We start from the raw sequence: 57,671 nt of genomic DNA, 5'->3' as shown, positions 1-57,671 counted from the left end.
TGCTGTCCTTGGGCGCGATGTTGAACGGATAGAGGGCATAGCTGGCAGCGCTGGTCGGATCGACGGTGGTGGTGAAGGTCGGCAGGACCTTGTACCCGCCGCGCGCATCATAGGTCAGCGGGGCGAGGAAGAAGGCGCGGCTGCGCACCGTGCCCTCGCGGTAATCGGGGTGGAAGCTGTGGGCGCTCGACCAGTTGACGCTGCCAGAGGCGTGCCAGCGATCGGCGTTCCACTGCTGCTTTAACCCGATGGTCAGCAGGTCGTGGCGGTTGAGGCTATATTCGCGCGACGCCATGAAGCGGACGCGGTTGATCGTCGCTGCGACCAGCGTATCGCCCTCGACCACCGCCGAACCCGGCACGACCGAGGTACCGCTGTCGTCGGGATAGATGTCGAGGCCGAATTCGTCATAGGCGACGTCGAGCCGCGTCGCGATCATGTCGAGCGTGGTTTCCAGCTCGGCGGTCGGCCGCCACTGCGCCGACACGATCCCCGACACGCGCTTGCGGTCCTCGTTCTCGACGGTCGGGCGGGTGCGGGTCGGCGAGTAGAGACCGGTCGCAAGCCCCCCGGCGGCGCTGCTGGTATAGCGGTTGAGCAGCCAGCCGAAATTCATGAAACGGTCGTTGCGGACCGCCTTCCCCCAATATTGCGCGCCGGCGATGATGCCGAAAGTGCCGTCATCGGTGGTCGCGCTGCTCAGGATCGTGGCGTTCGGCTTCACCTTGCCGGTCTGGCTCGTATAGGTGCCGCGCAGGTTCAGCGTCGTGGTGTTTCCGACGGCAAGCGGGCGGAAGGTCTTGACGTCGATATTGCCGCCCAGCGCGCCTTCGGTCATGTCGGCGGTCGGCGTCTTGACCACGTCGATGCTCGACGTGAATTCGGCGGGCAGCATTTCGAAGCGGAATTGCCGCCCCTGCGCACCGCCATTTTCGATCAGGTCGTTCAGCGCGACGCTGCGGCCGTTGAGCAGCGTGTTCTGGAATTGCGGGCCGAGGCCCCGGACGCTGACATACAGGCCTTCACCGCGCGGGCGGGTGATGGCGACGCCGGGGATCAACTGGAGCGCTTCGGCGACATTCTGCGTCGGGAACTTGCCGATATCGGTCGAGCTGATCGAATCGACGCCGTGATCGGCACGGCGCTTGGTCTCGATCGCAGCGGAGATCGAGCGGGCGTAGCTGCCGTTGACAACGATCTCTTCGCTCTCTTCGGCGGCCGTGGCCGGCGATCCGCCGCTGGTCTGCGCGATGGCGATGGTCGGCGCGGCGATGAAGGCGAGCGTTGTGGTGGCCTGAAGCAGGCGGATGAACGATTGCATGAAATTCCCCCAGTGACGGCGGTTTGCGCCGTTCTTGAGGGCCGCCATTAAGGACGATCGATGTCGGCCGTGCGACGGTTTCGTTGCAATATTATTGCTTCTGTATAAACGCTTTCCGAATTTGAAGCGCCCGCAATCCTTGCGCTTTATCGCCGCGCAGGCGTTGCCTCTGGCTTCCAGCCCCACGCCTGCATCATGACGCCGAACAAATGGTGTTGGGGAAATAGCCGCGCACCCGTTCCGCACCGGCGCCGATCGCCGACGCGGCAACCTCCTCGCCGGTATGGGTGCGATTGACGAAGACGTTTTGAAGCCGGACCGTATCCGCCTTGGCATCGGTCGCCTTCCACGCATCATAGCCGGTCAGCACGTCCTGCCTTCGGCGACCGCCATCGACCTGCAACCCGAAGCTGTGATCGGCGGTGAAGATCAGCAGCGTATCCTTCAGGTCGACGCGCTTTTCGACCTCGGCGACCAGCTTGTCGAAATCGACGACATTGCGCAGCCCCTCGCGCGGATCGTCGGTATGTGCGTCCCATTCGACCACCAGCAGATAGCCGGTCGGCGATTGCCGGAGAATATCGAGCGCCTTCAGCGTCGCGGCGCGCGCGTCCATCGTGTCGCCGACCACGACCGGCCGCCGCTTGCTGGCCGGGACGGCATCGAGCGTGGCATGGATCGGGCGCTTGCTTGCGCGGGCGATCGCATCGAAACCGGTGCCGCGCGCGGCGAGTTGCTCACCGATCTGGCGACGGCCCGCCCCGAACAGCACGTCCCGCCCGTCACCGAAGCGCGGCGCAAACGCCTGCGGAAAATCTCGCCCCATTTCTTGCGGTCATTCGCATGGGCATAGGTCGCAGCCGGGGTGGCATCGGCGATCGACTGGGTGGTGACCATGCCAGTCCGCAGGCCATGTTCCTCGGCATATTCGAGGATCGTCTTGGTCGGGATACCGTCCGCCTTAGCCGCGCACGGCGTCCGGCCCCTGGCTGATGACACCGTTGCGCGTCTCGCGATTACCGATCAGCCTGGAGGAACGCTCGCCGAGAGCCTAAATGATTTAAGGTCCAGGGGCGACGTGATCGCAATCGAGGCTGATGTGACGAAGCCAGACAGCATCTCCGCCCTGTATGGCAAAGTGACCGCGGACCTTGGAGCACCTGACATCCTGGTTAACGCCGCTGGTGTCACCGGGGCCACCGGCGACTTCCTCGACGTCGACGACCAAGGTTGGCTGAATACGCTCGACATCAACCTGATGGGCGCCGTCAGAATGTGCCGTGCTGCCATCCCGGCGATGCGCTTACGCCGATGGGGTCGGATCATCCTGTTCTCGTCCGAAGACGCGGTGCAGCCCTATGTCGACGAACTCGCTTACTGCGCGTCGAAGGCAGCGATCCAGAACCTGACCAAGGGTCTCTCGAAAGCCTACGGGTGCGATAACGTGCTGGTGAATGTCGTCATGCCCGCCTTCATCACCACGCCGATGACCGACAAGATGATGGAGAAGCGCGCAAACGAGATGGGCGTCAGCGTGGATGAAGCGATTGAAAGCTTTCTGGAAGAAGAGCGTCCCGGTATGGCCCTTAAGCGCCGTGGACGTGCCGATGAAGTCGCGGCGGCGGTCGCTTTCCTCTGCTCCGAGCGGGCAAGCTTCATCAACGGTGCAGCACTTCGGGTGGATTCGGGCTCGGTTCAAACGATGGCTGTTTCACCCACTACCGGACGTTCACGTTGCTCTGCTCGCTTCCCAGCTTCAGACATTGGCTTAGGTAAGCCGATGCACCCGGATCGACATTAGGATCGGGCTTTTCTACCTCGCAACTTCGCGTCAGGCGCGGCCCGGAGGATACGATGATCAGCGACGGAGAGCGTGATGATGGTCTGGACGATCGGTGGCGCGATCGGCTCGTAGCGATCGGAAAGGGAGTCGCCGGCGCCATCCCGCTGGCAGGCGGGGTCGTCGCTGAGGTCGTCGGCATGGTCATACCGGGACAGCGGGCCGATCGCATCGCGACGTACCTTCGTGCGCTGGAAATGCGCGTCAGCGGGCTGGCCGAAGAGGTCAGGAACGGCCTACCGAGCAACGCGGAGAAGATTGGCTTGATCGAGGAGGGCGGGTTCCAGTCCGCTAGAGCGACCTCGAGCGAGCGCCTCGATCAAATAGTGGAAGCTGTCAGCCGTGGTCTCGGCGAGGAAGACGCGGACGTCGTGCGGCGAAAGCGGCTCCTCATCCTTTTCGGCGAGTTGGACGACGACGAGGTAGCGCTCCTCAATGCCTACGGCAGATCCTATGCCGGCGCCGACCGCCAAGCCTTCGAGAAGGTCAATCGACCACCGCCCGCGCACCTTCGGTCGCCGACGCTGGATTTGGAGCGGAACCGGCTTTTCGAGTTAGGGCGCGAGCATCTGGTGCGCGCTGGCTTGCTGAAGAAGAACTACGGGAACGTAAAAAAGGGGCAGCTCCCCGAATTCGATGCAAACAAAGGTGACTTTAAGCACACGGTGGAAGTTTCGCATCTTGGTCGAATGCTATTGAGAGAGATCGGTCTGGAGACCCCATTCGATGCGCAACAGACCAGATAGGCACAGTTTGCAGGCAATATGCCCGTGCGAAGGTCGTCTCATCAGATCGACTCGGGAAGCTTGGCCGCAGATTTTAAACCGACAATTGGATGATTGCGTTGTTTTCTGGACGAAAAATAGACATCATCCGAACGTCGCCTGGCGCATTACCGTTGAAAGCGATCAAGCGGCTTGCGAGTGCGACAACGCAATGCAACGAACTTTCATTCAGACGGCTGCCGACAGCAAGGACCCAAATCCGGTCGTTCTCGCCATTTTCGTCGCTATCCTGAAGCAGTCGTTCGTTCATCTCGTTTCGTACCCGCCTTCAGCATGTACCCGTCAGATAAGATTTCTCTTTTGTTCTCTATTGAGCTAACTCACAATCGTCATGCCAGTCTGACCTGAGAACCACTGACTCTACCCAATCGATTGCGAACAGCTTTCGCAAAAATGCTCGATTCCGACGCGCAGGTGCGCGGCGTGAGCATCGTGGCAGTCCACACCTCCGCAGGGTAGCCCACCTTGAAGATGGACGCTGCTGGGATCCAGAGTACAGGTGCTGGCGCACCAAGGCACCACGCCGCAGGTTTGGCGCACGGTGTGCTTCCCGGCATCACGCAACCTCCGCGCGCACTCGCCGTTGGGATCCTGCCCACGATCACGCCGCGTCGTGCTGGGGAGGAGACGAGGATAATGGACCTGCCGACCGGAGTGTCGCTCGATAACGACGGAACTGATGCCAATCAGCCGCCAATACTGCCCTTCCTCCATATGTGGACGCAGGCCGATGGCGGCAGCCGGATCGACCTATCGCACATGACCGGATTTGAACAGAAAAGCGTCGGTGGCGGAGCGGACCCGCAATGGATGCGGCCGTTTCCGGGCGAGGTAAGCGCGATCAATTTCGCGGTACTGCCGGTGGGCTGGGTCGGGGATTGGCATGAAAGCCCCAAACCGCAATGGGTGATCCCGCTGCGCGGTCGCTGGTTCATCGAAACGATGGACAGTAACCGGGTGGAAATGGGGCCGGGCGATATCCATTTCGGGCACGATCAGGGCACGACCGACAGCAAGGGACACCGTTCAGGCCAAGTCGGCAACGAACCCTGTTTCCAGATCATGATCCAGTTCACTACGTCGCCCGCGGCACAGACGCGCGACCCGTTTGAGGCATGAGCGACATATCGGCAACGCCGCTCGTCCCAATGCTGGTGCCGGCACGTTTACGCTCGCCCGGTCCGCCCGTACCGACCGACGTAGCACCGCCGGTGATCCGACACGCGGATGCGCGAGCGGTGCTCAACGATGCAAGGATCGTTACGCTGTACGATCAGGCGAGCTGGAGCGAAGGGCCTGCATGGTGGCCCCGCGAGCGGACGCTAGTATGGAGCGACATCGTCGGCCGCCGCGTGATGGGTTGGCGCGAGGATGGCGCAGTCGACGTACTTCTCGATGCGACACCGTTCATCAACGGCAATGCGGTGCTGCCGGATGGTGGACTGGTCCACTGCGAACACGGCCGCCGTGCGATCAGCCGGTCCGAGGGCACCGGCGTCGCGACCCCCATCGCATGGATGGCGGAGGGTAGCCGATTGAACGCGCCCAACGACATCATCGTTGGTCCCGATGGCGCGATCTGGTTCAGCGATCCGACCTTCGGCCTTGAAAATCCGAAGCAAGGCGTGCCCACCTGTTCGGAAAGCGGGCGCACCGCCATCTGCCGGATTGGCGAAGATGGTGTGGTGCGGCGCATGACCGACATGACGCAACCAAACGGCCTCGCCTTTTCGCCCGATGGTTGCACCTTCTACGCCTCGCAGACCCCCGAGCATGGCGAAGGCGAAGTTGCGATCCATGCGTTCGATTGGGATGGGACCGCACTGTCGAATCAGCGGCGGTTCGCGACCATGGACGACGGGATACCCGATGGCTTCACCGTCGACCAACGGGGTTGGCTGTGGAGCAGTTCAGGCAGGGGAATCGAACTTTTCGACGCCGCCGGTACCCATCTCGCCACCGTGCCGACGCCCGGGACATGCAGCAACTGTACGTTCGACAGCGACGAAACCCGCCTATTCGTGACCGGTGGCGAGTGTTTGTGGATGCTGCCGCTAGCCTAGCATGGTCACAATCGATCGACCCAACCCACGGAAATAAAATTCTCATAAATTATTGATCAGAATTAAGTTCTGCCCGCTGCGGACGCTTGGGAACACGAACACGCCTGCGTCGTCCAGCAGGGAACTCCGCTGGACGAGGCCCCATGACACGACCAACCTTGGTATTTCTGCACGCACTCGGCGCAAGTAGCCGAGAATGGGATCTGGTGCGTCGGCATTTGCCAGACCACCCCTGCCTCGCGCTCAACCTTCCCGGGTTCGGCGAGCGGGCTGATGACGGCTATGTCGATGTCGCGGCGATGGCCGACGACCTTGCCGACACGATCCGCGCGCAGCGGCTGACCGCGTGCGTCCTGGTAGGGCACAGCATGGGTGGCAAGATCGTCACGCTGGTAGCGGCCCGTGCGACGGCGGGCGAGGAAGGACTTGCCGGTATCGTCGGCGTAGTGCTGGTCGCGGCCTCGCCGCCCGCCCCCGAACCGATCGAGGATGACCGCCGGACGCAGATGATCGACTGGGTTGCGGACGGTCCGATCGCGCGCGCCGATGCGGAAACCTTCGTAGATGCCAATTGCGCCGCTCCGTTGCCCGATTCACTGCGCGAACAGGCGATCGCCGATGTCGAGCGGTCGAGCCGCGAGGCGTGGCTGGGCTGGCTCGAGCGCGGCAGTCGGGAGGATTGGGCGGCGCGCGTCGGCGAGGTCGGAATTCCCGCACTGATCCTAGCCGGAGCCGAGGACGGCGACTTAGGCGAGGCGGCTCAGCGCACCTTGAACCTGCCGCGCTACCCGAATGGCACGGTCATCACGATCGACGACGCGGCGCATCTGATTCCCTATGAACAGCCCGAAGCGCTGGCAAAGGCGATCGCGGGCCATAGCGCCGCCGTTGCGGCGGCATCACTTCCGGCGGGGTTCGTGCGGCTGCTCGGGTCGGATCGGGTCAGCCGCCGGACGCGCGCGGCGATGCTTGCGCGGACCCGGCCGGTCTCGCGGGGGGCGTTGGGCTGGTCGGACGCCGAACTGGAGCTGGTCGCTGCACTGATCGCGCAGGTGTTACCCGACTGCGGCATCGATCGCGGACTGGCCCGGCGGGTCGGCGTGGCAGTACAGGGGCCGGGCGATGGCTGGCGTTTCGCCGACTTGCCACCCGACCCGGTGGCATGGAAACGGGGCATAGCAACGCTCGACCGGATTGCCGACGGTTTCGCAACTTTACCCGGTGACGCGCAGCGCAACTGGTTGCAGCGGATCGACGCCGGAGAGGCGGGCGCTGCCGACGATCCCGATTACTTATCACCCACGCAGATGGCGCTGTGGTTCGCTGACGTTCGGGCGGAGATCGTGCGCCAGTGGATGGCGACCCCGGCGGCGATGGCCGCGATCGGCTATGACGGCTTTGCGGTCGGCGGCGATGGTCCGCGCAAGCAGGGCTATACCCGCACCGCCGCCGAGGACACCGAACAATGGCAGCACAGCCCGGAGACGACCGCATGAGCCGCGCTCCCTTCGCCACCAGCGAGATCGTAGATGCCGTGATTATCGGCACCGGTGCCGGTGGCGCTCCCCTCCTGTCGCGGCTCGCGAAGGCCGGTTTGTCGGTGGTTGCGCTGGAGGCGGGTCGCGCCTTTCGACCGCACGAGCATGTCGCCGATGAACTGGCCGCCGACATCTATTGGATGGAGGAGCGCTTGAGCGGCGGCGCGGACCCTACCGCGTTCGGATCGAATAATTCGGGCATGGGCGTCGGAGGATCGACGCTTCACTGGGGTGCCTTCTGTCCCCGTCCCGATTCGCGCGACCTGCGGCTCCGGTCGCTGACGGGCGAAGGCGCCGACTGGCCGATCGATCATGCCGAACTGACCGGCTATATCGAACAGGTCGAGGATTTTACCGGGGTGTCCGGCCCGACGCACTATCCCTGGGATGATGGTCGCCGCTACGCCTATCCACCGGTCCCGCGCAATGCTCCTGCGGACGCGATGGCGCGCGGCTGTGCCGCAGTCGGCATCACCGCCACCGACGCGCCCGCGGCGCTGGTGTCGCGCGACCGCGATCAGCCCCACTGGGGTCAGCGGCAGGCGTGCGTCAACTGCGGCACGTGCCACCAGGGGTGCCGCAACGCCGCCAAGACCAGCATGGACACCAGCTACCTGCCTCACGCGGTCGCGCATGGCGCAGAACTACGCGCCGAGGCGCGAGTGCTGTCGTTCGAGTTCGACGGCGATGGGCGGATTAGTGGTGTCGTCTATCGCCAGCACGGGGCAGACCATCGTCAGCGTTGCCGAGCGGTATTCCTGTGCGCCGGCGGTGTCGAAACACCGCGGCTGCTGCTGAACCTCGGCATCGCCAATTCGAGCGGGCAGGTCGGCCGCAACTTCATGGCGCATGTCGCGACGCAGGTCTGGGGCCGCTTCGATGCCGAAATGCGGATGAACCGCGGCTACCCCTCGTCCCTCATTACCGAAGACTTGTTGCGGCCCGACAACGCCGATTTCGCCGGCGGCTATCTGATCCAGAGTCTAGGTGTATTGCCGGTCAACCTTGCGAGCGGCCTCACACGAGGTGCGGGGCTGTGGGGCGAGCGCCTTCAAGCACTGCTGCGCAACTATAACCGGATGGGGGGGATCGGGATCAACGGCGACTGTCTTCCGCACCCCGACAACCGCCTGACCTTGTCGGACGAAACCGACGCGTTCGGTCAGCGCAAGGCGCGGATCGATTTCAGCTATCAGCCGAACGAACGGGCGATCGACCGGCACGCGCGCCGGACGATGACCGCGATCTGGGAAGCGGCGGGCGCGCAGGACATCTTTGCGGTCGACCGGTCGGCGCATACCATCGGCACCTGTCGCATGGGGACCGACGGAGACAATGCCGTGGTCGACGCCGACGGGCGCAGCTTCGACATTCCCAACCTGCTGATCAGCGACAATTCGGTTTTTCCGAGCGCCCTTGCCGCAAACCCGGCACTTACCATCATGGCACTGTCGCTGCGCACGGCAGATCGCTACCTCGCGGCGAAGCGGTAACGAGACACAATTCATACAATTCACGAGGAGGCTCCCATGATCGCCCTGAACAGCGCCACGGCTGCAGAACTGGACGAGGTGCCACAACTGAAAGGGCATGGTTTCGAAATCGTCCGATATCGCGAAGAGCGAGGTCGTTTCGATGATGTGCGACAACTTGAGGAGGTACCGGGCCTCGCAGGTAAGTGGCAAGGCGCAGAGGCAATCGTATTAATAGATTAATGACCCACTTCCTGCCATTCGAGGCTGCTCTTCGCCTTTCCGCATTCAGCCATTCGTTCACCTTGGCGACCGCAGGCGATTAAGAGGGTAGCTTCCTTTGAGCGCGCCGTCGCCATTCCCAAAAACGATCGAATTTTGCGAACACGACTGGCTTCCAAAACCGATTTGCGAGACGCCTTTTGAGAAAGGGCCGTGGGACCGATTGCCTCAGTGACACGTCCCATATGCACAGCTAGTTAGCCTTCGTGCAGGCCGTCCGGCAACTTCTCGCGCAACGCCATTTTGCCGTGCTGCTGTGCGCGGTGACGCTGCTGCTGAAGCTGCTGGTCCCCACCGGCTACATGATCGACAACGATCATGGCCGCATGACCGTCACGATCTGCTCGGGCTTCGGTCCGGCGACCGTGACGATGGACATGCCGGGGATGCATGGCGACATGCCCGATCACGGCAAGTCCAAGGATCACGGCAAGGCGGAAATGCCCTGCGCCTTCTCAGGGTTCTCGGCCGCGATGCTGGGGTCGATCGATCCTGTCCAGGTTGCCGCGCTGATCGTCTTCATCCAGGCCCTCGGCCTGATCGCGATCGTCCCGCCGCCACCCTCACGCCCAGCCTATCTACGGCCTCCGCTACGCGGACCACCTTCCTGCCTCTGACCTGTCATCCCGCGCCGCTTCAGCCGGCGCGACCATGAGTTGCGGTCCGCGTCCTTAGCCGTCGGGCCGGTCAAAGGTATTTCCGATGCTTCGAATACACCTTATGGCGGGTGCCGCTGCGCCCTGCCTGCTGCTGGCGATCCCGGCTGCGGCACAAACCCGCGACACCACTGACGACCGCACCGACGCGACGATCGTCGTCACCGGCCAGCGCGATCCACTGAAGCTCGACAATCAGGCGCAGGCGAGCAGCCGCCTCGGATTGTCGATCCGGGAGACACCGGCGAGCGTCGAAGTGCTGACGCAGGACGATCTCCAGGTTCGCGGTCTGCGCACCGCGCGCGAGACGTTCAACGACGTGGTTGGTGCTATCGCCGGCAACGTGCCGGGCAATCCGGCCGTCGTCAGCTTGCGGGGCTTTGCCGGCAACACCGTGTCGATCCTTCAGGACGGCGTGCGGATTTCGACTTCGACCGTCGTTCAGCGCGACAGCAACAACTGGCACTACGACCGGATCGAGGTGCTGAAGGGACCGGCCTCGGTCCTCTACGGCGAGGGCGCGCTGGCCGGTGTCATCAACAAGGTGACGCGCAAGCCGGTGCTGGGCGAACGCCACCTCGACACGCTGCTGTCGGTCGGGAGCTTCGACACGGTGTTCGCGGCCGGCGGGGTCAACCTGCCGGTATCGTCCACGATCGCGGTGCGGGCGGACGTCAGCTACCAGCGATCGGACAGCCTCTACGACGTGGACAACAACGACACCTTCTCGGCCGGGCTGACCGCGAGCGCGCTTTGGAAGCCAAGCGATCGCCTGTCGCTGCTCGTCACCGTCAATCATTTCGAGGATCGCTATGACGCCACCTATCAGGGCCTGCCGCTGATCCCCGGCCAATATGCGCTGCGCCCGACCGATGCCGTCACGACGGCGAACGGCCTGGTCGCCGATCGCGCGCTGCGCCGGCGTAACTACAATCCCCAAGGCGCCTATTCCGGTGCCGATGAGACCACGGTGCGCTCGCGGCTCGACTGGACGATCGGCAGCGGGTGGACGTTCGCGCTCGACCTGACCGGTTATACCGCCGATCGCGCGTTCGTGCTGGCGGACAGTCAGACCTTCGTCGCACCCACTGCGGTCTTCCCCAACGGCAGCTTTCGCCAGAGCTATCAGGACTTCCGCCACGATCACCAGTTCTGGAACGCGCGTGGGGTCGTGGGCAATGACAGCCGCGTCGCGGGGCTGCGCAACCGCTTCAGCTTAGGGGTCGAGCATAACGACACCGACTTCACCAGCCTGCGACAACAGGCTCCGGTGGCAGCGCTGCCGGCCGTGGACGTGCGAAATCCTGCCGTTGTGCCGCTGCCGACAGGCACGGCAATCTTCACCACCACCAACGTCACCTTCGACTCCAAGCTGAAGCAGACCTCCGCGTTCGCGGAGGATGCGCTGAACCTGACATCCAAATGGCTGCTGGTGGGCGGGGTGCGCTGGGACCACATCGCGCTCGATCGGACGACGATCCAGAACGCGACCGGCGCGTCCGATCGCAACAGCCCGACCTTCGACCCCGTGTCATGGCGGGCGGGCACGACATGGGACGTGACACCGGGCCTGACGCTCTACGCGCAATATACGACCGCGGTATCGCCGGTGTCCTCGATCCTGCTGGCCTCGATCGCCAACAGTCGCTTTCGGCTGACCAAGGGCCGCGCCTACGAGGCCGGGTTCAAGGCGAACGCGTGGGGCGGTCGGGCAAGCGTCACCGGCGCCGCCTATCGCATCGAGCAGAAGGACATCCTGACGCGCGATCCGGCTAACCCGGCGCTGGCCGTCCAGGGCGGGCGGCAATCCTCGCAAGGCGTCGAGCTGTCCGCGGTAGTCTCTCCAGTGAAGGCGCTGCGCCTGTCAGGCGGCGTGTCCTACACCGACGCGCAATATGACGAACTGTCCGAACTGGTGAGCGGCGTCCGGATCGATCGTAGCGGCAACCGCCCGATCAACGTCCCTTCGACCACGGTCAACGCCTCGGCGCTTTACACCATCGCGGACAAGGTGACGGTGGGCGGCTTCCTGCGGCACGCCAGCGCCTTCTACACCGACACGGCCAACACGATCCGGGTCGCAGGGCATAATGTGCTGGATGCCAGCCTCTCGTTCCCGGTCGCACCGCAAGCGACCCTGACGCTTCGTGGTCGGAACCTGACAGACGCCTTCTACGGCGAATATTCCGGCTACCCGACCACCAACGTCTATATCGGCGCGCCCCGGTCGTTCGAGGTTGCGCTGGCGACGCGGTTCTGATGGCCGCGCACCCGCGATCGGCAGCGACGCGCGCACGCATTCTCGTGCGCCGCGTTCATCTGTGGCTGGGGTTGAGCCTGGGACTGCTGTTCGCGGTGCTGGGCCTTACCGGGTCGGCGCTGGTATTCTACACCGGCATCGATGCCGCGCTCCATCCGGTGGTCGAAGCCGGACCGGGCGATTTGCCGCATGGCCTCGCCTCGCCGGCATGGGATCGCGCGCTGGCGACCGGGCGCGCCCGCTGGCACCATCCGGGCGACAAGTGGACGCTGGAGGTGACGGGCGAAGGCGGCCCCATTCCCGCCCGCTACTACCCGGCGTCCGGGCACGGCCACCATACCGATCGGATGATGGTCTGGTTCTCGCCTGACGGCACCCGGATCGTTCGTGCCGAGCCGTGGGGCGGCTATCTAATGAGTTGGCTCTACCAACTCCACATGGCGCTGCTTGCCGGCGACCTCGGTGGTCGGGTGGTGGGCTGGTCGGGCGTGGCGATGCTGGTGCTGCTCGTCAGCGGCATCGCGGCGTGGTGGCCGCGTGGAAGCTGGCGCAAGGCGCTCGCCTTCAAGCGCGACGCCGCGCCGATCCGCCGGCTGCGCGACCTCCACAAGCTGTCCGGCCTGTGGAGCATGGCGCTGCTGTTCGTGCTGGTGGCGACGGGCGTGCTGCTGGCGCTGCCCGCCGTCACGCAGGCGTTGCTGGCTCCCGCGACCATTCCCGCGCGGAGATCGGCAGGAGGAGGTGATCGCCAAATCGCAATCATCCAAGCGCTCGACGCGGCCCATCGCGCTCTGCCGGACGGACGTATCGTCTTCATCGACATGCCGGGTGCCGGCGATGCACCGATCCGGGTCCGGTCGCAGGTGCCCGGTGATCCGCACCGACGCTTCCCCGGCAGCTACGTGTTTATCGACCAGTTCTCCGGTCGTGTGCTGGCCGTGCATGATGTTCGCCGGGCCGGCACCGGGACCGCGCTTTCGAGCTGGGTTCGCACGCTGCATGACGGCACGGTCGGCGGGATGCCGACACGCATCCTGGCAGTGTTGATCGGCTTCGTTCCGACGATCCTGTTGGCGACAGGCATCCTTCATTGGCTTCGCCGGCGAAAGGTTGCACGCACGGTTTGACTGGTTTGGCACCAGCTTTCCTAATCAGGAACGGCTGCGAGACCGCCCCGGCGTTCTCACTCGGGATCGCCAAACGGATCGATAGTGGCCCTCCCGGAAGTATATCGCGCGGTGAATGGCGACACACCAAATTCTCGAATAAGCACGCGAGAGTAGCGCTGTTTTATATATCTGCTATGCTGGATATATGGAAAATGAGTCAGCTATCGTTGCGCTTGGGGCGTTGGCGCAGGGAACGCGCCTGGATGTGTTCCGTCTGCTGGTGCGCCACGAACCCGATGGCATGGCAGCCGGCGAAATAGCCCGTCAACTCGACGTTCCGCAAAACACCATGTCCGCGCATCTCGGCATCCTTTCTCGCGCCGGCCTGGTCCGATCAGAACGCTATAGCCGATCAATCATCTACCGCGCTGACCTCGATGGCCTGCGAGCGCTGACCCTGTTCCTCGTTAAGGACTGCTGCGCCGGCTCGCCCGAACTGTGCGCCCCGCTCATCGCCGAACTCGCTCCCTGCTGCTGAAAGGACGCCCGGAATGGCCGACAATGCGCCCGTCGATGTCATCATCTATCACAACCCCGACTGCGGCACGTCGCGCAACGCGCTGGCGATGATCCGCAATGCCGGCATCGAGCCGCATGTCGTCGAGTATCTGAAGACGCCGCCCTCGCGCGCGCTGCTGGTCGATCTGATCGATCGCGCTGGCATGACGCCTCGCGATCTGTTGCGCGAAAAAGGCGCACGCTATGAGGAGCTGGGCCTGTGCGACACGTCGCTGTCCGACGAAGCGCTGGTGGACGCGATGATGACGCACCCGATCCTCATCAACCGACCGCTGGTCGTCTCGCCGCTCGGCGTGAAGCTGTGCCGCCCGTCCGAAGCCGTCCTCGATATGCTCCCGACCGGGCAGCGCGGCGCGGTTGCCAAGGAAGACGGAGAACAGGTGGTCGATGCTTCGGGCCAGCGCATCGCCTGATGCTCCCTGCCGTCCTGATCTTCTTCGCGACGATCGCGCTGGTCATCTGGCAACCCAAGGGCCTCGGCATTGGGTGGAGCGCAATGGCCGGGGCCGTCTTGGCGCTGCTCGCAGGCGTCGTCACCCTGTCCGACGTGCCGGTGGTATGGGGCATCGTCTGGAACGCGACCGCCGCGTTCGTCGCGATCATCGTCATCAGCCTGCTGCTTGATGAAGCCGGCTTCTTTGAGTGGGCGGCGCTGCACGTAGCCTGCTGGGGTGGTGGACATGGTCGTCGGCTGTTCGTCCTGATCGTGCTGCTTGGCGCAGCGGTGTCCGCGCTGTTCGCCAACGACGGCGCAGCGCTGATCCTGACGCCGATCGTCATCGCCATGTTGCGGGCGCTCGGGTTCAAGGACAAGGCGACATTGGCATTCGTCATGGCGGCGGGGTTCATCGCCGACACCGCCAGCCTGCCATTGGTTGTCTCAAACCTCGTCAACATCGTGTCGGCCGACTTCTTCAAGCTCGGTTTCGCAGACTATGCCGCCGTGATGGTGCCGGTCGATCTTGTGTCGATCGCCGCCACGCTCGGCGCGCTGCTACTGTTCTTCCGACGCGACATTCCAACTGACTATGACGTGGCCGCGTTGCGAGCACCGACTGACGCGATCCGCGACGGTGCGACCTTCCGCGCCGGATGGATTGTACTGGCGCTTCTGCTCGCCGGCTTCTTCCTGCTCGAACCCATCGGCGTGCCAGTCAGCGCCGTCGCTGCTGTCGGCGCGATCCTGCTGCTCGTGATCGCGGGGCGGGGCCGTGTGATCGAGACAAGAAAGGTCTTGCGCGGTGCGCCGTGGCAGATCGTGATCTTCTCGCTGGGCATGTACCTGGTTGTTTACGGCCTACGGAATGCCGGTCTGACCGATCATCTGGCGGCGCTGCTCGATCGCACCGCGCAAGGCGGCGTGTGGGGCGCGGCGCTGGGTACGGGTGTGATAGCGGCCGTCCTGTCGTCGGTGATGAACAACATGCCGACCGTGCTGGTGGGCGCGCTATCGATCGACGCCGCGCACGCGACCGGAGCGGTCAAGGAAGCGATGATCTACGCCAACGTGATCGGCTGCGACCTCGGCCCCAAGCTGACGCCGATCGGCTCGCTCGCAACCCTGCTTTGGCTCCATGTCCTCGGGCAAAAGGGCGTGCGGATCGGATGGGGCTATTATTTCCGGGTCGGAATCACGCTCACCGTGCCCGTCCTGCTCATCACGTTGGCGGCGCTTGCGCTGCGGATCGGACTTGCCTGATGCCCCTTCGCGACCTTGCCGACCCCGACCATCTGCCCGCGCTCGATCGACGCTATGCGCAGGGTCAGCCCGCTCTCGGGCTGGGCGCTGGCGATCCGCCGCCCCGCATTCTGCTTCTCTACGGATCGCTGCGGGAGCGTTCCTATTCGCGCCTTTGCGTTGAGGAAGCGGCGCGACTGCTCCGCTTCTTCGGCTGTGAGACGCGCATCTTCGATCCCGCAACCCTGCCGCTGCCAGATCAATATGTCGGCGACGATCATCCCGCCGTCCATGAGCTGCGCGAGCTGTCGATGTGGTCAGAGGGACAGGTGTGGTGCAGCCCCGAGCGCCACGGCCAGATTACCGGCATCATGAAGCTGCAAATCGATCATTTGCCACTGTCGATGGGCGGGATGCGTCCGACGCAGGGCCGGACGCTCGCCGTGATGCAGGTGTCGGCAGGGTCGCAGTCGTTCAACAGCGTCAACAGCTTGCGCGTGTTGGGCCGGTGGATGCGGATGGTGACGATCCCCAACCAGTCGTCGGTCGCCAAGGCGTTCAACGAGTTCGATGATGCAGGACGCATGAAACCGTCGAACTATTACGACCGGATCGTGGACGTAATGGAGGAGCTGGTGCGTTTTACCGTCCTGTTGCGCCCGCATACCGCGCAACTGGTCGATCGCTATTCGGAGAGAAAGGACGCCGGTGTGCCGATCAACGCCGCCACAGACCTGTCCAGCATTGCGACCTCGCCGCAATCCTAATGGTGTTCCCGTTTGGGAAGGTCGAACAAGACGGATTTGGCAACTACCGTCTTCCTCAATCGTCCGGCGGGCCGGCATTTCCGAAATCTGTTCCCGATTGCGTTTTCCCAGAACGGTCTGTTGAACATGGAGAAACGGGACTGCTGAGGGTTGGCGGATCGGCCAATTTCGGGATGCCACACTGATTCACAGAATGGCCGGAAATGGCTCGCTACCGGGCGGGCAGCCTAGCGACCGCGAGGACCCAACATCGGTCGTTCGAGCACCTTTGCACGCGATCCGAAACCGGCCGTTCATTCATCATCAACAGGCATGTTGATCGACACCGGTTCTGGCTGGCGTGGCCGCTGTAGGCAGGGAAGCGGACATTCGCGCGATCGCATAATCTGGGTCCGCTAGGGTTAGAAGCGGACCCATGCCGGACAGATCAGGCGGGAAAATGAATTGCGCATAGTTTGTTGCCGTCAGGGTCACGAAAATAGGCAAGTTCGACTGTCCCCAGCGATGCCGTATTGCGCGGGCCAGGCGGGGCTTCGATCAAGGTGCCACCGTTGGCGACCGCGGTATCATGAAGCTGCTTCACTTGTTCGGGCGTGTTGCACGAGAAGGCAACGGTGCTACCGTTCGCCACGCTCGCTGGTTCGTCGTTGATCGGCTGGCTGACAATGAAGTTAGTTCCGCCGCCGTTATTGTAGATCAGACGTATATGGCCGCTGTCGGCTACGTTCCTCGTCCCTTCCCCTGCACCCAAGGTGCCGAGCACCGTATCGTAGAAGCGCTTGGAACGCTCAATGTCGTTCGATCCCACCATGGTGTGGAAAAGCATGCATACTCTCCTTGAGGCTGATCGACTTTCGATCCCCACTAGCCTTCTCACCTAACCTGCCCATAGGCTGCGGTCACCCCCGGGTCGTCGGGATGTCCGCAATCGCGCACGAGCAAACGATCCTCTCCTCGCCGGTAGGGCTCCCATCTGGCCGTTCAGCGGCGATGCCCTCGGTCCAGAGACCAGCCGCTCGTTTCATGCTGAGGGCGGCCGTTTCGGATCTATTGTCGGCCCCTGCTACGGTGCCGACACGCATCTTGATGGCAACCCGACGAGCCAGGCCGCTTTCTCCGCCAACGGCCCTGCGACCATCCCGGCAGTGGCCTTACCAACGCCGCGTCAGAAGCACCGGGCCACTACCGACCCTGATGCGGAGGAGTTCATACGGTTTCCGGCGCAGGTCGCGGCCGCCATGAAAGCCGGGCTGGCGGTGAAGCTGGTTCGCGGTAAAGTAGAGATAGCCATCGGGGCCGATCGACAGGGTATCGGGCCAGCTGATCCGCGGATCGCTGACTAGGGTCGACCACTGGCCGCGATCGAGCACCCGGATCGCATTATGTTCGTAATCACCGGCAAAAACGCGCCCCCGATCGTCCTCGGCAATGCCGTCGGACGCCCCCTTGCGCCCCATGCTGCGAACCGCGCGGGCCAGTACCTCCTCGGAAACCGATGGATCGCGCAGCAGCGCCGTGGGCACGGCATGCAAGCTGCGGCCCGAAAGCGGCCCGTAATAAAGCATGCTACCATCGGCGCTCAGCGCGATCGCATCGCTGGCGATGGCGACCGGTGTCGCGGGTCCGCTGGCCGGACGGTTCATCAGCACCTCGCCGTCGACGACCGGCGTGAAGCCCGGCTCCGGGTTGGTCGTCGCGTGGCCGGACAGGTGGCGGATCGCCCGTCCGCTGGCGATGTCGACGACGATAATGCCACCGACGCCCGCGTTGCTGCTGTCGGTGATGTAAGCGGTGCCCTGCTCCCCCTGCCGCAGGTCGAAGCGCACGTCGTTGAGATAGGTCGTCGGCAGCACGACGCTTGGGGGCAGGACGATCGTCTTGACCATCCGGTTGGTCGCGAGGTCGATCGCTACCAGCTTCGCGCCACCCGCCTGGGGCGGCGCGAATTTCGGCGCCGCCGTGTCGAGCACCCACAGGCGGTTCGCGCCATCGGCGACGACGCTCTGCACCGAGATGAAGTGACCGGCCGGGTTGGCGGAATCAGGGCGATTGGTCGCGGCGTCGGGATAGGGCACCGCCTTGCCGTCGACCAGCTCGGCGACCGTGAACGGCGCCCGGTCGCCCCATTGCGGGAAATTGACGAAGATGCGGCCGTTGGGCGCGACGGTCACGCCGGTTGGCATCGCGCCATCAAACGCGGCAACCCGCTCGATCCGGGGAGCCGGAGCCGTGTCGCGGGCCGTTGCTCCGACCGTGATAGAGGCTACGGCAGCGGCGGCGAGAAGCAATGTGGCGGGCCGTTTCATCGCGTCATCTCCTTCAGGATACGGCCCGCCTCATGCGGCTCGGACCTGAGATATTGCGGCGGCGCCTTCACCGAAGCGCCAAGCGCGGCGGCGGCGTGCCAGGGCCAGCGCGGATTCCACAAGGCGGTGCGCGCGATGGCGATGGCATCCGCATGTCCGTCCTGCAGGATCTGCTCGGCCTGCTGCGGATCGGTAATCAGGCCGACCGCGATGACGGGCATCGTGACCGCGTCCTTGACCGTCCGGGCCAGCGGCACCTGATAGCCGGGACCGACCGGAATCTGCTGGCGCGGATCGAGGCCGCCGCTCGACACATGGATGGCGGCGCAGCCGCGCTGTTCCAGCGCTTCGGCAAATTGCGCGGTTTCGTCCGCCGTCCAGCCGCCCTCGACCCAATCGGTCCCCGACACGCGGACAGTGACGGGCCGGTCGGCGGGAAACGCCGCGCGCACCGCGTCGAAGATTTCGAGCGGGAACCGCATCCGATTTGCGAGACTGCCGCCATAGGCATCCTCGCGATCATTGGAGAGCGGCGAGAGGAATTCGTGCAGCAGATAGCCATGCGCGGCATGGATCTGAATCGCCTCGATCCCAAGCCGCGCTGCCCGCCGGGCGGCATCGGCGAAGGCATCGCGTATCCGCGCCAGTCCCGTCTCGTCCAGGGCAACGGGCGCACGATCGGTTTCGGCATAGGGCACCGCGCTCGGTGCGACCGTCTGCCAGCCATTCTCCGCATCCGGCGCGATCTGCGCGCCCCCGTGCCACGGTTTGGCACAGCTCGCCTTCCGGCCGGCATGCGCCAGCTGGACGACGAGCGGCACGTCCGACCAGCGGCGCACACTGTCGATCACGCGCCGCATCGCCTCTTCGGTACGGTCGTCGTACAGACCGACATCGCCATAGGTGATCCGCCCTTCCGGGCTGACCGCGGTGGCTTCGATCGTCAGGGCGCCCGCCCCCGCCATGGCGAGCTGGCCCAGATGAATCTGGTGCCAGTCGGTCATCGCGCCGTCCTCGGCGGAATATTGGCACATCGGCGCGATGACGATGCGGTTGGCGAGGTTGAGTCCGCCGAGCGTCAGCGGTTCGAACAGTCGGGCCATTATGCGTCTCCTGTGGAGGGCAGCGACGCCGCAGGATCGGCGGCGCGCGGTATGGTCTGGAGATTCCGCACGATCACGCCGCCTGATCCTTCAGGGCGTCCATCACGAGTTCCGCCGTACGGGTCGCGCTCGCCGGGTTCTGGCCGGTCACCAGATTGCCGTCGCGCAGGGCGAAGGGGGCGAAGTCCGGGCCTGCCTCATGCTGGCCGCCGAGTTCCTTGAGGCGGGTTTCGAGCAGGAAGGGCACGGCCTCGTCCAGTCCGACCGCGCGTTCCTCGCTATCGGTGAATCCGGCAACACGTCGACCGGCGACGAAGGGCGTGCCGTCCGCCTTCTTGGCCGAGACCAGCCCCGCCGGGCCATGGCAGACGGCGGCGACGATCTTGCCCGCGCGGTCGAACCGCTCCACCAACTGCGCCAGTTCCGCGCTGCCGGGATAGTCGAACATGGTGCCGTGGCCGCCGGGCAGGAACAGTGCGTCATAGCCGTTGGGGTCGATGCTGGTGAACACCGGCGTATCGGCAACCTCGGCCTTCAGCGCTTCGTCCTTCAGATAGCGTTCGACCGAGGCATCGTTCTCGCCGTCCGCATTGACGCTGCGCTGGTCGACCGGCACCGCGCCGCCCTTGATCGAGGCGAGCGTCACGTCGGCACCGGCATCGCGGAAGACGTAATAGGGGGTGGTCAGCTCTTCCAGCCAGACACCGGTCGGTTCGGTCCCCGGGGTCATGCGGTCGGCGGACGTAGTCACCATGAGGATACGGGTCATCGTCAAAACTCCTGCTGCGTGGACGTCGCGAACGCGGGGTGCCCGCCACCGCACCCACGACAACGAGGCGATAGGGCTCTGCGGTCCGGCAACGGCGACCAGCCGTTCGTTTCCATCCTTGTACCCTTCAGATAGGCCTTCACCGGCATCAGCAAATCCAACCGGAATGGTGATCGGTCATAAGACTGGTTATGGAAACCAAATGTCCCTGTTGCAGTTGCGCACCTTTGTCGAAGTCTATCGCCGCCGCTCGCTGAGCGACGCGGCCCGCGCAATCGGCATCACCCAGCCCGCCGCGTCGCAGCATATCGCCTCGCTCGAGGCGCAGCTCGGCCACCCCCTGTTCGATCGCCATTCGCGCGGCGTCCGCGCCACGGCGATCGCCGACGACCTGGCTGCGGCGATCGGCGACAGCCTCGATACGGCAGAAACGGCCCTCGCCGCGGCACGGGCGCGATCCTCGCGAATGTCCGGGACGGTGCATATCGCCGCGCCGTCGGATCTGCTGGGCGAGATGATCGCCCCCCGGCTGGGGCCGCTGCTGGACGCGGGCCTCGACCTGCGCCTCCACATCGGCGGGCGGGACGCACTTTACAGCATGTTGCTGGAAGACAAGGTGCATCTGGCCGTGACGGCATCGCAGCCGGACGATGCCCGGCTTGCCTTCCACGAACTGGGCAAGGAGGATTTGCGCGCCGTCGCGTCGCCCGCGGTGGCCGAGCGGATGGCGGGCCAGCCGCTGGCCGACGCGCTGACACGCATACCGCATCTGGCGTACGACCTTGATCGCCCGCTCTTGCGGGCCTGGCTTGAGGCCAACCGGATCGAACTGGTCCGTCAGCCCGCCCTGACCGCACCCGACCTTCGCGTGCTGCGATCTGGATTGTGTGCGGGGCTAGGGTGGACGGTCCTGCCCGGTTACCTGACCCACGCCGAGCGTGCCGCCTGCACACTTATCGAGATACCTGCGCCGATCAGCGTGCCGCGCAACACCTTCTACCTCGTCTGGGCGCGATCGTCGCTTCGCCACCCCCGTGTTGCACTTGCTCGCGATGCATTGACTGCTGCGCTTCGAATTTGACTCTCCTACCCTGGCGAGGACGGCGGGCGGCGCCCTATGCTGGAACCACTCTTTCGCGACGATGCATGGCGATCTATGCGATACCGATCGCCGCGAGCGGGAAGCCACTCCGGCCCAAGTGATCGCCGCTATGCCGAACGCCGATAGGGCGATGCCGCCTACCGAGGCGCTGATCGCATTGCCGAGATTGAAGACGGCGATGTTGACGCTCGAAGTGAGGGTTTCTCAGCGACACCGTTGCTGCTGCGAAGTGCACGTTTGTTCATCAATGCCAAATTCGCGGGCTATGGCAGCTTGAGAGCTGAGGACACCGTACGCCGAGGAGGCACGCTCGCTCTTTCTGTTCGCACGAAGGTCGATTGTAAATCGCACAACGGACCGTACTGTAGGCACAACACACCGAACTATCGGAAATGGGATGACCTTCTTGCGAATGCCCGAATGAACCAAACACGGCGAACGATCTTGATTGGCACTGCAGTCGCTGCCTGCGGTGCCTCCGTGCCGGCGCCGGCCAGGAGCCAGAGGCGTACGGCGATGCCAGTCCAGTCATGGCTGGCGCTTGCGTCAGTGCCGGGGGCAAGCTGGGCCGTACTCGACGGCGAAGCGGAGCCGGTCAGCTCTGCAGCAGGATACGCGAAAGCCGGCGCGGCGAACGCAACCACGGAGACGTTGTTCGAAGCCGCTTCCCTGTCAAAGCCGGTCCTGGCGGCTGCCATCCACGATCTCGTCCGCGACGGCAGCGTTGATCTCGACGAGCCTGTCGCCAAGCATATCGATTTCACGATGGATGTCGCGACGCGGGCCACGACGCCTCGTCACCTGCTATCCCATTCAAGTGGTCTGCCAAATTGGCGAACCGAGGCCGGCAGCGATCTGGTGAGCAGGTTCAAGCCCGGCTCCGACTTTCGCTATTCGGGAGAGGGCTACACCCTGCTCGCTCGCCTCGCCGAGATAGTCACGGGGCAGACCGCGGCGGAGGTCGTCCGTTCCCGGGTTCTGACACCAGCGGGAATGACCCGGAGCGGCTATGGCTGGTTGGCCGGCCAATCGCCTCCGGTGGCGTGGGCGCACGATGCCGGCGGCGAGTTGATGGCAGACAAGGGACCCGCGCAGTTCCGGAGGAGCCGGGACGCCGGCCCTCGCCGGTCCGTCGAGACATGGACCCAGGACGATCGCGTTTCGGCAGCCAAGGCGTTCGGCAAGCCGGCCCTGCCCATCTTCATGGCTCCGAACATGGCGGCGGGACTGTGGACGACAGCGAGCGATTATGGTCGCTTCGCCCGCTTTGCGCGCCGCTACCTAGCCATGAATACCCCGACCGTCACGATCGCAGGCAGTCTGGCCTGGGGATTGGGGTGGGGACTAGAACAGTCGGGGCCGGACCGCTTTGCTTGGCACTGGGGCGCTAACGACGGCGTCGCGAACCTGTTCGTTCTCGACCTCCTCAGCAATAACGGACTGGTCGTGCTAACGAACGGGGCCGGGGGGCAGCGGGTCTACGAACGAGCCGCCCGCGTCCGGTTCGGACGCGAGTTTGACGCCTTGACCTGGTTGCAACCGTGACGTCGGCCAACACGTGGTTGGAAACTACCATTCAGACCCAGTCCCGGACGTGCAGGCTCCCTTTCCTGCTCCCAACTTCGGACACTCGTTCATCGCATCAAGAAATAGGTCTGCCGTCCCGCGTCGTGTCCCGGACTGTCCGATCCCGCTGGACAGCTGCACTAGGCACGCGCGCGACCATCTGTATCATGTGAAAATGTCTGACTCACGTCTGCGCTCCCCGCCCAACCCGGCCAATGCCCCCAGCGCCCGCTTCTTCGGCGACATCGGCATAACTCCCGGTGCGCGGGTGCTTGATGTCGGTTGCGGTAATGGTGATTTAAGTCGGTTTGTGGCTGGGCTTGCCGGGCCAGACGGCGAGGTCGTGGCGATTGACCGGAGCGAACAGGCACTGGCGGTAGCGCAAGCAACCGACGCGGACTTGGGTGTCGCGCACATCCAGTACCGCGCGGTTGATCTTTCGGGTGACTTGCCCGATCTCGGACGTTTTGACGCGATCGTCGGCCGTCGCGTTCTGATGTACCTACCTGATGCCGCCAAGACATTGGAGCGGTTAGCGGCGATAGCCAATCCTAATGCCGTCTTGGCATTTCAGGAACATGCACGCACCGCCTTTCCCGCAGGACTTGGGGACCTCGCGTTGCATCGCCAGCTTTATGACTGGAACTGGAGCACAGTTGCAGCAGAAGGAGGGGATGTGGAGTTGGCGCTCCGGCTTGCCGAACTAATGCAGCAATTGGGGCTCTTGGTCGAAGAGGCACGCGGCGAAGCCATCCTGCTCAATCCCAACCGGCCCTCCTTCCTGCCGACACTCACGAAGGCGATGCTGCCGCGAATAGTCGAGCGGGGCATCGCCACCCTGGAGCAGATCGACCCCGACATGCTGGCGCAGCGGCTCGAGGAAGAGCATCGCGCTGCGGGTGGTGTGATCGTTTGGGACCTCGCCTTCTTGGTCGCGGCTCGCGCCCACCCGGCCGCTCGCTGAAATGTCCGTAGATAGGCGGCTGGGAGCGAGTTGAACGAGGAAAGGCTGCCGCGCGACCTGCCCGGCAGACTTGCGGCCGCGAGGACCAAGACCGGTCAACCAAGGCAGTTTCCGGTCTGCCCAACATCGCCCATTCGTTCATGTGCAATATGCATACACATGGCTGGTGACGCTAATGCGGAGTTGGCTCCCCACTGCTCTCCGTTGCAGGTCGACGCTCGAACCGGATGGGTGGCCCACCTTCGATGATATCGAAATAATCCGATCCGGCGGCGAACCGGATGACGATCCCCATACCGTTTGCGAAGAACCGATCGCCGGGTAGCGCGATCAGACGTTCGGGGGCGGGACCGCCAGTATGCGCGTACAGCCCGTCATCGCGCGCCTCGAACGACACCGAAAGGCCGCCCCCTTCGAACCGCCCCGCCCTGTTCGACAATGCGGCCGCAGACAGATGCTGTTCCGTTGCGGCCGGCGCAGCAATTTCGCTCCAGCCATATTCGGTCGCCACCGCACGGACGATCTCGTCCATCAGCCGCCGCCCCTGTCCACCATTGGTCAGTATCACGATGCCTTCGCCCTTGTCGGCATAGGACAGCATCGACGACTGATAGCCTTCGTTCAGGCCGTCGTGCCCGAAGCGCTTCGCTCCATCGGTATACAGGACCGGGCCAAGACCCCAATTGTCACGCACCGGCGTCAGCATCGTCGCAGTCATTCTAGGTGACAATCGACGGCCCGGCTGACCCGCCGCCGATGTCTGTACGTCGATCAGCAACCGCGCAAGGTCGCTCGCAGTCGTCCACAGACCGGCGGGACCGAGTTCGGGATAGACGTGGTAGTTGCCGGCAATCGGTTGCCCGTTCGCATGGCCGAAAGCGAGATCGTTGCCGATCGCCGCGGCGGACGCCAGCGAGAAGCTGCTGCGCGTCATCCCGAGCGGGCGTAATATCTCGCGGTCGGCTAGCTCGGCGAACGACAGGCCGCTCACATCCGACAAGGCGAGTTGCGTCACGACATAGCCGCCACCCGAATAGCGCCACTGCCCGCCTGCTGGCAGGATGCTGCGAACCGCTTCGCTATTGGCGGGTGGCTTGCCGTCGAGGATCTGCACCGTGTCGGGCAGCGGCGTCTCGGACGCATAGCCCGGAAAGCCGTGCACGCTCAGCCCGGCGGTATGGCTGAGCAACTGCCGCAGCGTCACACCCTGCGGCGCCAGTTTCGCATCCGGCGGCAGATGCCAACGGCGCAACGCGGTGTTGATGTCTGCATCGAGCGCGATCTTGCCCTGCTCGACCAAACGCAACGCCAGCATGGCCGTCACGACCTTGCTGATCGAAGCCGCCTGAAACACGGTGTTCGGCGTCACCGGCGCACAACTTGCAGCGTCCCTGACGCCCCAACCCCGCGCCCATGCAATCCTGCCGCCGTGAATGACCGCCACGCTGACGCCCGGCACGCCATGAGTTCGCATCCGTTCGATCAGGGTGGACGGTCGTTCACCCGGCACCAGTACCGGTGGACGCAGGTTGGCCATGACGGTGCGAACGCGAGCGTCGACCGGTCCGCCGGTCGCTTCGTCGAGGATGGGGCAATCCCGCGCTTGCGCCCGCACCGGACCAGCAATCGGCATACCAAGGAACAGTAGCGTCAGGACCATTCGCATGACCGGATTTCCCCTGTGAAACGGACGAGCCACCCCGTTGCGTCACCGAAGGACGCAGCGACGTTCGCAATCTTCGCGACATCAGTCGGCCGTCTCGCCGACCAACTCCGGTTCGGACAACTCGCTGTGCCAGCGCGCCATCGCGTGGAGAACGACCAGTTCGACGATCAGGATCGCCGACTGCAACAGCAGTTGCGTCAGATCGAGGTACAATAGCACCATCACCGGAAGGACGGTTACGGTCGCCGCCAACGTCAGCGACGCCGTCTTCACCACGCGCGGCCAGTCCCGTTCGAGGATCAACCATGCCATGCGCAGATGCCCCACGCCCAGTACCAGCAACAGCCCGATGACCGAAGGCACCACCATCCGATACGCACTGACGGTCAACGGGTTCTGCTGTGCGATCAGGTCAATGACACCGGCATCCGGCACGAAGAACGGAAAGTCGAGCACGGCGCAACCGATCTGCAACGCCGCCAGCGGGACCATGAGGCCAAGCGCCAAGACATGCGCGGTCATGGCGAAGCGCCCTTCCGCGTGAACCGGCAACCGCAGAACGGAAGCGAGGAAGCAGCCCATCGCGAAGCGCAGCGCACCGCCAACCTCGATCGCAACTTCCAGTTCTGCCTGCATGGCGCGGCCCCAAGGGCGACGGCGTTCCTCCATGCAAGCGATCGCCAACGTCATCAGTGCGCGTGCCAGAACTGCCTTCATGCCTGCACTACTCCTCCGCCCGGAAAGCCCGTCGGATCGATTACTTCGTGTGCCAGCGCTGTCCCTGTCGCAGTCAGGCGGTAGGCGTGCCGCGCCGGACGTCCCGCCCGCTCAGGGGGATGCCACTCTGCTTCGACCAGTCCTTGATCGGTCATCCGCATCAGCAGCGGGTACAGCGTCCCCGATTGCAGACCAGTTTCCTTCATCAGATCATAGCCATAGCGCCACTGCTGCGTGCGCGTGGAAAGCGCAGCGAGCAGTGTCAGCATCTGTCTGGAAGGGCGGCGACTCCTCGGCATACACAAAAGTCACATATGTAGATTTATCAGTCAAGCTCACTCGTTCAGCAAAAATGACCAACCATATTTGCTGCCCCCAGAAGCCGGCGCGAGGGCGAGAGGCGGCCTGTCACGACCCATTTCCGGTCATTGCCTGCACTTGCTCGCCTATCCAACTTCGGACATCCGTTCAGGTCCTCCGGAGTGGGGCTGTCGGTCAGCAAACTTTCCCCAGTCACCTAATCAGATTGTCCTGATTGGATCCGATCGCCTGCTGGTAATTTCTCCGCATACACATTCGGCACCGGACCTTTCGGTTCCCCTTTCCTTTGAACCAGCGCCTTTTATAGCGCGGCGCCTTTTATGCGGTTTGACCATTTATAGGGAACCAAAGGCAGGACGAAGACGCCTTGCCAGGCGACTTCCCATCCCATTCAAGTGGAGAAGTTTTCGCCTTCAACTCGCCGGGTCAAACGACTGAACTCGCAACGGTCCGGTTGAGGCGCGTAGCGTAAGTTCGGCAGGTACGGATACCGGCGCCATCTCCACATTGCCGTCGCGTTGCTCCGCGAGAATACCTTCCACGGCTAAGCGAGTGACCGCAGCAATCGGTTGGGTCACCGCTGTCAATGGCGGCGAGGCGAAGCGAACGATTGGTGTATCGTCAAAGCTGATAATTGAAAGGTCGTCCGGGACCGCCAGTCCGCGGCTCCGCGCAAGGTCGAGTGTCGCAACAGCCATTTGGTCGCTGCTAGCTATGATAGCCGTCGCCGGGTCAACGGTGTTCAGCATTGCCTGCGCCGCAATCAGCCCACTGTCGTAGCCGAAATCCCCTTGTTGGAGCAGATCGTCGGCCAGACCGGCTCGCGCCATCGCTGCACGCCAGCCCGTTTCGCGCCAGCCGCTTAGTTCGTAATCACGGGCACCTGCAATAAATCCGATCCGCCGATGGCCCAAAGCAATCAGATGCTCTGTCGCCTCGCCCGCAATCGCCTCGTCACCCATGGTAAGCGAAAATCCGGGACCGGGGGTCAAGGACCCGATCCGTGCGATGCTAATGCCTTGCCGTTCCAGCAGTTCAAGGATCGTAGAATCCTGCGAATGCGGCGGCGTCAGGATGACCCCGTCAGGCCGCAGCGCACCAATCGCCCCCATCAATTCGCGTTCGACATGGTCGCTATGCGTATCGACCAGTTCTAGTATCAGGCGATATCCATGGTGGCTGCACGTCAGCATCCCACCTAGCAGCATCTGGTCCACCCAGTCGGTGCCCTCGCGATTCTGCCAACCGGCGATCGTGCGGTTGCGGTCGTTCAACGCCAGTATCAGGCGTGATTTCGACCCAGCCATACGCTGCGCTGCGATCAGTGGAACGTAGCCAAGCCGGCTAATCGAATTACGCACCCGCTCGGCCAATTCGGCTCGGACATTGGGTTCGTTATTGATGACGCGGCTGACGGTTTGCAGCGATACACCGGCATCGGCTGCGACATGCTTGATCGTCACCGCCTGACGACGGCGTGACATCAGGGACGATCCGCCGGGCAATAGCGCGTGACATAGTCGCCGTGCGGCGGCATCGTTGCAACGGTATCGGCGACCTGCCGCCGGATCATCGACAGCAAGCGGTCGAGTTCGCCATCGCTCAGCTTCCCTGCAATCGGATGATGCGCCTCCGGTACGATCCCCTGACCCAACATCACCTGCACCCAGCTATTCTCGCCGAACAATTCCTCGTTGCGGCGGAATACTCGGCCGGTCTGGCGGAACAAGTCGATTTTTTGCGCGAGGCTGCTCGGTACGTCCATCGCCACGCATTGCCGCCAAAAGGGGGAGTCGCGGCGATCGGTGATCTTGTAGTGCAGGATCAGGAAATCGCGAATCTGCTCCATGTCCTGCAATTGCTGGTCATTGAACTCAACGATATCGGCCGGGCTGATCCGTCCCTGCGGGAACAGCCGGAGCAGGCGCAGCACGGCGCGCTGGATCAGGTGGATGCTGGTCGATTCCAACGGCTCCATGAACCCACCCGACAGGCCGATGGCGACGCAGTTGCGATGCCACTGCTTCCGCCGCGCGCCGGTCGTGAAGCGCAGGAGATTAGGTTCGGTCCGCACCTCCCCCTCGACATTGCCGAGCAGGCGGTTGAGCGCGGCGTCTCGTTCCAGATAGCGGCTGCAATAGACAATGCCGTTGCCGACCCGGTGCTGGAGCGGGATGCGCCATTGCCAGCCGGCATCATGCGCCATCGCGCGGGTATAGGGCAAAGGCGGGCCGACGCTCTCCGTCTGCACCGCGATCGCCGCGTCACAGGGTAGCCAGTGGGTCCAGTCGTCATAGCCTGCGTGCAACGCGCCCTCAATCAACAGCGCGCGGAAACCGGTGCAATCAAGGAACAGGTCGCCCTCCACCCGCCGGTCGCCGTCGAGCAGCAGTGCGGCGATGTCGCCCGTCTCGCCGTTCAGTTCGACGCGGTCGATGCGCCCCTCAATTCGTCGCGTGCCGTCGCGCTCTGCCATAGTGCGGAGGAATTGTGCGTAGCGGCCGGAATCGAGCTGATAGGCATAGTTGGTCGCATCGCCCGGCAGATGGGCGAATCGGCCTTGCAACGCCGCGACCAGTTCGGTGCAATAGTCGTCATAGGGCTGGTCGTGCCCACGCGTGCGTCCGTTCAGCCAGTAATGCTGGAACCCCGCCGCCCAATGGTCGCGACCGGTGGTGCCGAACGAGTGGAAATAGCGGCTGTCCGCGGTCCGCCAACCGTCGAACAGGATGCCCAGCTTAAAGGTCGCGGCAGTGGCGGCCATGAACTCTGCTTCGTTGATGCCGAGCAGCCGGTTGTAGGTGACGAGCGGCGGGATGGTCGATTCCCCCACCCCGACTGTGCCGATCGCTTCGGATTCGACCAGCGTCACCTGAACCATATGGCCCATGGTCCGGGCAATGGCGGCAGCGGCCATCCAGCCGGCAGTCCCACCGCCGGCAACCACGACGCGGGTGACGCTCATTTCGCCAGTTGCCGCAACAGGAAGCTGCGCAGCCGCCCGGCGCTTTCGGCGGTCAGGGGGTCCAGCACGCCGCGTCCGCCCTCCGGGATATGCGCGGTCACTGCGTCGTCGTTCGTAAACACATAATGGTCGAACACCGCGCGCCAGTGCGCCTTCTGATCCTCGGACAGGTCGCGAATAGCCAGGATCGCATGGTGCAGCGCATCCTGCGGCTGGCCGAACCAGAGGGGCTGGTTGCGCCACCAATAGTTGACGAGGATGTTGAACGGCTCCAGCCCCTCGACATGATGCCACCACAAAGACGGGATGTGGATGGCGTCGCCGGGATCAAGTTCGGCGACCTGCGCATGGGCCAGCGCTTCGGTGAAACGAGGATGGCGAGCAAAATCGGGCGCGCTGAAATCGACCATCGACACCGCCCGTCCGGCTGGCGTGTTGTCCAGCGGCCCGAGGTGGAGATTGGCAAACTGGTCGGGCGGGAACAGCGTGAAGCGCCGACGGCCCGCCGCGACGCAGGCAAGGTTCGCCGGCAGGTCGTTATGCGCCGCGATGCGGGTACGCGTGCCGATCCAGATGCTGGCGAGCGGTTCGCGCGTGCCAAGGTCGACTCGGTTCGCCTCGTCCAACCCTTCGAAGAAGCCGCGCATGTCGATCGAGGCGAGATAGATTGGGCGGGGATCGGTTGTATCTTCCTCCCGTGCGATCTGGCCCAATATGTCGGGCAGCTTGGCGCGTACCGTCGCGAAGTTCATCGCCATCGCATCGTCATAGAACAGCCGGCCACCGCCGCCCGGCCGCCCGACTGACACGGTGAAGGGTACATCGCGGTGATGCCGGACCAGATAGTCGCGAGCCGCCTGCGACGATTGCCCCGCCGCCTGCACCAGCGGCCAGTCGCCGACCAGCCCGCGTACCACGAACGGCGCGGTCGCCTCGCGCAGCAGCCGGTCGAGTGTGGCGGCATCGGCCGCCTCGACCTCGACGATAGGGGGCAAGTCAGCCATGACGGTTCTTGCGCGCGATCAAGGCCGGCAGGTTCGCGAGTGAGGCGATCGCCATGTAGATCGGCAGCAAATGCCCATCGGCGTTCAACCGGCCGAGCGTCGCTGCGTCCAGTTCGGCCACCCGTTCCTCGGCAATGGTGTGGAACCCGACCAGCCGATTAGTCGATCCGTCATCCAGCGTCACTTCCAGGGTGAACGGTTCGAGCAGGCCGTACCGGTCGAGCGCCCCCAGGAACGCGGCCGATCCACGATAGCCGGCGTCGAGCGCCCCCAGCCGTTCGAGGATCACGTCGAGATAGGGCGACGGCCGCCCCTCCCGATCGAAGATGCGGACGCCGTCGTCGGTTGAAATTCGCGGGCTGGCGAGATCGATCACCGCCTTGGGCGTGACATCGCCGCCCGGCGCGCCGCCGATCAGAAACGGCTGGATATCGATCGACAGCGGCAGATAGGCCGCGTCCCAGCGGCCATCGGCGAGGAACAAGTTCTCGCCCGCATCGAACCCGAACAGCGCCAGTGCGACCAAGCCGTCGCGTTCGCGGTTCTGCCGGAACAGGATCGGGTAGCTTCCCTGCACCTGCCGGAACTCGTCGGGCACGATCAGCGCGGTCATCACCCCGTCGCCCAGTTCGACCGATCGTTCGCGGCGAACCCGTAGGTCGCGATGCGCGGCGACGTTCAGCAGTTGATGGTCAGACATGGGCAATTCCGGCAGGAGGAGTGAGCGCGCGAAGATAGGCGCGGTTGTTCGGCAGGCTGGCGGCGAGCGTCCGGGCGCGTTGCCGCACCTGCTGCAGCGCCGCTTCGGCACCGGGGACTTCACGCAGCGGCCCGGCGGGCGGCGGAGAGAACCCCATGCCATACAGCACATATTGGTGGCTGGCGGCCGGGAACACCTCGTCGGCATGGGCGAAGTCGACGGGCGATGGCGGCTGCGTCCGCCACAGGTCCAGCTGTTCTTTCAGAGAGGCGGTCCAACTCGCCGGGTCGCGATGCGCCCGCCAATAGGGGGTTTCGCGTTCGCTCAGCGCATAATGCAGTTTCAGGAAATCAACGATCCGGTCCCAGCGATAGCGGAACAGCGCGTTGAACCGCCGCGCGCGCAACGCCACCGCCCCTCGATCCACCGGAAAGCCATCGAGCAGCGCATCGATCGACAGCTCTATCAGCACGATCGCCGACGCTTCGAGCGGTTCGAGGAAACCGGCGGACAGGCCGATGGCGAGGCAATTGCCCTGCCAGAACCGCTCGCGATGCGCCGAGCGGAAGCGCAGTTGGCGAAACGACAGACGGGCGGGATCGACGTCCGGCGCCGTGCGCGACAGATAGCCACGCAGGGTCGCTGCCGCCGCATCGTCGCTCAAATAGTCGGACGCATAGACGCAGCCGATGCCGCGCCGGCTAGGCAGACCGATGTCCCAGAGCCAGCCGGCATCGTGCGCCGTCGCGTTGGTCTGCGACGCGATCGAGCTGTCGGGCGCGACCGGAACCTGCACCGCCAGCGCGCGGTCGTTGAACAGGATCGGCGTGCGGTCGATCGTCCCGACCCCATAATGCCCGCCGATCAGCAGCGCGGCATGTCCGGTGCAGTCAAGGAACAGGTCGCCCTCGATCCGCTCAGAATCGCGCGTGATGACGGCGGCAATATCGCCATTCTGGGCAGCCTCGACCGAAGTCACATGGTCGCGCACATGCATGACGCCCAGCCGGTTACACGCCGTATCACGCAACAGTCCGGCGAACTTGCCGGCGTCGAGGTGATAGCCGTAGTTGAGTGCCCCGGCATAGGACGGCATCGCCAGCTGGCGCGGGGCCAGATCCTCGGCACAGATCGCCGGTTGCGCACAGACCGCTTCGGCGAAACGCCCGGCCGTCCATGCCCGCAACAGATCGGCGGCGGGCAGATCGGTCGGGGCGGTAAAGGGATGATAATAGACGTCATTGGGCGCGCCGGTGCGCCATCCGTCGAAGCGCGATCCCTGTTTGAACGACGCATCGGCGGAGCGCAGGAAAGTCGCCTCGTCGATGCCGATCCGCGCCAGCGTGCCGCGCATCGTCGGCCACGTCCCTTCGCCCACGCCGATCGTCGCGACGTCGGGGGATTCTACCAGCGTCACCGACAAGGGTTTGGTAGCGTGCCGGTCGGCCGCGGCCGCGATGCGGCACGCTACCAGCCATCCGGCGGTGCCTCCACCGACGACCACGATCCGTTTCACCCGCTGCGTCACGCGTCACTGGTCCCGTCTTCGGTCACCGGGCGGCACGCGACCGCCCGGTAACGCTTCGTGCGATCAGAAGCTGAAGCGCACGCCGCCGGTATAGCGCGCGAAGCCCGGCTGCGCGAACGTCACGAAGTTTTCGTTGCGGCGATGGCCGCGACGCCCTTCGCCCGTCAGGTTGATGGCTTCGGCGAACAGCGTCAGCCCCTTGCGGAACTCGTAGCTGACGCTGGCATCGACCTGTCCATAGGCTTCGACGTAAAGCGGGTTGGGGTTGCCCCCGGCGTAGAACTTGTCGCGCCAGTTGTAGGCGACACGGCCCTGCAACCCGGCCTTGTCGTAGAACAGCACCGCATTGGCACTGTCGCTCAAGCCGGCAAGCGCAAACTGGCCGACATTGGGGTCGAGCGCGTTGTTGAACTTCGCGTCACCCCGCACGATCGTATAGTTCAGGATCGTGCCGAAGCCGGTGTCCCAGAAGCTGTGCTGGATCGCGAATTCGAACCCGTCGAGCGTTGCGGTCTGGTCCGAATTGAACGGCGTGCCGACTCGGAAGTCAACCAGCCCGTCCTCAGGCAACCCCAAGATGCGCCCGGTATAATAGCCGTTCACGTCGAGGATCGGCTGCCCGGCCGCATTGCGCGCGACCTCCACGCCCTGCGTGAAGTTGCGCAGGATATAGTCGCGGATGCGACCGGTATCGGTGGTACCACCCAGCGCCGCCTGCGCCGCCCGGAAGCGCGGACCATCGGCCGGATCGCGCAGGTCGAACGCCGAACGCTGCACCTCCTGCGAGTTGATGAAGTTGCTCACCTTCTTGCGGAAATACCCGGCGGAGACATAGCTGGTCGGGGCGTAATACCATTCCGCCGACACATCGATATTCTTCGACAGGAACGGCACGAGGTTCGGATTGCCCTGCAAGCCGCCGCCGCCGGCGATGCCGAACTGGCGGTTAAGCGTCAGGCCGCCCTGCAGGCTGTTATAGTCTGCGCGGGTGATGGTGTGGCTGTACGAAGCGCGCAGCTTGACGTTGTCCAGCACCTCCATGTCGAAGTCCACCGCCGGCAGCCAGTTGTCATAGCTGCCCTTGCTGGTCAGGAAGTCGCTGTTCGGCGAATAGACGATGTTGAACTCGCCCTGCGCGACCCATGCCGTGCCAACCGGGATCGGCGTCAGCGACGAGGAGCTGACCGTCGTCTGATCATAGCGCACGCCCGCGATCAGGTGCGAACGGCGGCCGAGCAGGTCGAACGCGTTGTTGACCTGGATGAAGGGCGAGATCGTCTTCTCGGTAATGCGGCGATCCGCCTCGAACGGTGCCAGGCAGTTGCCGTCGCCGCCGCAGATGCCGAATTTCTGGTCGAGCAGACCGACCATCCGTTCGAAATCGAACTTGTAATAGGCCGGGATGATCCCGTCCTTTGCCCCGTCGACGCCGCGGAACTTGTCGGGCAGCGATACGCGGGTGAAGAGGTCGTCGGGCAGGTCCGCCGGGGTGCCGACGCCACCCCAGGTATCGTTCTGTACGAAGCCGTAGGCCGAGCGGACCTTGTTATTGACGTACGAAAAGCCGAAGTCGATCGAATCGAGGAAGTCGCCGTCATGGTCGTAATGACCGCTCAACTGCACCTGATTGATTTCGTCACGGAAATACGCGTTGCGGAACGAATTGCCGGTCGCGTTGATGTTCGCGGGGTTCAGCGCATCGACGCCCGGCTGCATCATATACGAGATGACCGGTAGGTCCTTGGTGAAGTCCACCGTCTGCGACGCCACGCCGAAGATCGCCGAGCCGACCGACGTGCTGGAGCCGAAATTGTTCGTCGGCTTCGATTCCGCGGTCGAATGATGCGCATCGAGCGTCACCGTGACGCCGCCCGGTGCCTCCCACTTCAGATTGCCGCCCAGTGACTTGTTCTCGCTGACATTGGCGGTCAGCGATCCGCTGTACGACAGGTCCTTTCCGGGTCCGAAGCGTTCGGTGTAAAAGACCGGTCCGGCGGCGGGGCCGTCGGTCCATTCGCTCGACGTATCGCCGAAGTTGAACCAGATGCCGACGCTGCTGTCGCGCGCCTCCACCTTGTTGCGCGAATAGGTGAAGTCGAACGTGGCGGTCAGCGATTCGATCGGACGATATTGCAGCACGACCTGCCCGTTGATCCGCTCGCGGCGAATGTCGGTCAGGTTGTAGGCCGCGCTCTGCGGGACTTCGTAGACGTCGGTCGGACCAGGACGGTTGATGACGTTCGGCCCTTCGGCGCCCAACGTCCCCCAATCGTTCTCGGTGCCGAGGAACGAATTGCCGAACCCGACCGATCCAGTGTTCACGCTGGCGTTGCGCTTCTGATAGCTGCCCGACACCAGGAACCCGAACTGGTCCTCGCTGCCGAACGTGCTGCTGAACACGCCCGACAGTTCCGGCGTGATCTGATCCTTGCCGTTCTGCGAAGTGTCGACCATGCCCTTGGCCGCGACCGATCCGCGGATGCCGGGACGGTCAAGCGGGCGCGGCGTCTTGATGTTGATCGTCGAGCCGATGCCGCCCGACGGCACGGCGGCGCGACCGGTCTTGTAGACCTCGACGCCTGCTATGCCTTCGGATGCGATATTGGCGAAATCGTAAGAGCGCGAGGCAGGGGCGCTGGCACCGTCGCCCAGCGTCGAGGTCGGCAGCTGGCGGCCGTTCAGCACGACAAGGTTATATTCAGGGCCAAAGCCGCGCACGGTGACGGTCGAGCCTTCGCCGTTCGCGCGGTCGATCGATACGCCGGTAATACGCTGCAGCGATTCAGCAAGATTGGTGTCGGGGAATTTACCAATATCCTCGGCGCTGATCGCGTCGACCACACCCTGCGCGTTGCGCTTGATGTTCAACGCATCGCGAAGGCTTGCACGGATGCCTGTGACGAGAATTTCGTCACCTTCCGCTTCGGGCGTTTCCGCAGTCTGGATTTCCGAATCGCCAGGCTGACCAAGCGTTGCAGCCGCGTCTTGCGCAAAGGCGGGCGCTGAAACAGCGACCAACGCGCTGGCCGAAGCCCCGATCATCCAACGCGAAACGGTGCAAGTGGCGCTGCGGCGCATATCATTCCTCCCCTTAATTTTCAGCGCCTCGTATTTATGCGCTTATTGAGAACGTTCACTCGTTCAGCCGATGGAATGAGTCAAGCGTCACTTGATCACGGTGCGAACATTCTCACGAAGGTGATGCGCCGTAGCCATAACGCCACCGGCGCGAGTTCATACGGCCCCATTCCCTGGTATCGCGACTGGATGACGTAGAAGCATTCGTCGCATAACGCGTGGCGTCCGAACGCCGCACTATCCTCGGCCTTCTTCAGGATCGTAGAACGAGCGGCCGTCCGATCAATTTTAAAATCGTCAACCGTTTACCGCTTGTGCGCCATATCAACGCGCCAAGGATTGCGCAGGCGACATGCACAGGCAGCCTCAATTGACGCCGAGCGCCAGCTGCCCGTAGGATGAACCTCTTTGGGTAATTCAGCTCCGTCAAGACGAATCCGGAACCATACCGTTCGTGCAGACAATTAGGCCGCCTGTCGACCGACTCTTGTTGAAGCGTCAGACGATATAGGCTCAGGACCCATTAAACGGCTTGCGTCATGTGTGGTGGGTTGATTCATTGGCGGCGGGGGAACTGCCGATGAGTGACCTGTTCCGGCTGACGGACAAGCAAAAGCAGCGAATCGCGCCTTACTTTCCGCTGTCGCACGGCGTACCGCGCGTGGATGACCGGCGGATCATCAGCGGCACCATCTTCGTGATCCGCAACGGTTTGCGCTGGCGAGATGCGCCAGCAGAATACGGGCCGCCCAAGACGATCTACTACCGGTTCATCCGCCAGATGGCAGTGTTCAACCGCGTTTTTGCCAGACTGGTGGCCGAGGACGGACCACCAGATCACTTGATGATCGATGCCCCGCATCTGAAAGCGCACCGGACGGCGGCCAGCCTGTTCAAAAGGGAGCTCTTCCCCGATGTATCGGGCGAACCAAGGGTGGCCTGAACTCCAAGCAGCACGCCGTCTGCGATGATTGGGGACGTCCGTTCGTCATGCTGCTCACCGAAGGGCACATGGAGCGACTACGAGGGAGCAGCCCCCGTGTTCGAGGCGATGCCTGCCGCTCCGATGCTGCTTGCCGATCGCGGCTATGACGCCGATTGGTTCGGCCAAGCGCTTGCTGCGCGTGGAACCGCTGCCTCCATCCCGTCACGCAAGAGCCGCCAGGCGCGAATCCCCCACGATGCCGCTCTCTACCGTCGTCGACACAGTATCAAGAACATGTTTGGGCGCCGCCAAGACTGGCGGCGCATCCACGCCCGCTAAGACCGATGCCCTCACGCCTTCATGTCCGCCATCGCACTCGCCGCGTCCGTCATCCTCTGGATCAATCAATGAGTCCCGAACCTAAAGCGGGCGGGTCGTTTTCCACCCATCGACTTGCGTTCGAGGCCCGCCGCTCCCTTCTGAACGAATGGCATCTTACCGCGGTGGGTCGCCCGAAAGCAGACTGGCCCCTATCCTGAAGAGTTTCGGGCGCCGGCAGGCGTACGAAAGTCCTGGAAGCCCGAACCCGCGGGCCTCAACCGGTGCGCTATGGGGTTATGGGGTTTTCGGGTTCAGCCGGGCTAAGCGTCGGGGTGCCACGGCGGGCGCGCGCGATGTCGTGGATGCAGACCGTCCGAATCCAAGCGGCGAAGTAGCTTTTCACCGGCAGATGACCGGCTTTCATGGGACCCGACGGCACCTGCGGCGGAAACCGGCACATGCCCGTCCGTTTCCGCAACCGTTGGCGCTGCGGGGTAGATGGCGACCACGCCATGCCGGTCATGGTATCTGCGTCCCGGATAGAGGTTCCGAGGCGGGTGGCGCGCGAGGCTGGCGCCGACGCTCGAAGGTCTCGACGATGACCATATGCCCGCCGCAGCATGGGCACGGCGGGCGCAGATCCGGCGGTTCAATCTCGGCAACGTCTGCGGGCGCCGGTGCGACCCCGAGCAGCCGGCGGACGTGGTCGAGCGTGGTCTTGCGGGTGGCGCCGGCGAGCAGGCCGTAGTGGCGGATGCCCTTGGGCAGGACATGGAGCAGGACGCGGCGGATAAACTCGTCGGCGGCTAGGGTCATGATCTGCTGCCGTTCGGCACCGGCACGGCGATAGTCCTTGTAGCGGAAGGTGACGCCGGTCTGGTCGAAGCGCAACAGCCGGCTGTTCGAGATTGCGACGCGGTGGGTGTAGCGCGACAGATAGGCGAGCACCGTCTCGGGACCGGCGAACGGCGGCTTGGCATAGACGACCCAGCGCTTCTTCCGGACCGGTGACAGGTGACGCAGGAAGGCGCGCCGGTCAGCGAGATGCGCAAGGCTGCCGAAGAAAGCGAGCCGCTCGGCATCGTGCAGCGCCATCAGCCGGGTCAGGAACACGCGGCGGAACAGTTTGCCCAGCACTCGCACCGGCAGCAGAAAGGCCGGGCGCGACGACACCCAGCGGCTGCCGTCCGCCGACAACCCGCCGCCTGGGACAATCATGTGGATGTGCGGGTGGTGGGTCATCGCCGACCCCCACGTGTGAAGCACGGCCGTGATGCCGATGCGGGCACCGAGGTGCTTCGGGTCCGCAGCGATGGTCGTCATCGTCTCCGACGCCGCCTGGAAGAGCAGGCTGTAGAGCGCCGCCTTGTTCTGGAGCGCGACCTGGGCGACCTCGGCCGGCAGCGTGAACACGACGTGGAAGTAGCCGATCGGCAACAGGTTGGCCTCGCGCTCGGCGAGCCAGCCGCGCGCGGCCGCGCCCTGGCATCGCGGGCAGTGCCGGTTCCGGCAGCTGTTGTAAGCGACCCGCCAGTGCCCGCAGTCGGTGCAGGCCTCGACGTGCCCGCCCATGACGGCGGTGCGGCAGGTCTCTATCGCCGACATGACCTTGAGCTGGTCCAGGCTCAGATGCCCGGCACGCGCCGCCCGGTATGCGGGACCGGCAGCGCGAAAGATGTCGGCGACCTCGAGCGAGGCGCGCAACGCCCGGTCAGCCGGGTGGACTTTCCCTGGACGCCCCAAAAACGTGGCGAACCGGCCGACGTCGCGAATGTAGTTGCGCTGCGTCTCGCGGCCGAACCCACGCATCTGCATCTCGTCGATGAGGCGCTGGCGCAACGGGCTGACGGCGATGGGAATGAGGGTCGTCATGGTGGAGCTCCTTCTCGTGGAGCCCCGATGCTCTGCCTCTGACGAGCAGCGCTCAACCGACGCGCTACACCCGCGACTTCACCTCAACCTCGCCCCACGCGACCCTCCCGCGCAGCGGGTTCGTGCTTCCACTATAAGGGGAACTTTACACTCCGAGCACGATCGTTGGCGTTGGGTTACTGCCGATTAGGGTCAGGACTCGTTGATCACAGCCAGAAGATGATGGTGGCAGCGAGGGTGACGGCGGAAAAGAAGGTGTTTGGGCACCGATCGTATCGGGTTGCGACACGCCGCCAGTCCTTCAGACGGCCGAACATGATCTCGATTCGGCTACGGCGTCGATAGCGGCGCTTGTCGTATCTGACCGGCTCGTTGCGCGACCGGCGACCCGGGATGAAGGGCTCAATGCCCTTGGCGTTCAGAGCATCCCTGAACCAGTCGGCGTCATAGCCGCGATCGCCGAGCAGCCACTGCGCTTTCGGCAGATCGTCGAGCAACGCGGCCGCGCCTGTGTAATCGCTGACCTGGCCAGCGGTCATGAAGAAGCTCAACGGGCGACCGTTCGCGTCGGCAATAGCATGCAGCTTCGTGTTCATGCCGCCCTTGGTGCGGCCAATCAGGCGGCCAAGATCCCCTTTTTAACTCGTAGGCTTGAGGCCGTGCGGTGCGCCTTCAGGTAGGTCGCGTCGATCATGACCGTCTTGGGCTCGGCATTCACCGCTGCCAACCCTTCCATGATCCGCGTGAACACACCCGCTTCGCCCTAGCGCTTCCACCGGTGTAGAGCGTCTTGTGCGGACCGTAGGCGCTGGGCGCGTCGCGCCAGCGGAGCCCGTTGCGGTTGACGAAGACGATACCGCTCGGCACCCGTCGATCATCGACGCACGGCTTGCCGTGGCTCTTCGGAAAGAACGGTCGCAGCCGCTCCATCTGCTCGTCCGTCAGCCAAAACAGATCGCTCATCCCAGTCTCCTCGCAGAGCCTGAATCAGATCGCGACGCTCACATCAATGGGTCCTGACCCTAGGCAACGTGGACAAATCTTGACGGCGTAATCGGCCACTAAATCAAGGCTGCCTTTGGGAGGCAGGCTTGGGCGAGCGGATCGGTTTGTCGGATGAGGAATGGTCGCTGCTCGGGCCGCTGCTACCGGCCGAGCGTGGACGTAGCTGTCGTCCCGCTAGTGACAACCGGCCCTTCTTCGAAGGCATAATGTGGATTGCGCGAACAGGGGCGCAGTGGCGGCATTTGCCGGAGGAATATGGCAAGTGGAACAGCGTGTTCCGTCGCTACCGTCGCTGGGCGACGACGGGTGTGTTCGACGCCATGCTGGAGACGCTGGCCGGTGCGGTGGAACGCGACGGTCGCGCCGACATGATCGACAGTACGGTCGTCCGGGCACACCATTGCGCCGTGGGCATAAAAAAGGGACTGGTACGGCCGAGGCGCTTGGCCGATCGCGCGGCGGCTTCACGACCAAAGTCCATGCCCGCTGCGATGTCAGAGGTCGCCCGCTCGCCTTCGTCCTGACGCCGGGTCAGGCGCATGACACGCAAGGCTTTGGACCGCTGATGTGCATGATAGCCGACCGGATCGATGCTCTGCTCGCGGATAAAGGCTATGACAGCGACGCGGTTCGCGACACCCTTATCAGCATGAACGTCGAAGCTGTGATCCCGGCTCGGCGCAACCGTCGCAACCCCGCTGCGCATGATCGGGTCAAGTATCGCTGGCGCAACCAGATCGAGCGCCTGTTCAACAAACTCAAGAATTGGCGGCGGTTCGCCACCCGGTACGACAAAACTGCCGAATCCTACATCGGCTTTGTCAGCCTCGCATCAGTTCTACTCTGGTTGCCCTTTGTCCACGATGCCTAACCTCCGACGTTCATTCACCGCTACGTTCTAACCGCTAACTAGCCTAGTTGGAGATGAGCCAGTCCTGTTGATCAAAATAAGTGTTAACGACCGCTTAGAACGACATCTGCGTCCACAGCATTTCAAGTTTCAAGAGATCCATGAGCCGAGGCTATCGAAAATCCACTGATCATTAGCCCGACGTAATCGATACATCCCGCCATGCCAGCCGCCGGACCATTCCACATAGCCACGATCACCTGCGCGATTGAACTGTATTGCGGGCAATTCCAGCATGTGGAAATCCGGGGTCATCTTCTGAAGTTCCACCCGATCGCCCTCGCCATAGACGATGATGGGTCGACGGGCGCGCAGGCAACGATAATCGACCGGGTTCGCGCGTAGAAAAATCGGCTCGTTCTCAACGGTTGCCGCGCCCCGCCAGCCCGAAAAGTCAATTCCGGCTCGATCCAGCGGCTCGACAATGGCTGCGCCCGACGCGCGGTAGAGCTTGTTGAGCAAAGCGATGCGAGCGTCGCTTTCGAAAGAGCGCGCCGACGTGCAACGCGAGGCATCACTCCCGACCGAGAAAGGGGTCGCAGCGCCCAACGCCGCGCGGTCAAGCAGCAGATGATGCTCAGCCAAGTCGTTGAGGCCATCGTCGTTACGATCGGCACGCAGCCGCGCGATCGGAATAGTGAGATAGAGGTCAGTGGCACGCCGACGCGTACGGAGCGCAACCGGCGGATAGTAGATGCTGGCCGTGTCAATTTCGGCCACGTCGACGGCGAGGTGAATAGCCTCGCCGGCAAGCAGCTTCATCGGCGACGCAGCCACCACGACGTAGGGGAAGCGGTCGGCAAGACCCGTATAGAGCGGTGCCCCCCAACCCTTGCCGCCATCTTCGCTCAGGTGGATCCAATAACCACCCTGCGAGACTTCGCCCGTTGGATCGAGCGTTTGCGAAACGCTGACCGCAATCGCACGCGCTCCATCACGCTCCATCCGGATCGGCAGATAGCCCTTGGGTAACGCCGCCAGCCCCTTTGGCGCAGGCGTTGATTTCATCCGTCGCATCTCCAGCGGGATTTCGGCCTCGGCAAACCCGGGAGTTACTGGCGTTACCGAGGCTCGGTCGACCCGCTTCTCTTGTGCAATCCCGGCCGCAACGCGAAGCGAAGCGGCCTCGGCGCGCAGCGCATCCCTTCGCGCTGGAAAGCCGCTGACGACGCGGTTGAACACCGGGTCAATCGGCGGGGTGTCGGCACCTCCCATACTGGTTTCACGATCGAGATCGACGGCGGAACCGAGCGCCCGTTCCCAATCCGACCATATGACCGGATAGGCCCCGCGCGGATATATTCTCGTTGCCAGCTTTCTGGCCAGTAGTCCCTGATCGTCCGAGCTCGATGCGAACAGCATCTCCGCCAGCCAATAGGGGTCCTCATCCCGATGGTTCAGCCATTGGTCGAGCAGCAGCCCCGCCCCGTTCCGCTTGCGAATCTCAGTACATGCCGCACCTGCGCTGCCGCTTGCGTCATACGCGCAGCGCAGACCACGGCGTTGCACGGCAATCTGTGGTACGGCGGCAAGCAGGCGCTGCGCCTCGCCTTCGCGTCCGGCAATCGCCAACGCGGCGGCAAGATCGAGCGCGATACGGGCGCCGTCGTCGATATCGGTCTCTTTCGCAATCCGGGCCGCCTCGGCCGCTTTCGCGAGGGCGGCAGGGTCTGGCTTCTTCGGCTCGCTCGATCGCCTTGCGCTTACACTGCCCTTTTCGACGGGCGTTGTATCCGCCAGTGCTTCGAGCGAGTCCGCCAGCGCTTCCAGGTCGGTATCGTCCACCGTTACCTCCATCGAAACGGGGGCGTCGTCGCCCTTCGCATCGAACCGTACAGGGATGCCGTCGATCATGACCGTACCCCCGGGTTGCACTTCGAACAGGCGGCTACGCTCGACCGCGCTCAACCCGTCGTAGAAACGCAGCGCTCGACCATCGAGGCCGGCCCCCAGCAAGGCGTCAAGATAGCTCCGCCGAATCCGCGCTGTGACTGCACTGCGTGCTTCTGACCCAATTCTCTGCAGTTGCTCAGGCTCTGCCAACCATTGGTAGACACTGAACGAGGTGCCGCGTGGCAGAGCGCCCCAATCCAGCAGGCGAAGGATAGCCGGCAGATCACGCCCCTCCGCGACATCGATCGCCCGCACGAAATTGCCGGTACACGGCGCTGCCGACGCGATCCGATACGCTTCGGCGGCACGATCGGCTGCCCCTACCATAAGCGCCGCAAAGTCCTCCGCTCGACAGTCTGCGATACCGTCGAGAGCGCTTGCGATCGCCGTCGTACCGAATGGCGTCCTGTGGACCTGCGGAATCAGCGCATGCAGTTCGGCCTGAACCGGCCGCTTCCATCTGTTATCAATCTCATAGCGCCGTTCATCGACAACAATAACCGCGCTGGCGAGGCGTCGCATCACCTCTGCATCGATGCCATAACGCTGCGCCAGGACGCTCGCTGCCAGCCCAAGCGGCTTGGACGCCAGTTGCGTCTTCAATTCGCCCTGCCACGCGATGAGCGCAGCGTTGGGGTAGCTGCCACTGTCCAAGCGCTTCGATCGGAACTCGGCGACCTCCTTCGTCGTCGGTACAGGCACCTTTGGCGTTCCCGCAGCGATCAGCAGCAATCCCGCCGCGCCAAGCCACCGTCGATCGAACCGTTTGATGCTGTTCTTCATTATGCGCCCCCTGTGGTGCACAGAATGAGGGACAAGACTGGTCGTTACAATCCCGGCCTCTGGTTCCAAAGTCATTTGTATTGAAAACCGCCCTATATCAGCGATAATCAGGTTAGGTGTTCAGTCCCCGCTTATAAGGCCAAATCCAGCACCTGCTTTTCGGAGCGAAGGCGTGATGCCAACTTGTCGTATGCAACATCCTGGACCGCAACCCTGTCATCAATTGCAATGGCCGCGGCAGCAGCGGCCGATTGGCCTAAAATCATGAACACGGGCTCCATCCGTATCGATCCGTAAGCGATGTGTGATGCCGACAATGCCACCGGAACCAGAAGGTTGGGCGCCTCCCCACGCTTCGGAACGATCGCATCATAGCTGATCGGGTAGGCGCGTCCCGGACTAACTTCGATATTACCCTCGTTACGGACATGGCCATTAGCATCAACAATGCGCTGCACGTTATGCGAATCCATGTTGTAGGAGCCCATGCCAATTGGTCGTGGCGTCGGTTTGCTGCCCCGCAGATGCGGTTCGGCCATGACGAAGTCCGACACCATCCGTCGTGCTTCTCGGACATAGAATTCCCTCGGCCAGCCGCCACTGGTTACGAATTCATCTCTGCACAGCCCCCAGCGCGACATTTCCGCCCGCGTTTCCGCCGGCACGCTCGGGTCGTTGGCCATGAAGTAGAACAGCCCCTGCTGGTAGGTGACATGTTCGCGGATAATCCGGGCTCGTTCGGCATCGCTGCCAAGCGGATAGCCGTAGTTCATGCCGATATTGTCAGTGGAAAACGCGCCAAAATTATTAGTGTCCGTCTTCCCGTTGGGGATGCGATCGAACTTGCCGAAGAAATTGCGATAGCCAGCGTCCATGTACCGTTTGAGCAACGCATACTGCCCCGGATCGTAGCCGGCGGGCTTCGGCAACGGCAGGCGGTTCGCCGGAACGTCGGTCATACAGAGGCGAAAGGTGTATGCTTGAATCTTGTCATCCGCCGTTCCATCGTCGGCGGGCGTGGCGGCGCTGATGCGGGGCAGCAGGCCGCTGCTCGGATCTCCCTTGATGCGATAGGGGTCGATTGGCAGCGTGAACTGATGATTCGTGGTGTTCTTCAGTTGCACCCCGTTAAGCGTCTCGCCGTACCGGCTATTCGCCTCGCGGCCCGTCGTGAAACTCACGCCGGACAGGCCCATCAGGTCGCCTTCATAGGTCGCGTCGATGAAAACCTCGCCTGCGAAGCGCCGACCGCTCTTCGACGTGAACGCCACGATCCGCTGCCCCTTGCGCTCCACGCCCTGCGCGTCGCGGCGGAGCGGCTGGTTGCGTACGACATCGACCCCGGCATCGCGCACCCAGTCCTCGAAAACCTTCTCCGCAACCTTCGGCTCGAACATCCACATCGCCCCGTCATCGGCAAAATTCTCCGACCCGGCCTTAGGCGGCTTCGAATGTATCCAGACCGCCGGGTTGTCGTAATGGCGTTTTACTTTGCGATAGAAGTCGAGCGCCAAGCCGCCGATCGCGCGATGATTGCCGGTATCCGACCATCCAAGCCCGTTCGTGGTCATCCCGCCTAAATAATCACCCGTGCAGACCAGCAATACGCTGCGGTTAAGGCGCCGCGCCTCGATAGCGGCAACGACCCCGGCCGATGTGCAGCCATAGACGACGATGTCGGCACGCTGTGGTGCGGGGCGGGCGTCCAACGCTGGCGCAACGAACAGTGCCGGTACGAGCGTGAGCAGCGTGGCCTTGATTTTCATGATGCGCGTTCCTGTCGGTGGACGTCAAAAGGCGGCGGCAATGCCGAAGAAGATGCGGCGATCCTCGCGGGTCGTGAGCGAAAGCCGTTCGGGTGTCTGTAGATACTGGCCGGCGATCTCCCTGGTCAGGTTGATCGCATCGACCGTCAGGCGTACGTTGCGGGTTAGGTTGATCTGCGCCGAGGCATCGAGCTGGCCACGCCCGATCGAATAGGCGTTGCCGCCGCTGGCCGCCGATTGCACCGTGCTCAGGAATGCGCTGCGATAGGTATAGGCGGCGCGCAACGACACGCCCTTGTCCTCATAATAGCCGATCAGCGTGTAGCTGTCGCGCGACAGGCCGGGCAGCGGCAGGCGTGCGCCGGTAATCGAGTCGACCAACGGCGTGCTGCTGTCGACGAAGGTGTAGTTCGCCTGCACGCCCAAGTTGCGCAGGATGCCAGGCAGAAAGCGTAGCGCGTGCTGGTACGCGAGTTCGAACCCTTGGATCGTGCCGTTCGCGCCGTTGGTCGGCTGGCTGATATCGAACAGACCGAAGCGTTCGGAAAAGCCAGGCACGAACTCGCGGGTCACCGTTACGACCGTGAAGGAATTGACGTTCTTCCGAAAGATTGCGCCGGTAATCGAACTAGCCGGGGCAAAATACCATTCCAGTGTCGCATCATATTGCGTCGCTTCGAACGGGCGCAGGCTAGGGTTACCGCGTGATCCGGTGAAGGCCACGGTATTCGGCACAAAGCTGGTGCTTACTTCGCCCAGGCTCGGACGGGCGACCACCTTTGCGGCGGCAAGGCGGAGCGTCAGGTCGTTGGTCAGGTCGACCGCCATATTGGCACTGGGAAGGAGATAGTTGAACTCGGCCTTCGACGGATTTCTTTGCGTTGCCGAGAGGTATCCGGTCGATTCTCGCAGCGTCGTTATGTAGCGCAGACCGGCATTGCCGGTAACGACGACACCGCCGAACTCGGTTTCGCCGTTGACCTTGCCATAGAAACCCAGTGTGTCCTGAGTCACGTCCTTGACCGACGTCGGACCCACGGTGATCCCCGACCCGAAGGGTGTCGGCTGAACCAGTCCGAGCGAAGTGCGTGCCGCGTTCTTGTCTATGCTGCCGCCCAGCAGGTTGCGGGGGAATTCGCCGGGCACCCCGGGATAGAAGGTACCGTAACGCTGGTCATAGGTGACGCCGCCCAGTTCATCGATCGTGATGATCCCGTCGCCATTGCGATCGCCCCTGCCCAGCAACGCTGCCGCGACCGGGAGGTTCTGCGGATCGGCGGTGAACAGGTCGACCTTTTCGTAGCGGAAACCCGCTTGCACCGAGGAGAGCGGCCCCCAATCCGTCCTGTAGGTCCAGTCGACACGCCCTTCATAGCCGACATTGCTGGTGTTGGTGTCCGCGTCGAACACCGACAGCAACTGATAGTTGGTCGGATCGTCCCGGTTGAAGTTGGATGTGAGCGACAGGTTGGGAAAGGCGTTCCCCGGCCGGAAATCGTAGCTGGCGTCGACGGTCCGCCCCGCGCGCGGTACGATGACATAGGTGAACGACGCGCCCGGAAAGCCGTCGCTCCCCTGTCCCTTGCTGTACGACAGGTCGAAGGTGACCTGACCGCGCCCTTCCTCCCATTTGCCGGACATACCCAGGGTTGTGGACTTAAGGTCCGTCGGCTCGTCGTAGATTAATGGACGAAGCGTAACGCCGCGGAAGGTGCCAGCCACGACCGTCCCGTTTTGGTTCGCGACTGCACCGACGTCGTTGTTGTTGAGCAGTATCTGGTAATTAACCGAATTGCGCTGCCGCTTGAGATGATTGAACGTACCGTCGAGGATGAGTTCGAGATTGTCGGTCGGTTTGAACTGCATCGTGCCATTGACGGTCAGCCGTTGCTCCGCCCGGTCGTAGATCCGCGCCATCAGCCGATTTGGACGAAACATATTGGCATCATCGATGCCGTCGCCATTCCCGTCGATGGCGTTGGTCCGCGTCCACCCACCAGATTCGAACGAATAGCCAAGCGTCTTGGTATCCTGATAGGCAACACTGGCCAGAACGCCGAACCGGTCACCGAAATTCTTGGAAATCAGTCCGGAGGTCCGATAGCCGACATGGTTCGCCTGATCGGCATAGGCGCCTTGGATGCGGCCGGCGGCAACGAAATCCTTCAGCGCCAACGGCCGCTTGGTCCGCAGGTTGACTGTCGCGCCCAAGGCTCCTTCCGGCATATCCGCCGTAGGCGATTTCGTGACGATGATGCTCGACAGGATTTCGGGACTGATCGCCTCCAGGGCGGCACCGCCACCATTGCTCGGCCCGATGAAGGTCCGGCCGTTGATTTCCAATCGGTTCTGCGAAATGCCGCGCACCGTGAAGGTCGACCCGTCCCCCTCGCGGCGGCCGATCTGGACCCCCGTCACGCGGCTCAGGCTTTCAGCGACATTCTGATCGGGCAATTTCCCGATATCCTGCGCACTAATGACGTCGACGATCGACGCCGACGACCGCTTGACGTTGATCGATTCCTGCACGGACTGGCGAATCCCCGTGACGACGATATCTTCCGCCGGAGGCTCGTCAGGTACGAAGCCAGCGCCGCCGGCAGGCGCCGATCCGTCCTGAAGAGGCGCGAAAGACGCCGTGGTCGACGTTATCGACACAGGTTCGCGCCGCCGCAATACCACCGCGTTACCCACGCGTGCCGGCACCAGGTCGGTCCCGGCCAGCAAGGTGCGCAGCGCAGTATCGACTTCCATCGTGCCTTGCACACGATTGGTCCGCAGCCTCTCGACCGCTGGCGCGCCGACCAATATCTGGATGCCCGCCTGATGAGCAAACATCGGGATGCCTGAGCTGGCGGATTGTGCCGGCACGTCAAACCGACGGGTCTGTGCTATGGCGGAGCCGGCGCCTCCGATGCTTGCGACGATCGCCGCACCGCTTGCCCATTGCCGGAATCGCGCCTTACCCATCCCTGTCCTCCCCCATGACGCCATTTTCGGCGTTCGATAGATAAGAGGCGGCCGTGGCCGCTTTCCGTCAGTCCCGCTCGCGAATTCTACGCCGCAGCGAAATGCTGCCGCTGGTAACCGTGACGGAAACATCGTGCGAAGCAGCGAGAGTGGCAGCGAAGTCGGCCGGCTTGTCGATCTGGAACAGGCCGACCAACCGTTCTTCGCCAAGCGTGGGATCGTCGATCACGAGTTGCTGGCGATTGTAGCGGTTGAACTGCGTTACGGCATGCGCCAGCGTTTCATTCTCCAGCGCGATCTCGCCGTTACGCCATGCCAGTGTCCGCTCGACTGCAGCCGGCGCCGTCGACACTGTCGGCGGTGATGCAGCGTCCGGGAAATAGGCCTGTTGTCCCGCTTTCAACAGAGTGACCGCGCCGCTGGCACTGGCGGCCCACGCCGCGACGACGCCCTCCGTCACATGGATGCGGACACCATCATCCTCGCGCTCGACGGAAAAGGCGGTACCGACCGCTCGGGCCTGCGCGATGCCGGCGTCGACGACGAAGGGGCGCTTGCGGTCCTTGGCAACCTGAAACCATGCCTCGCCCCGATCCAGCACGATCCTGCGATCGGCCTGTCCGAAGATGACACGCAATTCGCTTTCCGTGTTGATCGTCGCGACCGATCCGTCGCGAAGCGGCAATCGGCGAATTTCGCCACGGCGCGTCGTCACCTGCTCGCCCGACAGGATCGACCAGCCGATCGTACCGACTGCCGTCGCGGCGATCGCGCCTCCCGCCCCGACGAACAGACGGCGACGGCTGAACCGGGCGTCGCCGTGACTCTTTTCGACATCAGCCGGAACTAGAGCGCGATCGACAGTAGCGAGCGCGGCCATCGCTCGCAGCAACTGCCCCGGATGACGAGGGTCGAGCGCCAGCCAGCGTTGCAGGGCGTCTTCCTCGTCCGGGCCCAACGGGTGGCGCAGCGCCCACCGGACCGCCTCGTCCTCAGCGGCGTCGAACATGGACTGGCTCCGGAAGGTTCATATCGGGCACTCCGCCCAGATGTTTCAGTATCGCACGCAATCCGCGACTGGCGTCGTTTTCCACGACCGCTTCGGATACGCCCAGTGTCTCGGCAATGGCCTTCTGGCTCAGCCCCTCGACCTTGCGCATAATGAAGATGCGCTGCGCCCGCTCGGAAAGCGTTGCCAGCGCAGCGCGGACCCGTTCGAGTTCCTGCCGAGCAGCGACCGCACGTTCGGGAGAGGCCGCATCGCTGACCGGTTCTGCGTCGGCATCTTCCGGCAGCGGCTCGAAACGGACGATACGCGCCTGACGACGCTGACGATGCAGCAGGTGGCGCGCCATCGTGAACAGATAGGCTCGCGGTGCGAGGATATGCGACACGTCCTGCAATTTCGCCAACTGGCAATAGCATTCCTGCACGATGTCCTCCGCATCGTCGGTGGCGAACACCCGCGACCGCAGCCAGACCCGAAGGTCTCGCTCATGCGGCAGGATTTCACGTCCAACCCACTGCGCCAATGCTACGCGTTCCGTCTCGTCTCTCCCTTCCGGCTATATGAGCGCCGAGCCAATGTTTTCCTTCAAGGACGACGAGATTATGCTGCCGTCGAGCAATCGGGTAAGCCTGCTCTGTCAAATCTGTGCAGCTGGTCGCAACAGGCACCCGCTCCCGAAGGTCCTGTGACAGCACTCGCGGCGTATGTGCCGACATCCTGACCCGGCTCCGAGCCTGAATCAGAAAGCCGCGCCCGTGTGTATCCTCGACGATTCAGAAAGGCCGAAAATCGCTCTAGGCACGCTCGCGATCAGACGCGCATCGCCGCCACGAACGCCTGGAAAGCAGCAGTCGGTTGGCGGCGGCTCGGATAATAAAGGTGGTTCGGCGCCAATATAGGCGCCCAGCCGGCGAGCACTTCGACCAGCGTGCCGTCTGCCAGTGCCTGTGCAGCGTGCGGCAGCGGAAGGCAAGTCACTCCTAGCCCTGCCACCGCGGCGTCGCGCATCACGTCGATATCATTGGTGATGAAGTCGCCGCGGACCGAGCGTTCCACCGTGCGGCCATCGCGCTCGAATTCCCACCGGTGTACGACGCCGGACGACGTGTACCGGTAACACAGGCACCGATGCGCGACGAGATCGTCGGGATCGGCGGGTGCGGGACGGTCGCGCTGATCCGCACCGATATCATGTCGGCCTGCAGCGTCTGCGCGTGCCGGACCCCGCAGTCGAGACGGTCCGAGACGATGTCGACGAACCCGTCATCCACTACCAGTTCAACGGCGATGTCGGGATAGGCGCGCGCAAAGTCGGCCAGCCGCGGCAAGATGGCGTAGAGCGCCGCGACCCGGTGCGCGCTGACCCGGATCCGCCCCGCCGGTCGTTCGCGGGCGTTATCCAGGTCGGCCAGCGCGCCCGCGACCGAAGCGATCGCCGGTCTCAACCGCGCCAGCAGTTCCTCACCGGCAAGCGTCGGCGCCAGCGACCGGGTGGTACGGTCGAGCAGCCGGACGCCCAGTTTCGTTTCGAGCGACCGCATCGCATGGCTCAAAGCCGAGGCGGACAATCCAAGACGCGTCGCCGCTCGCGCGAAGCTGCCAGCCTCGACGATCGTCTCGAACACCGCAAGACCGGACCAGAGATCGCGATCCATTCCTGAACATCCTTCAGCAACCCATGCGCCCTAGATAATCTAATCCTCGCGCCGTCCGGCGTCCATCTGGAGACGACACACTGCAGGATGCGATCATGAAACTCGACACCTATCGCTCGCTCGGCCGCTCCGGCCTTCTCGTCAGCCAGCTGGCACTCGGTACGATGACCTTCGGCACGCCGCGATGGGGGTTGGACGAGAGTGGAAGCCGCGAGGTGTTCGATCGCTACACCAATCTTGGCGGCAATTTCATCGACACCGCCGACGTCTATGCAGGCGGGCGATCGGAGGAGATGATCGGTAGTTTTGTCGCCGCGCAATCGTCGCGCGATCGGCTGGTGATCGCGACGAAATCGGGGTTTGCGACCGGTCGCGGCTATCATGCAGGCGGTAATGGCGCGCGCCACATATTGGCGTCCGTCGAAGGATCGCTCCGCCGACTCCGGACAGACTTCATCGACCTGTACTGGGTACATGTCTGGGACGGCATCACGCCGCCCGAGGAACTGTTGCGGACGATGACGGCGCTCGTCGCATCGGGCAAGATCCGCTACTGGGGCATATCCAACACCCCGGCGTGGTACGTCGCCGAACTCGCGACGCTGGCGCGGGTCCAGGGCGATCCGGCGCCGATCGGCCTGCAATATTTCTATTCGCTAATCGAACGCGGGGTCGAAGCTGAGCATCTGCCGCTCGCGCGGTCGGCGGGCATGGGTATCGTGCCTTGGAGCCCCCTTGCCTATGGCCTGCTCACCGGCAAATACGATCGCGCGACCGTCGAGGCAGGCCCGAAGCGCGCGGGTGGCGTCCCCAACCAAGCCGGGCAGGACGACACGGCGCGGCCCGCCGACGATAAGCGGCTCGATGGCGACAATCCGTTCGGCGACACGCTGTTCACCGAGCGCAACTGGCAGATCCTTGACGAACTGAAACGCGTGGCCGCGGAGGTTGACGAGACGCCGGCGCGCGTCGCGCTATCGTGGGTGGTCGGGCAGCCTGGCGTCACATCGACGCTGATGGGCGTGAGTCGAGCGGAGCAGGTAACCGACAATGTCGCCGCTCTCGGCCTTACCCTGTCGCCCGATCACCATGCGGCGCTCGATGCGGTGAGCGGTGGCAACCTTTCGTTTCTATACGGCCTGTTCGCCCCCGCCATGCGCAACCAGGTCGTCTTCGGCGGCGGAGACGTTCGAAGCTGAACCGTCAACCTGGGGCCGCTCGCCAAAGACGAAATCTGCGCGTGGTCGGCTCCAATCGACAAACTCCGCGTTCGAAGCTGCCAGGTCGGCAGCATGTTCGTTTGCCGAACGCCGGCACGGGGATAGCCATGCGGATCGGAATCATCGGGGCGGGAATGGCGGGCCTTTCGTGTGCGCAGACGCTTCGTCATCAGGGTCACAACATCATCGTGTTCGACAAGGGGCGCGGACCGGGTGGCCGCATGTCGACCCGCCGCATCGACACCCCGCTGGGGGAAGCCGCGTTCGATCACGGCGCGCAATATCTGACGGCACGCGACCCCGCGTTCGTCGCGCAGGTCGAGCGATGGGCGCAAGACGGCCATGTCGTGCGCTGGTCGCCCGCCGGCCCGGATGCATGGGTCGGGACACCGGCGATGAACGCGCCGATCCGCTCGATGGCGAGTGGCGGTGACGTCCGCTGGAACACGGCCATCGACACCCTGACCCATGACGGCGAATGGCGGATCGGTAACGAACGGTTCGACGCGGCGATCGTCGCGGTGCCGGCCGAACAGGTCGCGCACCTGGTCGTCGCCCACGATGTCACGCTGGCCGACGCAGCCCGTTCCGCGGTGTCCGATCCGTGCTGGACCGTCATGGCAGCATTCGATGGCCCCGTACCGATCGATCGCGATCGGCTCACGGATCTCGGCATCATCGGATCCGCCGTTCGCAACTCGGCCAAGCCAGCCCGGACTGGACCGGAGGCCTGGGTCCTCCAGGCCAGTGCGGATTGGTCGCGCGCGCATCTTGAGGACGATCCAGAGATGGTGCAACGCGCGCTTCTCGCGGCGTTCGCGAACCATATCGGCGCCGGGTCGGCTGCCGTCGTCACGACCAGCATCCATCGCTGGCGGTATGCGAAGGTCGACGCGTTGAACCACCGCGCGATCTGGAACGCTGATATTCGGCTAGGCGCCTGCGGCGACTGGCTTCTCGGACCGCGGATCGAAGCTGTTTGGCTGTCGGGACAGCATCTCGCGGAGTTCGTCGGATCGACAAATCGGGCTGTTTCCAAACAGCATCTCTGATTCTGAGACCCAGAACCCGCCGCTCAGCGCGAGCGCGGCAAACCCAATTTTCGGACGCTCGTTCAGATAAGTTGATCCGCATCTTTGACGGACGATGCGCCACAGCAAAATCCATCATGGACAATCGGTTATGGCCGCCTAATCTCAGTTCATGCGGATCTTCATCAGCTCGCTAATTTCAGGCTTCGAGCCCCAGCGCGCGGCAGCTCGTCGCGCAGTAATTACCCTGCGCCACGATCCGGTCATGGCCGAGGACTTCGGTGCCCAGCCAAGCTCTCCCCAGATCGCCTGTCTTCACGGGTTGCGCGGATCGGACATCGTCGTCCTGATCCTTGGCGAGAACTACGGCTTTGTGCCTTCGGGCTCATCCCTTTCTGCAACACACCAGGAATATCGAGAAGCGCGGGAGACGAAGCCAGTCCTCGCGTTTGTGCAGCAAGGCATTTCTCCCGGGCCAGAGCAGGCCGCTTTCATCGCCGAAGTTCAGGCTTGGGAAGGCGGACTGTTTCGCGGTGGCTTCGTTGAAGTGGACGACTTGCAAGACGGGGTGACACGCGCGCTACACGATGTGACCTTAGCGAACGCTACCGCTCCCGTCGACGAGCGGGAGATGTCTGTGCGCGCCACCGCCATGCTCGAGCCGGATAATAGGAACCAAGTGACGTCGGCAATGCTCGACCTCGTTGTGGTCGGCGGTCCGCGCCAACGCATCCTGCGGCCAGCAGAACTTGAGGCGGGCGCTCTTGCCGAGCAGCTAGAGCAGTCTGCACTCTACGGCGATAGCCGGCTGTTCGACCGGACGCTCGGCACCGCCAGCGGACTTGACGGCTCTGACCTCGTTTTGCGTCAGGAACGTGGAGCATCCATTCGCCTTACCGAGCAGGGTTCAGTTTCGCTGCGACTGCCGCTGGACGAACCGCGTCCTCTTGGGCGAAGCTTCGATGCAATGAGCGGCATGCTCATCGTCGAGGAGGTGGTGCAAGAGCAGCTCGGTACTGCGCTCGACTTTGCGGCGGGTGTCATTGATCGCGTCGACCGCACGCAGCGGCTAACGCATCTTATCGTAATGGTCCGCCTGTCGGGTGTTGAACACCGCGGATGGCGAACGCGCGCCCAGCATGCGTCGAACCCTAACTCAGTCCAGATGGGGCATGGTGGCATGAGGGAACGCCCACCGATCATCCTTACGATCCGTCGAGCAGCGCTCGGCCTCGATCGTACTGCTCTCATAGAAGACATCCTCGTTCCGCTCCGGCGTCAGTTCCCGATGGCAAGCTAGCAGGCCGCTGGCGAGAAAAGCTGCAACAGGCGACTTGACTAAGCGTGAATTCGACGCCCTGCGCACGCTTTCAGGAGGGCTGGTAGAAAGTCGGGGTGGTCTCCACCCTGCCGGAGAAGGAACCATAACGGGAATGCTTGCGGCAGGCTGGATAGAGGAGGTTCCCGAAGGCGCGGTCGGCCGACAAATGGGCTACCGCATCACCGCAGCAGGCGAGGCGGCGTACAAGATCGGCCGATCGCCGAAGCCTCCGCGCGAGCCGACCCGCCTGAAGGTTTTGGCACGAAGGATCAGCCCCTTGATGCCGCGCTTCGGAAAGCTCGACTGATTAGGAAGGGCCGGACGAAGCGGGATTTGTTACGATGGCTCGTACAGGCATTGTTGAGACCCACAAGTGGACGTTCAGGCCACTCTACTCGCTTCCCAGCTTCGGTCATTCATTCATTTAGACTGATCTGCTCGCCGTAAGCGACGTGTCGAGGATGCGGAACGGCGAAAAATGGGACGAAGCCGCCGTTCCCACACGACGGCTTCAACGGCAGGTCCATCACCGGAACCGGACGCGTGCCGAACGATCCGCTCGACAAGAACTGTGGTTGCTGCTGGGTTGTCAGCGGTATGTCGGGATTTATGTGAAAGAACGGCAGAAGCAGCCGTGCCTTTTGCTCACATTCAGCTTTGCCCTCAGAAGGCAGAGGCCACAGCATTCGAGTCCTGTCGAATGCTCCGACCTCCCCCTCATATATCTTTCGTCTTCCGCAGGATTATGGCCGTCTTGTAAGTGACCAGTCGAAGATGTTTTGCGGTTGAAGCCTAGGAGCCGTGGACTCTTAGGATTCCCAAGGCTGATGTGATCTGATTCAAGGTTGCTTTCTATGGGATGCAATCATGGGCGTGCTGGATCGTCTGATCTTGGGTGATGAGCAGTGGGAACGGATGTCGCGCCACATTATCGGCGACGAGCGGACGCGCGGTTCATCGGGGCGGGACAACCGGATGTTCGTGGAAGCGGTGCTGTGGATCGTGCGGACGGGTTCGCCCTGGCGCGATCTGCCGGACGTGTTCGGCCCGTGGAACAGCGCGTTCCGCCGGTTCAGCCGTTGGAGCGCCAAGGGCATCTGGCACCGCATCTTCGCCGCCATGGCCGATGACAGCGACTTCGAATACCTGATCGTCGACAGCACTATCATTCGCGCCCACCAGCATGCGTCGGGCGCTAAAAGGGGGCTGAAGATCAGGCGCTCGGCCGTTCTCGCGGCGGCCTGAGCACAAAGATCCACATGGCTGTGCGCGGGCTTGGCAACCCCGTCGCCTTCCGGCTCACCGCCGGTCACCGTGGCGACGTGCCGCAGGCCGCGCCGCTCATCGCCGGGCTGTCGGCGCAGGTCGTGCTGGCCGATGGTGCCTACGATGCCGCGCACTTCCGCCAGGTCATTGCCGACAAAGGCGCCACCGCCGTAATCCCCAACACGCCCCAGCGTGCCAGCAAATACCCTTTCGACCGGCACCTCTACCGCGAGCGCCACCTCGTCGAATGCTGCTTCTCCCGATTGAAGCAGTTCCGCCGCGTCGCCACCCGCTTCGAGAAAACCGCCCGAAACTACCTTGCCATCGTCACTCTCGCCGCCACCATCCTATGGCTGCGGTAAGTGTCCACAACTCCTAAAGCGGGGGGGGGGGGGAGCATCTGTCCGCAGATGCTCCCCTACGACTCACCAGCGATAGCTCAGGCGGGCAGTGCCGCTGTGAACGTCGGTTCGAGCTGACATTTCGCTTTCGACGCGCATCCCCAAGGAAAGGTTGGGCGTCAACCGCAGCTCAGCATTCGCGGACAGTTGGCCAAGATCCGCCACCGGTGCCGCGCCGGCGACATGGAAGCCGTCCGTCTGATCCGCCTGGAACCTTGCCGCTACATCAGGATTGGACGATGCCCGATGAACCCACGCGGCGGTCATCCGCAGAGCCAACTGGCCCTCGCGACCAAGCGCAAAGCTGTTGTCGAATGCCGAGCCAAGTTCGAACCGCTTGTCCCAGGTCGACCGTTTGTCGAAGCTAAGGGCGAGAATGGCTGGCGATTGCGCGCTGGCCCGTTCCGAATAGGCCGGCGTAACAAAGTCCTGCACCTGCGCGGCGGCGTAGGGCGTGATCCCTGCGCTCCGCATCGACAGACGATACCCGGCTTCCAGCCGTCCGCCATAGTTTCGGGCGCGCAGGCTGCCGATATAGCTACCGCCAGCCAGCGGCAGGACCCGACCGAGCACGATATCGTGGCGACCGGCGGACAAGGTACCCGCGACATAGGCCGCATCGAAACGCCGGAGAGCATACGCCCCGAACTGGTACACGTCGGCCTTGCCATTGACCCCGTTGGCCGTCGCGAAGCCGCTCGCTCCGAGGCTCATTGCCATGCCAAAAGTGGTGTTCGCATCGAAGCGGTGATCGATACCCATGGCGAGGCCACGCATATGGGCCGACAAATGCCCCATACCGACATTCGGGTTGGCGGTCTCGATCGATCCGGTTAGCCCTTGTCCCCACAGGTTCCAATCCCTGCCATCATTGATGCCGCCCGGCGCACGGACCAGCGTCGCCATGAAGGCGGTGGACATCTGCGTGCCGACCGTGGACATCGCGGAGGTGGCTGCACCGCTGAGATTGTAATAGGCCTGGTCCAGATCAATGCGGTCCTTCATCGCCAGCAAGGTCGGAACGACGTTATGGAAGTGCGTCACGCCACCGGATTGGGCGTGGGCGATGACCTTGCCGATCACCTTGCCGCTTTCGGAAAGCGCGGCTGGCGCGAAATCGACCGTCGATGCCAGCGACACCTGACCGTTCCGGACGCTCAATGCGTGGCTCAGAATGACGCTGC

47 protein-coding genes and 4 pseudogenes (2 of these 51 only partly in view) are annotated in these 57,671 nt (G+C 63.6%); 24 read left to right on the top strand and 27 right to left on the bottom strand.

The annotated features are described in order from the left end of the window. Together ACZ1JS_RS01535 and ACZ1JS_RS01530 are read right to left on the bottom strand one after the other, a co-directional pair. Positions 1 to 1,321 carry the 5' portion of a TonB-dependent receptor gene (locus ACZ1JS_RS01535; RefSeq protein ID WP_465167405.1) on the bottom strand. The gene continues 1,313 nt to the left of window position 1, outside the view, so only the first 1,321 of its 2,634 coding nucleotides appear in the window; it begins with the start codon at positions 1,319 to 1,321; the stop codon falls past the left edge of the window. Between the two features lie 193 nt (positions 1,322 to 1,514). Beyond that, positions 1,515 to 2,147: an alkaline phosphatase gene (locus tag ACZ1JS_RS01530; protein WP_465167404.1), complete on the bottom strand. Its 633-nt coding sequence runs from the start codon at positions 2,145 to 2,147 to the stop codon at positions 1,515 to 1,517. 69 nt (positions 2,148 to 2,216) lie between these two features. Here ACZ1JS_RS01530 and ACZ1JS_RS01525 point away from each other — a divergent pair. Both ACZ1JS_RS01525 and ACZ1JS_RS01520 read left to right on the top strand, forming a co-directional pair. Next, positions 2,217 to 3,029 (top strand): annotated as a pseudogene (locus ACZ1JS_RS01525) (SDR family NAD(P)-dependent oxidoreductase); the annotation flags it as partial. 146 nt (positions 3,030 to 3,175) lie between these two features. Further along, complete coding sequence (locus ACZ1JS_RS01520; protein WP_465167403.1) at positions 3,176 to 3,907, top strand: hypothetical protein; 732 nt, start codon at positions 3,176 to 3,178, stop codon at positions 3,905 to 3,907. Positions 3,908 to 3,980: 73 nt separating this feature from the next. On the opposite strand, the gene ACZ1JS_RS01515 is transcribed toward ACZ1JS_RS01520, so the two are convergent. Continuing rightward, positions 3,981 to 4,196 carry a hypothetical protein gene (locus ACZ1JS_RS01515; RefSeq protein ID WP_465167401.1) on the bottom strand — a complete coding sequence of 72 codons (216 nt, stop codon included), beginning with the start codon at positions 4,194 to 4,196 and terminating at the stop codon, positions 3,981 to 3,983. A 215-nt stretch (positions 4,197 to 4,411) separates the two neighbouring features. Here ACZ1JS_RS01515 and ACZ1JS_RS01510 point away from each other — a divergent pair, with 215 nt between their 5' ends. The 12 genes from ACZ1JS_RS01510 to arsH all read left to right on the top strand — a co-directional run bounded on the left by ACZ1JS_RS01510 (position 4,412) and on the right by arsH (position 16,350). Further along, entirely contained in the window at positions 4,412 to 5,065 is a 654-nt protein-coding gene (locus ACZ1JS_RS01510; protein WP_465167400.1) for a hypothetical protein, read from the top strand. Then, entirely contained in the window at positions 5,062 to 6,009 is a 948-nt protein-coding gene (locus ACZ1JS_RS01505; RefSeq protein ID WP_465167398.1) for an SMP-30/gluconolactonase/LRE family protein, read from the top strand. The genes ACZ1JS_RS01510 and ACZ1JS_RS01505 overlap by 4 nt, the downstream gene beginning before the upstream one ends. A 143-nt stretch (positions 6,010 to 6,152) precedes the next feature. Further along, positions 6,153 to 7,505: an alpha/beta hydrolase gene (locus ACZ1JS_RS01500; protein WP_465167397.1), complete on the top strand. Its 1,353-nt coding sequence runs from the start codon at positions 6,153 to 6,155 to the stop codon at positions 7,503 to 7,505. Further along, positions 7,502 to 9,040, top strand: a complete 1,539-nt coding sequence (locus tag ACZ1JS_RS01495) for a GMC family oxidoreductase (RefSeq protein ID WP_465167396.1) — start codon at positions 7,502 to 7,504, stop codon at positions 9,038 to 9,040. Before ACZ1JS_RS01500 ends, ACZ1JS_RS01495 begins: the two co-directional genes overlap by 4 nt. Before the next feature lie 36 nt (positions 9,041 to 9,076). After that, the gene (locus tag ACZ1JS_RS01490) at positions 9,077 to 9,262 is read left to right on the top strand and encodes a helix-hairpin-helix domain-containing protein (RefSeq protein WP_465167395.1); all 186 of its coding nucleotides are present in this window, start codon (positions 9,077 to 9,079) and stop codon (positions 9,260 to 9,262) included. Positions 9,263 to 9,507: 245 nt separating this feature from the next. Beyond that, positions 9,508 to 9,918: a DUF2946 family protein gene (locus ACZ1JS_RS01485; RefSeq protein ID WP_465167394.1), complete on the top strand. Its 411-nt coding sequence runs from the start codon at positions 9,508 to 9,510 to the stop codon at positions 9,916 to 9,918. Between the two features lie 85 nt (positions 9,919 to 10,003). Further along, positions 10,004 to 12,217, top strand: coding sequence for a TonB-dependent receptor (locus tag ACZ1JS_RS01480; RefSeq protein WP_465167393.1), 2,214 nt, complete (start codon positions 10,004 to 10,006; stop codon positions 12,215 to 12,217). Then, positions 12,217 to 13,344: a PepSY-associated TM helix domain-containing protein gene (locus ACZ1JS_RS01475; RefSeq protein WP_465167392.1), complete on the top strand. Its 1,128-nt coding sequence runs from the start codon at positions 12,217 to 12,219 to the stop codon at positions 13,342 to 13,344. Before ACZ1JS_RS01480 ends, ACZ1JS_RS01475 begins: the two co-directional genes overlap by 1 nt. A gap of 187 nt (positions 13,345 to 13,531) precedes the next feature. Beyond that, positions 13,532 to 13,864 (top strand): ArsR/SmtB family transcription factor, encoded by a 333-nt coding sequence (locus ACZ1JS_RS01470; protein ID WP_465167391.1) that lies wholly within the window; start codon positions 13,532 to 13,534, stop codon positions 13,862 to 13,864. Between the two features lie 13 nt (positions 13,865 to 13,877). Further along, a complete protein-coding gene (arsC, locus tag ACZ1JS_RS01465) occupies positions 13,878 to 14,318 on the top strand; it encodes an arsenate reductase (glutaredoxin) (RefSeq protein ID WP_465167390.1) in 441 nt (146 codons plus the stop codon). Beyond that, on the top strand, positions 14,318 to 15,604 hold the full coding sequence (locus tag ACZ1JS_RS01460; protein ID WP_465167389.1) for an arsenic transporter: 1,287 nt from the start codon (positions 14,318 to 14,320) through the stop codon (positions 15,602 to 15,604). The genes arsC and ACZ1JS_RS01460 overlap by 1 nt, the downstream gene beginning before the upstream one ends. Next, the gene (gene arsH / locus ACZ1JS_RS01455) at positions 15,604 to 16,350 is read left to right on the top strand and encodes an arsenical resistance protein ArsH (protein WP_465167388.1); all 747 of its coding nucleotides are present in this window, start codon (positions 15,604 to 15,606) and stop codon (positions 16,348 to 16,350) included. Before ACZ1JS_RS01460 ends, arsH begins: the two co-directional genes overlap by 1 nt. A gap of 427 nt (positions 16,351 to 16,777) precedes the next feature. Here arsH and ACZ1JS_RS01450 read toward each other — a convergent pair whose 3' ends face one another. From ACZ1JS_RS01450 to ACZ1JS_RS01435, 4 genes are all read right to left on the bottom strand, one after another. Beyond that, entirely contained in the window at positions 16,778 to 17,176 is a 399-nt protein-coding gene (locus ACZ1JS_RS01450) for a VOC family protein (protein ID WP_465167387.1), read from the bottom strand. A gap of 325 nt (positions 17,177 to 17,501) precedes the next feature. Next, entirely contained in the window at positions 17,502 to 18,656 is a 1,155-nt protein-coding gene (locus ACZ1JS_RS01445) for an L-dopachrome tautomerase-related protein (RefSeq protein WP_465167386.1), read from the bottom strand. Beyond that, positions 18,653 to 19,759: an NADH:flavin oxidoreductase/NADH oxidase gene (locus ACZ1JS_RS01440; protein ID WP_465167385.1), complete on the bottom strand. Its 1,107-nt coding sequence runs from the start codon at positions 19,757 to 19,759 to the stop codon at positions 18,653 to 18,655. The genes ACZ1JS_RS01445 and ACZ1JS_RS01440 overlap by 4 nt, the downstream gene beginning before the upstream one ends. 73 nt (positions 19,760 to 19,832) lie before the next feature. Then, positions 19,833 to 20,528: a type 1 glutamine amidotransferase domain-containing protein gene (locus tag ACZ1JS_RS01435; protein WP_465167384.1), complete on the bottom strand. Its 696-nt coding sequence runs from the start codon at positions 20,526 to 20,528 to the stop codon at positions 19,833 to 19,835. Between the two features lie 202 nt (positions 20,529 to 20,730). Here ACZ1JS_RS01435 and ACZ1JS_RS01430 point away from each other — a divergent pair, with 202 nt between their 5' ends. The 3 genes from ACZ1JS_RS01430 (at position 20,731) to ACZ1JS_RS01420 (ending at position 24,160) form a co-directional block, all read left to right on the top strand. Beyond that, on the top strand, positions 20,731 to 21,609 hold the full coding sequence (locus ACZ1JS_RS01430) for a LysR family transcriptional regulator (RefSeq protein ID WP_465167383.1): 879 nt from the start codon (positions 20,731 to 20,733) through the stop codon (positions 21,607 to 21,609). Between the two features lie 537 nt (positions 21,610 to 22,146). After that, entirely contained in the window at positions 22,147 to 23,175 is a 1,029-nt protein-coding gene (locus tag ACZ1JS_RS01425) for a serine hydrolase domain-containing protein (RefSeq protein ID WP_465167382.1), read from the top strand. A gap of 196 nt (positions 23,176 to 23,371) precedes the next feature. Further along, positions 23,372 to 24,160: a class I SAM-dependent methyltransferase gene (locus ACZ1JS_RS01420; protein WP_465168605.1), complete on the top strand. Its 789-nt coding sequence runs from the start codon at positions 23,372 to 23,374 to the stop codon at positions 24,158 to 24,160. Positions 24,161 to 24,332: 172 nt separating this feature from the next. Here ACZ1JS_RS01420 and ACZ1JS_RS01415 read toward each other — a convergent pair whose 3' ends face one another. The 9 genes from ACZ1JS_RS01415 to ACZ1JS_RS01375 all read right to left on the bottom strand — a co-directional run bounded on the left by ACZ1JS_RS01415 (position 24,333) and on the right by ACZ1JS_RS01375 (position 36,139). Next, a complete protein-coding gene (locus ACZ1JS_RS01415) occupies positions 24,333 to 25,826 on the bottom strand; it encodes a serine hydrolase domain-containing protein (RefSeq protein ID WP_465167381.1) in 1,494 nt (497 codons plus the stop codon). Between the two features lie 81 nt (positions 25,827 to 25,907). Beyond that, a complete protein-coding gene (locus ACZ1JS_RS01410) occupies positions 25,908 to 26,543 on the bottom strand; it encodes a hypothetical protein (RefSeq protein ID WP_465167380.1) in 636 nt (211 codons plus the stop codon). Next, positions 26,540 to 26,812 carry a PadR family transcriptional regulator gene (locus ACZ1JS_RS01405; protein ID WP_465167379.1) on the bottom strand — a complete coding sequence of 91 codons (273 nt, stop codon included), beginning with the start codon at positions 26,810 to 26,812 and terminating at the stop codon, positions 26,540 to 26,542. Before ACZ1JS_RS01405 ends, ACZ1JS_RS01410 begins: the two co-directional genes overlap by 4 nt. A gap of 465 nt (positions 26,813 to 27,277) precedes the next feature. After that, positions 27,278 to 28,348 (bottom strand): LacI family DNA-binding transcriptional regulator, encoded by a 1,071-nt coding sequence (locus ACZ1JS_RS01400; protein WP_465167378.1) that lies wholly within the window; start codon positions 28,346 to 28,348, stop codon positions 27,278 to 27,280. Then, on the bottom strand, positions 28,348 to 29,829 hold the full coding sequence (locus ACZ1JS_RS01395; protein ID WP_465167377.1) for a tryptophan halogenase family protein: 1,482 nt from the start codon (positions 29,827 to 29,829) through the stop codon (positions 28,348 to 28,350). Before ACZ1JS_RS01395 ends, ACZ1JS_RS01400 begins: the two co-directional genes overlap by 1 nt. Further along, entirely contained in the window at positions 29,826 to 30,833 is a 1,008-nt protein-coding gene (locus ACZ1JS_RS01390; RefSeq protein ID WP_465167376.1) for a cupin-like domain-containing protein, read from the bottom strand. The genes ACZ1JS_RS01395 and ACZ1JS_RS01390 overlap by 4 nt, the downstream gene beginning before the upstream one ends. Further along, positions 30,826 to 31,533: a SapC family protein gene (locus tag ACZ1JS_RS01385; RefSeq protein WP_465167375.1), complete on the bottom strand. Its 708-nt coding sequence runs from the start codon at positions 31,531 to 31,533 to the stop codon at positions 30,826 to 30,828. The genes ACZ1JS_RS01390 and ACZ1JS_RS01385 overlap by 8 nt, the downstream gene beginning before the upstream one ends. Then, a complete protein-coding gene (locus ACZ1JS_RS01380) occupies positions 31,526 to 33,061 on the bottom strand; it encodes a tryptophan halogenase family protein (protein WP_465167374.1) in 1,536 nt (511 codons plus the stop codon). The genes ACZ1JS_RS01385 and ACZ1JS_RS01380 overlap by 8 nt, the downstream gene beginning before the upstream one ends. Positions 33,062 to 33,124: 63 nt before the next feature. Then, positions 33,125 to 36,139 (bottom strand): TonB-dependent receptor, encoded by a 3,015-nt coding sequence (locus tag ACZ1JS_RS01375; protein ID WP_465167373.1) that lies wholly within the window; start codon positions 36,137 to 36,139, stop codon positions 33,125 to 33,127. A 580-nt stretch (positions 36,140 to 36,719) separates the two neighbouring features. Here ACZ1JS_RS01375 and ACZ1JS_RS01370 point away from each other — a divergent pair. Then, positions 36,720 to 37,475 (top strand): annotated as a pseudogene (locus ACZ1JS_RS01370) (IS5 family transposase). Positions 37,476 to 37,904: 429 nt separating this feature from the next. Here ACZ1JS_RS01370 and ACZ1JS_RS01365 read toward each other — a convergent pair. Together ACZ1JS_RS01365 and ACZ1JS_RS01360 are read right to left on the bottom strand one after the other, a co-directional pair. After that, positions 37,905 to 39,089, bottom strand: a complete 1,185-nt coding sequence (locus ACZ1JS_RS01365) for an IS91 family transposase (protein ID WP_465168604.1) — start codon at positions 39,087 to 39,089, stop codon at positions 37,905 to 37,907. Between the two features lie 374 nt (positions 39,090 to 39,463). Further along, a pseudogene (locus ACZ1JS_RS01360) lies at positions 39,464 to 40,220 on the bottom strand (IS5 family transposase). Positions 40,221 to 40,348: 128 nt separating this feature from the next. Between ACZ1JS_RS01360 and ACZ1JS_RS01355 the strand changes: the two are divergent. Further along, positions 40,349 to 41,133, top strand: a pseudogene (locus ACZ1JS_RS01355) (IS5 family transposase). Between the two features lie 129 nt (positions 41,134 to 41,262). Here ACZ1JS_RS01355 and ACZ1JS_RS01350 read toward each other — a convergent pair. The 7 genes from ACZ1JS_RS01350 to ACZ1JS_RS01320 all read right to left on the bottom strand — a co-directional run bounded on the left by ACZ1JS_RS01350 (position 41,263) and on the right by ACZ1JS_RS01320 (position 51,248). Further along, positions 41,263 to 43,848, bottom strand: a complete 2,586-nt coding sequence (locus ACZ1JS_RS01350) for a hypothetical protein (RefSeq protein ID WP_465167372.1) — start codon at positions 43,846 to 43,848, stop codon at positions 41,263 to 41,265. Between the two features lie 131 nt (positions 43,849 to 43,979). Next, the gene (locus ACZ1JS_RS01345; protein ID WP_465167371.1) at positions 43,980 to 45,614 is read right to left on the bottom strand and encodes an FAD-dependent oxidoreductase; all 1,635 of its coding nucleotides are present in this window, start codon (positions 45,612 to 45,614) and stop codon (positions 43,980 to 43,982) included. 24 nt (positions 45,615 to 45,638) lie between these two features. Continuing rightward, the gene (locus ACZ1JS_RS01340; RefSeq protein ID WP_465167370.1) at positions 45,639 to 48,452 is read right to left on the bottom strand and encodes a TonB-dependent receptor; all 2,814 of its coding nucleotides are present in this window, start codon (positions 48,450 to 48,452) and stop codon (positions 45,639 to 45,641) included. Positions 48,453 to 48,651: 199 nt separating this feature from the next. Next, the gene (locus ACZ1JS_RS01335; protein WP_465167369.1) at positions 48,652 to 49,593 is read right to left on the bottom strand and encodes a FecR family protein; all 942 of its coding nucleotides are present in this window, start codon (positions 49,591 to 49,593) and stop codon (positions 48,652 to 48,654) included. Beyond that, complete coding sequence (locus ACZ1JS_RS01330; protein WP_465167368.1) at positions 49,577 to 50,116, bottom strand: RNA polymerase sigma factor; 540 nt, start codon at positions 50,114 to 50,116, stop codon at positions 49,577 to 49,579. Before ACZ1JS_RS01330 ends, ACZ1JS_RS01335 begins: the two co-directional genes overlap by 17 nt. A gap of 287 nt (positions 50,117 to 50,403) precedes the next feature. Beyond that, entirely contained in the window at positions 50,404 to 50,715 is a 312-nt protein-coding gene (locus ACZ1JS_RS01325) for a LysR substrate-binding domain-containing protein (RefSeq protein WP_465168603.1), read from the bottom strand. Further along, a complete protein-coding gene (locus ACZ1JS_RS01320; RefSeq protein WP_465167367.1) occupies positions 50,601 to 51,248 on the bottom strand; it encodes a LysR family transcriptional regulator in 648 nt (215 codons plus the stop codon). The genes ACZ1JS_RS01325 and ACZ1JS_RS01320 overlap by 115 nt, the downstream gene beginning before the upstream one ends. Before the next feature lie 95 nt (positions 51,249 to 51,343). Here ACZ1JS_RS01320 and ACZ1JS_RS01315 point away from each other — a divergent pair, with 95 nt between their 5' ends. The 4 genes from ACZ1JS_RS01315 to ACZ1JS_RS01300 all read left to right on the top strand — a co-directional run bounded on the left by ACZ1JS_RS01315 (position 51,344) and on the right by ACZ1JS_RS01300 (position 55,127). Continuing rightward, complete coding sequence (locus tag ACZ1JS_RS01315) at positions 51,344 to 52,447, top strand: aldo/keto reductase (protein WP_465167366.1); 1,104 nt, start codon at positions 51,344 to 51,346, stop codon at positions 52,445 to 52,447. Positions 52,448 to 52,575: 128 nt separating this feature from the next. After that, the gene (locus ACZ1JS_RS01310; RefSeq protein ID WP_465167365.1) at positions 52,576 to 53,520 is read left to right on the top strand and encodes an NAD(P)/FAD-dependent oxidoreductase; all 945 of its coding nucleotides are present in this window, start codon (positions 52,576 to 52,578) and stop codon (positions 53,518 to 53,520) included. A 151-nt stretch (positions 53,521 to 53,671) separates the two neighbouring features. After that, complete coding sequence (locus ACZ1JS_RS01305; protein ID WP_465167364.1) at positions 53,672 to 54,799, top strand: DUF4062 domain-containing protein; 1,128 nt, start codon at positions 53,672 to 53,674, stop codon at positions 54,797 to 54,799. 34 nt (positions 54,800 to 54,833) lie between these two features. Then, the gene (locus tag ACZ1JS_RS01300) at positions 54,834 to 55,127 is read left to right on the top strand and encodes a hypothetical protein (RefSeq protein WP_465167363.1); all 294 of its coding nucleotides are present in this window, start codon (positions 54,834 to 54,836) and stop codon (positions 55,125 to 55,127) included. Positions 55,128 to 55,236: 109 nt separating this feature from the next. Here the strand turns inward: ACZ1JS_RS01300 and ACZ1JS_RS01295 are convergent, their stop codons facing one another. Beyond that, positions 55,237 to 55,506, bottom strand: a complete 270-nt coding sequence (locus tag ACZ1JS_RS01295; RefSeq protein ID WP_465167362.1) for a hypothetical protein — start codon at positions 55,504 to 55,506, stop codon at positions 55,237 to 55,239. Positions 55,507 to 55,687: 181 nt separating this feature from the next. Between ACZ1JS_RS01295 and ACZ1JS_RS01290 the strand changes: the two genes are divergently transcribed. Beyond that, positions 55,688 to 56,448 (top strand): IS5 family transposase gene (locus ACZ1JS_RS01290; protein WP_465167361.1). Its coding sequence is split into 2 segments (ribosomal slippage): positions 55,688 to 56,018 and positions 56,018 to 56,448, totalling 762 coding nucleotides; the frame shifts between segments, so codons are not numbered across the junction. A gap of 63 nt (positions 56,449 to 56,511) precedes the next feature. Here the strand turns inward: ACZ1JS_RS01290 and ACZ1JS_RS01285 are convergent. Beyond that, positions 56,512 to 57,671 carry the 3' portion of a hypothetical protein gene (locus ACZ1JS_RS01285; RefSeq protein WP_465167360.1) on the bottom strand. The gene runs 9,121 nt beyond the window's last position, so only the last 1,160 of its 10,281 coding nucleotides appear in the window; the start codon falls outside the window, past its right edge; its stop codon occupies positions 56,512 to 56,514.

The organism is Sphingomonas sp. BL-S-05 (assembly GCF_055521695.1).
Note: the sequence above shows the minus strand (reverse complement) of the source record. Positions and strands in the feature narration are given on the sequence as shown.

Coding starts and splice junctions, on each gene's coding strand:
- arsH (WP_465167388.1), top strand. CDS start 15,604: ATGCCCCTTCGCGACCTTGCCGACCCCGACCATCTGCCCGCGCTCGAT.
- ACZ1JS_RS01345 (WP_465167371.1), bottom strand. CDS start 45,614: ATGAAAATCAAGGCCACGCTGCTCACGCTCGTACCGGCACTGTTCGTT.
- ACZ1JS_RS01445 (WP_465167386.1), bottom strand. CDS start 18,656: ATGAAACGGCCCGCCACATTGCTTCTCGCCGCCGCTGCCGTAGCCTCT.
- ACZ1JS_RS01425 (WP_465167382.1), top strand. CDS start 22,147: ATGCCAGTCCAGTCATGGCTGGCGCTTGCGTCAGTGCCGGGGGCAAGC.
- ACZ1JS_RS01500 (WP_465167397.1), top strand. CDS start 6,153: ATGACACGACCAACCTTGGTATTTCTGCACGCACTCGGCGCAAGTAGC.
- ACZ1JS_RS01390 (WP_465167376.1), bottom strand. CDS start 30,833: ATGGCTGACTTGCCCCCTATCGTCGAGGTCGAGGCGGCCGATGCCGCC.
- ACZ1JS_RS01490 (WP_465167395.1), top strand. CDS start 9,077: ATGATCGCCCTGAACAGCGCCACGGCTGCAGAACTGGACGAGGTGCCA.
- arsC (WP_465167390.1), top strand. CDS start 13,878: ATGGCCGACAATGCGCCCGTCGATGTCATCATCTATCACAACCCCGAC.
- ACZ1JS_RS01515 (WP_465167401.1), bottom strand. CDS start 4,196: ATGAACGAACGACTGCTTCAGGATAGCGACGAAAATGGCGAGAACGAC.
- ACZ1JS_RS01320 (WP_465167367.1), bottom strand. CDS start 51,248: ATGGATCGCGATCTCTGGTCCGGTCTTGCGGTGTTCGAGACGATCGTC.
- ACZ1JS_RS01295 (WP_465167362.1), bottom strand. CDS start 55,506: ATGCTGTGGCCTCTGCCTTCTGAGGGCAAAGCTGAATGTGAGCAAAAG.
- ACZ1JS_RS01480 (WP_465167393.1), top strand. CDS start 10,004: ATGCTTCGAATACACCTTATGGCGGGTGCCGCTGCGCCCTGCCTGCTG.
- ACZ1JS_RS01315 (WP_465167366.1), top strand. CDS start 51,344: ATGAAACTCGACACCTATCGCTCGCTCGGCCGCTCCGGCCTTCTCGTC.
- ACZ1JS_RS01520 (WP_465167403.1), top strand. CDS start 3,176: ATGATCAGCGACGGAGAGCGTGATGATGGTCTGGACGATCGGTGGCGC.
- ACZ1JS_RS01460 (WP_465167389.1), top strand. CDS start 14,318: ATGCTCCCTGCCGTCCTGATCTTCTTCGCGACGATCGCGCTGGTCATC.
- ACZ1JS_RS01450 (WP_465167387.1), bottom strand. CDS start 17,176: ATGCTTTTCCACACCATGGTGGGATCGAACGACATTGAGCGTTCCAAG.
- ACZ1JS_RS01475 (WP_465167392.1), top strand. CDS start 12,217: ATGGCCGCGCACCCGCGATCGGCAGCGACGCGCGCACGCATTCTCGTG.
- ACZ1JS_RS01435 (WP_465167384.1), bottom strand. CDS start 20,528: ATGACCCGTATCCTCATGGTGACTACGTCCGCCGACCGCATGACCCCG.
- ACZ1JS_RS01430 (WP_465167383.1), top strand. CDS start 20,731: ATGTCCCTGTTGCAGTTGCGCACCTTTGTCGAAGTCTATCGCCGCCGC.
- ACZ1JS_RS01375 (WP_465167373.1), bottom strand. CDS start 36,139: ATGCGCCGCAGCGCCACTTGCACCGTTTCGCGTTGGATGATCGGGGCT.
- ACZ1JS_RS01420 (WP_465168605.1), top strand. CDS start 23,372: ATGTCTGACTCACGTCTGCGCTCCCCGCCCAACCCGGCCAATGCCCCC.
- ACZ1JS_RS01335 (WP_465167369.1), bottom strand. CDS start 49,593: ATGTTCGACGCCGCTGAGGACGAGGCGGTCCGGTGGGCGCTGCGCCAC.
- ACZ1JS_RS01305 (WP_465167364.1), top strand. CDS start 53,672: ATGCGGATCTTCATCAGCTCGCTAATTTCAGGCTTCGAGCCCCAGCGC.
- ACZ1JS_RS01405 (WP_465167379.1), bottom strand. CDS start 26,812: ATGCTGACACTGCTCGCTGCGCTTTCCACGCGCACGCAGCAGTGGCGC.
- ACZ1JS_RS01385 (WP_465167375.1), bottom strand. CDS start 31,533: ATGTCTGACCATCAACTGCTGAACGTCGCCGCGCATCGCGACCTACGG.
- ACZ1JS_RS01415 (WP_465167381.1), bottom strand. CDS start 25,826: ATGCGAATGGTCCTGACGCTACTGTTCCTTGGTATGCCGATTGCTGGT.
- ACZ1JS_RS01530 (WP_465167404.1), bottom strand. CDS start 2,147: ATGGGGCGAGATTTTCCGCAGGCGTTTGCGCCGCGCTTCGGTGACGGG.
- ACZ1JS_RS01350 (WP_465167372.1), bottom strand. CDS start 43,848: ATGAAGAACAGCATCAAACGGTTCGATCGACGGTGGCTTGGCGCGGCG.
- ACZ1JS_RS01470 (WP_465167391.1), top strand. CDS start 13,532: ATGGAAAATGAGTCAGCTATCGTTGCGCTTGGGGCGTTGGCGCAGGGA.
- ACZ1JS_RS01400 (WP_465167378.1), bottom strand. CDS start 28,348: ATGTCACGCCGTCGTCAGGCGGTGACGATCAAGCATGTCGCAGCCGAT.
- ACZ1JS_RS01495 (WP_465167396.1), top strand. CDS start 7,502: ATGAGCCGCGCTCCCTTCGCCACCAGCGAGATCGTAGATGCCGTGATT.
- ACZ1JS_RS01410 (WP_465167380.1), bottom strand. CDS start 26,543: ATGAAGGCAGTTCTGGCACGCGCACTGATGACGTTGGCGATCGCTTGC.
- ACZ1JS_RS01340 (WP_465167370.1), bottom strand. CDS start 48,452: ATGTTTGCTCATCAGGCGGGCATCCAGATATTGGTCGGCGCGCCAGCG.
- ACZ1JS_RS01440 (WP_465167385.1), bottom strand. CDS start 19,759: ATGGCCCGACTGTTCGAACCGCTGACGCTCGGCGGACTCAACCTCGCC.
- ACZ1JS_RS01310 (WP_465167365.1), top strand. CDS start 52,576: ATGCGGATCGGAATCATCGGGGCGGGAATGGCGGGCCTTTCGTGTGCG.
- ACZ1JS_RS01505 (WP_465167398.1), top strand. CDS start 5,062: ATGAGCGACATATCGGCAACGCCGCTCGTCCCAATGCTGGTGCCGGCA.
- ACZ1JS_RS01395 (WP_465167377.1), bottom strand. CDS start 29,829: ATGAGCGTCACCCGCGTCGTGGTTGCCGGCGGTGGGACTGCCGGCTGG.